Consider the following 55,961-nt stretch of genomic DNA (forward strand, 5'->3'; position numbering starts at 1 on the left):
CTCGCGGTCCGCGGAATCCGTGGAGTCGGAACCGTGCACCAGGTTCTGCTGCACCTTCTGGCCCCAATCCCGGCCAAAGTCACCGCGGATGGTGCCCGGGGCCGCCGTCGTGGGATCCGTGGTGCCCGCCAGGGAGCGGAAGCCTTCGATGACGCGGTGGCCTTCGAAGATTGCGGCTACCACAGGACCGCTGAGCATGAATTCCACCAGGGGCTCGTAGAACGGCTTGCCCACGTGCTCCTCGTAGTGCTGCTCCAGCAGCTCGCGGGTGGCGTCGACCTTCTTCAGCTCAACAAGGCTGTAGCCCTTGGCTTCGATCCGGGCAAGGATGGCGCCGGTCAGGTTTCGGGCGACGCCGTCGGGCTTGATCAGGACGAGGGTGCGCTCAGTAGTCACAACTGCTCCAATGCGTTGGTGGGGTTTCGGGATAAGTCTACGGGGATGGGCTTACGGGGATTGCGGCTGGGCGGGACCGGCGGCCTGGTCCGGGTGGGCGGCTTCCCATTCCGCCTGTTCGCGTTCGCGCTGCACCGCTTCCCGGTCCAGCCGGATGCCGGTGCGGATGCCGTACCACCAGGCCAGGGCGAAGAGCGCCCCCACCAGGAACATGGCGGGCTCAAAGATGCCGGTAAGGATCAGGACGAGCTGGAGGATCCAGCCCAGGCCGATGCCCCAGGGTTTGTTCAGGACCGCGCAGGCGAAGATCATGACCACGCTGAGACCGATGCCCACACCGAGGATCAGGGCCGGCGGGAACTCCCCGCGGCGCAGGCCGAACACCACCAGGGTAGCGAAGAACATGACGAACGCTTCCAGGAGCAGCACCGTGGAGGCAAACATCACCTTGGTGGAGCGGCGCTTCTTCGGCATGCCGGGACGCCATTCCCGCTGCGCTTTTGTCAGTCTGGCCATGCTCACGCCTCCGTTTTTCCGAGCAGGATCCGTGCCTCGGCCACCAGGGTGATCGATCCGGTGACCAGGACGGCCCCGGAGAGGTCATCATTGGCTTCGGCCCGCTCCACGGCCCATTCCAGGGCGTCATCCAGTTTCTCGGCGATGTGGACGTTGTCCTCGCCGAAGCCCAGGTCGATGGCAAGCTCTGCCAGCTCCGCTGCGGGTACGGCGCGCGGTGAGTTGGACTGGGTGAAGCAGTATTCCACGGCCACGTCCCCCAGGGATTCCCTCAGCTCCCGCAGGATTTCTTCGGCGTCCTTTTCCTTGAGCACGCCCACCACGGGCACCAGGCGCGTGAAGGTAAACGCTTCCTGCAGGGCTGCAGCCGAGGCCTTGATGCCGTCGGGGTTGTGCGCGGCGTCCACAATGATGGTGGGTGCCGTGCGTACCACTTCGAGACGGCCCGGTGACGTCACTGCGGCGAAGCCTTCCTGCAGGACCTCGAAGTCGAGCTCCTTTTCGCCGCCGAAGAACGCTTCGAGGGCGGCCACGGCTACGGCGGCGTTCTGCGCCTGGTGGGCGCCGTACAGCGGTACCAGCAGGTCCGGGTAACGTCCGGCAATGCCCTGGATGGTGACCATCTGGCCGCCAACAGCCACTGTCCGCGACTCGACGCCGAACTCCACGCCTTCGAAGCGGAACGGCACGCCCACTTCCTTGGCCTTTTCCAGCAGCACCTGGGCCGCATCGAGGGGCTGCGCTGCGCTGATGAGGTAGCCGCCGGGCTTGATGATGCCGGCCTTTTCGTAGGCGATGTCCTCGGTGGTGTCGCCCAGCAGGTCCGTGTGGTCCAGCGAAATCGGCGTCACCACCGACACCTGGCCGTCACCGACGTTGGTGGCGTCCGTGATGCCGCCAAGGCCCACCTCGATGATGGCCACGTTGACGGGCTGGTCGGCGAAGATGGCGAAGCCCAGGATGGTGAGGCACTCGAAGTAGGTCAGCCGCGGCTGCCCTTCGGCTTCCAGCTCGGAGTCCACGATCTGCAGGTAGGGCCGGATTTCGTCCCAGATCCTGACGAACGTCTCATCAGAGACGGGGTGGCCGTCGATGCTGATCCGTTCGGTGACCTTGGACAGGTGCGGGCTGGTGTAGCGTCCCGTGCTCAGGCCATGGGCGCGGAGCACGGATTCGATCATCCGGGACGTGGAGGTCTTGCCGTTGGTTCCGGTGACATGGATGATCGGGAAGGCCTTGTTGGGTTCACCGAGCACGTCCATGGCGCGGAACAGCGGCGCCAGGCGGGGCTCCATCTTGTTTTCCGGCGCCCGGCCCAGCAGTTCGGCGTACACGCTCTCCACGGAAAATTCGTCGGTCATGTCCTAGGCCTCCACTTTTTCAACGGCGACGGCGGGTTCAGCCGTGCTGCCTGCCTGGGCGTCCAGGGCAACAGTCAACGTCTCGCCCTTGACGAGTTCGGCGTTGGCCAGCAGGGCATCCACCATGTTCTGCGGTGCGGTGACGGTGGTCCGGATCCGGTCGCTCACGTTGAGGCCGGCGTCCTTGCGCGCCTGCTGGATGGCGCGGACCATGTCGCGCGCCAACCCTTCGGCTTCAAGCTCCGGCGTGACTTCGGTGTTCAGGACCACGAACCCGCCTCCGGGCAGCACGGCGACAGCGGCGGAACCGCCCTCGGATTCTGCCACCACGGTCTCCAGCGTGTACTCCTGGGGCTCGAGCTGCAGCCCGCCCGCTGTAACAACACCGGACTCGTCCACGGACCAGTCGCCGGACTTGGAGCCCTTGATGGCCAGCTGGACATTCTTGCCCAGGCGCGGACCGGCGGCCCGGGCGTTCACCACCAGCTTCTGCTGGATGCCGAACTCCTCGGGGGAAGCGGTGGCGGCGTCCAGGAGGCGGACGGAACGGAGGTTGAGTTCATCGGCGACGACGGCGGCAAAGCCTTCCAGCGCATCAGCCCCGGGTGCCACCACGGTGAGTTCCTGCAAGGGCAGGCGGACACGCAGGTTGGCTGCCTTGCGGAGCGAGGAGCCGGTTGAGCAGATCTGCTGGACCCGGTCCATGGCTTCAACCAGGGCCGGGTTGGCGGGGAAGAGGTCCGCGTCGGGCCAGTCGGCAAGGTGCACGGACCGGCCGCCGGTCAGGCCGCGCCAGATCTCTTCCGAGACCAGCGGAAGCAGCGGCGCAGCAGCACGGGTGACGCTCTCCAGTGCGGTGAACAGGGCGTCGAAGGCGTCCTGGTCCTCGTCGAAGAACCGCTGCCGGCTGCGGCGGACGTACCAGTTGGTGAGCATGTCCAGGTAGCTGCGCAGCGAGTCGCAGGCGCCGGAGATGTCGTAGGTGTCCAGCTGCGCGGTCATGTTCCGGACCAGGTCGCCGGTGTTGGCCAGCAGGTACTGGTCCAGGGTGTCCGCATAACCGTCGTAGCGCAGCTTCGCGTCGTAACCCTGGCCTGCAGCAGCCGCGTTTGTGTAGAGCGTGAAGAAGCTGTACACGTTCCACAGCGGCAGGATCACCTGGCGGACGCCGTCGCGGATGCCCTGCTCGGTGACGATCAGGTTGCCGCCGCGCAGGATGGGACTGGACATGAGGAACCAGCGCATGGCGTCGGAGCCGTCGCGGTCCAGGACCTCGGACACGTCGGGGTAGTTGCGCAGGCTCTTGGACATCTTCTGGCCGTCGGAGCCCAGCACGATGCCGTGGCTGATGACGTTCCTGAACGCGGGCCGGTCGAAGAGCGCCGTGGAGAGGATGTGCAGCATGTAGAACCAGCCACGGGTCTGGCCGATGTACTCCACGATGAAGTCGGCCGGGTTGTGGGTGTTGAACCAGGCTTCGTTCTCGAACGGGTAGTGCACCTGGCCGTACGGCATGGAGCCGGAGTCGAACCAGACATCCAGCACGTCTTCCACGCGGCGCATCACGGACTGGCCCTCTTCGGGGGTGCGGGGGTCGTCCGGGTTCGGCCGGGTGAGCTCGTCGATGAAGGGACGGTGGAGGTCCACCTCGCCGTCTTTGTTCAGCGGCAGCCGGTCAAAGTCCGCTTCGATCTCCGCGAGCGAGCCGTAGACGTCGGTGCGCGGGTATTCCGGGTCCGTTGACTGCCATACGGGGATGGGGCTGCCCCAGAAGCGGTTGCGGCTGATGGACCAGTCGCGGGCGTTTTCCAGCCACTTGCCGAACTGGCCGTCCTTGACGTTGCCGGGGATCCAGTTGATCTCCTGGTTCAGTTCGGACATGCGGTCCTTGAACTTGGTGACCTCCACGTACCAGGAGGACACCGCGCGGTAGATCAGCGGGTTGCGGCAGCGCCAGCAGTGCGGGTAGCTGTGCTCGTAGCTGGCCTGGCGCACCAGCCGGCCCTGGGCCCTGAGCACCTGGGTGATGGGCTTGTTGGCCTCGAAGACCTGCAGTCCCACAATGTCGTGGAGGTCGCCGTGCTTGAACAGCGGCAGGAACTTGGCACCCTCGTCCACGGACAGCACCACGGGGATGCCTGCCTCTTCGCAGACCTTCTGGTCGTCTTCACCGTAGGCCGGGGCCTGGTGCACGATGCCGGTTCCGTCCGTGGTGGTGACGTAGTCGGCCACCACGAAGCGCCAGGCGTTCTCCATGCCGTACTTCTCGTTGTCCGCGAAGTCGTCCCAGAGCCGCTGGTACACGAGGCCTTCGAGTTCAGCACCGGTGTAGGTGGCCACCACGCCGGCTTCCGCAGCTTCGAAGCTGTCGTAGCCCAGGTCCTTGGCGTAGCTGCCCAGCAGGTCGGCTGCGAGCAGGAAGCTGCCGCCGACCGGCGCATCGGTCGAAGCGGCTTTGATGCCGTTGGGTCCGGCGGGCAGCACGGCGTAGGTGATGGAAGGCCCGACGGCGAGCGCGGCGTTCGTGGGCAGCGTCCAGGGCGTGGTGGTCCAGGCCAAGGCCTGGACGCCGGCCAGCTTCTGCGACAGCTCCGACTCCCCCGCGAGGATGGGAAACGTGACGGTGACGGTCTGGTCCTGGCGGTTCTTGTAGACGTCGTCGTCCATGCGCAGCTCATGGTTGGACAGCGGCGTTTCGTCCTTCCAGCAGTACGGGAGGACCCGGTAGCCGTTGTACGTCAGGCCCTTGTCGTGCAGCTGCTTGAACGCCCAGAGGACCGACTCCATGTACTCGACGTTGAGGGTCTTGTAGTCGTTGTCGAAGTCCACCCACCGGGCCTGCCGGGTGACGTAGCTGCGCCATTCGTCGGCGTACTTCATCACGGAGGCGCGGCAGGCGTCGTTGAACTTGTCGATGCCCATGGCTTCGATCTGGGTCTTGTCCGTCATACCCAGCTGCTTCATGGCTTCAAGTTCGGCGGGGAGGCCGTGGGTGTCCCAGCCGAAGCGGCGCTCAACGCGCTTGCCGCGCTGGGTCTGGTAACGGCCCACCAGGTCCTTGGCATAGCCGGTGAGGAGGTGGCCGTAGTGCGGCAGGCCGTTGGCGAAGGGCGGGCCGTCGTAGAACACAAATTCGTTGCTGCCGGGCTCACCGCCGGGGACGTCGGCGCTGCGCTGGTCGATGCTGGCCTGGAAGGTGCCGTCCTGGTCCCAGTACTTCAGGATGCGCTCTTCGATCTCCGGGAACTTCACGGAGGCGGAAACGCCGGCACTGCCGTTGGACGAGGTGCTGGAGGCTGTAGCCTTGGGGTAAAACGTCATGTTCGACATCCTGGGTTGAGCGTGGTGAACCCCGGCAGGGCCGGAGGTTCCGTTCAGGATGCGAGGACGGCTGCCGCGCCGTCCCTAAAAGACTGCACGCCCACCGCGGTACCACCTCACTTACCGGCGCCGCGTGTCTTCCGTGAGGAACACCCGCTGCCCCGGCCTCTCATTACTGCTGTGACGGGCTTACCCGTCCGGTTCTACTGGCACAGCCACCCTGCATGGGCACACTGCGCGTTCTTCCGGAAGCTCACCGGTGATTGCCGGGTCATAGCCATAAAGAGTCTACTATCGCCGCAGCGTCCTGTGCCATTCAGCGCGTCCTGTGCCATTCAGCGCAGCCCATGCCAATCAGAGCATCCAGGGGCGTTGGGGCTGACGTCGACACCGCGTATTCCCTAGACTCGGCTCATGACAGCTTCCGGGCGCCCTGCCGGGCGGAGGCGCGCAGCCGCCGCATGCCGGTGGCTGTTCATTCCCCTTGCGCTTCCCGTCGCAGCGGTGTCCATGATGCGGGCTGTCCCCGTCGAGTGGCCCGTCCTGGGGGTCCAGCTGGTGGCGTTCACGCCCTGGCTCACAGTGCCTGCCGCCGCCGCGCTGGTCCTGGCCTTCCTTGGCCGCAGCCGGTGGCAGCAGGTCCTGGCGGGATCCCTGGTGGCGTGCCAGGCGTTCTGGCTCTTCCCGGTGGACGTCCGCGGGCCTTCCGCCGAGGCCGCCGGCAGGCCGGTTTCCCTCGTGGTGATGAGCATCAACGCGGAGCTGGGGAATGCGGCCGCTGCCGGAATCGTGGACCTGGTCCGTGAACAGCACGTGGACCTGCTGGCGGTGGAGGAGTACACGCCCCAGCTGTCACGGCGGCTCACTGCGGCGGGCCTGGACGGACTGCTCCCGCACCGGGTTGCCCATCCCAGGGACGGCGCCGGCGGTACGGCCATCTATTCCTCGCTAAGCCTGACGGACGGCGGGGTGCTTCCGGACACCCAATTCACCATGCCGGTGGCCCGCCTTGACCTGGCGGAAGCTAGCGGGGCCGCCCTTCGGGTGGTGGCTGTGCACACCCTGGCGCCGGTGGGTGACGCCGTTGGCCAGTGGCGCAAGGACCTGTCCACGGTGGCCAGGGCGGACAACGGATCCGGCCCCCTGCTGCTGGCCGGGGACTTCAACGCAACCTACGACCACCGGGAATTCCGGGCGCTGCTGGCGGGCCAAGGAGGCGGCCGGACACTGGTGGACGTGGCCGCCTCCGTGGGCGGCAGGCTGGTGCCCACTTGGCCGATGCGTGGCTACCGCCTGCCCGGGATCACGCTGGACCATCTGGTGACCAGCCGCGACATCACCGCCTCCGGCTATTCAGCCCACCGGATCGAGGGAACGGATCATGCCGCAGTGGTGGCCACCCTGCGCATCCATGTGCCTTAGCCCTTCCGGATGAGTTTGTGCGTGGCCGCCTGGGCCACCGGCCGGATGACGATCTGGTCAAGGTTGACGTGGTGTGGGGCGCTGACGGCGTAGCGGACCACGTCGGCCACATCCTCTGCGGTGAGCGGCTTCTCCACGCCCTGGTAGACCTTTTCTGCGGACTGCGCATCCCCGAGGCGGTTGAGGGCGAACTCCTCGGTCTGCACCAGGCCCGGCGCCACCTCGATGACCCGCACGTTGTGCTCAGCCTCTTCGAGCCGGAGGGCGTTGGTCATGGCGTGCTGCCCGAACTTGGCAGCGTTGTAGCCGCCCCCGCCCTCGTAGGCGTCCAGCCCTGCGGTGGAGGTGAGGTTCAGGACCGTGCCTTCGCCGGTGGCCCGCAGCATCGGAAGGAACGCGCGGGTGAGCTTGAGGGTTCCAAGGACGTTGACGCGGTACATCCACTCCCAGTCGGCGATGTTGGCATCGCCTACCTTGTCCGCACCCCGGGCACCACCGGCGATGTTGATCAGCGTGTCGATGCCGCCTGCGTCGGTGACCTGGGCGAGGAGCCGGGACACGTCGTCGTCCTCTGCGATGTCTGCGGGAATCGCGACGGCGCCTGTCCCGCCTTCCAGCGCCGCGAGCCTGTCAGCCCGGCGGGCCACGGCAAAGACCGTCCACCCGTCGGCGCGCAGCGCACGCACTGTTGCTTCTCCGATTCCGCTGCTCGCGCCGGTCACCAATGCTGCTTTTTTCTGCAAGTCCTCAGTCATGGCACCACCCTAGCGGGATCAGCCGGCGGCCCGTCCCCGGAGGTAGTCAAGCAGGACGTGCGCATTGTTCGCTTCGGTGTTCCGGGCGGCGTAGAGGAGGGTAATCCGGGGGTGTGCGCGGGCCAGTTCCAGCAGCGTCTCCACGGCCGTATTGGTGTCCAGTTCAAGCCGGTAGCGTTCGCTGAAACCGGCGAACTGTTCGGGGCGGTGGTTGAACTCCTTGCGCAGCTCCGTGGAGGGTGCCACGTCCTTGAGCCAGAGGTCCACGGCGGCGTTTTCCCTGGCCATGCCCCGCGGCCAAAGCCGGTCCACCAGCACCCGGAAGCCGTCGCCGTCCGCCGGCGGCTCGTAGATGCGCTTCACGCCGAAGGTTGCCCGGAACTCTCCCATGGCCCGCATGCTACCCGTGTTCGCGTCCGCGCGGGCGGGACGGGTTGGGTGGGATGGAAGCGGGCATGAAAGAATTGCCCAATGGCTGAAGACACGCAGGGTACAGACACGCCCACCACCGCCCCCATCAATGTTCCGGACAAGCCGGCCCTCGAAGGCCTCGAAGCCGCGCTCACCCAGCGTTGGCTGGCCGAAGGAACCTACAAGTTCAACCCCGACACCACCCGGGAGCAGGTCTACTCGATCGACACTCCCCCGCCCACCGCGTCGGGATCCCTGCACGTGGGGCACATGTTCTCCTTCACCCAGACGGACGTCCAGGCACGCTACATGCGCATGACCGGCAGGAACGTCTTCTACCCCATGGGCTGGGATGACAACGGCCTGCCCACCGAACGCCGGGTCCAGAACTACTACGGTGTCCGATGCGATCCGGCCATCCCGTACAACGCCGAGTACCGGCCGCCCGCCCAGCCGGCCAAGAACCAGCGCGATTTCGACGTCGTGTCCCGGCAGAACTTCATCGAACTGTGCGAGGAACTGGCCGTTGAGGACGAGAAGGTCTTCGAAAACCTGTTCCAGACCCTGGGCCTGTCCGTCGACTGGGACCTGACCTACCGCACCATCGATGACACTTCCCGCGCGGTGTCCCAGCGCGCCTTCCTGGCCAATCTCGCCGCCGGGGACGCCTACATGGCCGAGGCTCCCACGCTGTGGGACGTCACGTTCCGTACCGCCGTGGCCCAGGCCGAGCTTGAGGACCGCGAGGTCCCGGGCGCCTACTACCGCTACCCCTTCTTCACCGAAGACGGCGGAAAGATCTTCATCGAGACCACCCGCCCGGAGCTCCTTGCAGCATGTGCCGCGCTGGTGGCGAACCCCGACGACGAGCGGTACAAGCCGCTGTTCGGCAAGACCGTGAAGTCACCGCTGTTCGATGTTGAACTCGAGGTCAAGGCCCACCCGCTGGCAAAGGCGGACAAGGGTTCCGGCATCGCCATGGTCTGCACCTTCGGCGACCTGACCGACGTCACGTGGTGGCGCGAACTGCAGCTGCCCACCCGCGCCATCATGGGCCGCGACGGCCGCATCATCGCCGAAACGCCCGAGTGGATCACCAGCGAGGCCGGCAAGGAAGCGTACGCCGCCATCGCCGGGAAGACCGCCTTCTCCGCCAAGGAAGCCGTGGTGGAACTGCTCAAGGAAGCCGGCCTGCTCGATGGTGAACCCAAGAAGATCACCCACCCGGTGAACTTCTTCGAAAAGGGCGACAAGCCCCTGGAAGTGGTCACCTCCCGCCAGTGGTACATCCGCAACGGTGGCCGCGACGAGGACCGCCGCGAACGCCTCATTGGCCGCGGCAAGGACATCGACTTCCACCCGTCCTTCATGCGCTCCCGCTACGAGAACTGGATTGCCGGCCTGAACGGTGACTGGCTGGTTTCCCGCCAGCGGTTCTTTGGTGTGCCGATCCCCGTGTGGTACCCGCTCGACGCACAGGGCAACCCGGAGTATGACAACCCCATCCTGCCCTCCGACGCGATGCTGCCCGTTGATCCGGCAGCGGACGCTGCCCCCGGCTTCGAGGAGGCACAGCGCGACCAGCCCAACGGCTTCACGGGCGACGCCGACGTCCTGGACACGTGGGCCACTTCCTCGCTGACCCCGCAGATCGTGGGCGGCTGGAGCCGTGACGAGGACCTGTTCGCCAAGGTCTACCCGTTCGACCTGCGCCCCCAGGGCCACGACATCATCCGGACCTGGCTCTTCTCCTCGGTGGTCCGCGCGGACGCCCTCCAGGACTGTGCCCCTTGGAAGCACGCGGCCATCTCCGGCTGGATCCTGGACCCGGACCGCAAGAAGATGTCCAAGTCCAAGGGCAACGTGGTGGTGCCCACGGACGTCCTGAACGAGTATGGTTCGGACGCCGTCCGCTACTGGGCTGCCTCTGCACGGCTTGGCGCCGACACCGCCTACGAGATCGCGCAGATGAAGATCGGCCGCCGCCTGGCCATCAAGCTCCTGAATGCCTCCAAGTTCGTGCTTAACCTGGGCGCCACCGAAAACTCGGTGCTGTCGGGCGATCTTTCCGTCCTGGCGAACCCCCTGGACCGGGCGCTGCTGGCCCAGCTGGCCGAGGTCGTGGCACAGTCCACCAAGGCATTCGACAGCTACGACTACGCCCGCGCCCTGCAGCTCACGGAGTCGTTCTTCTGGCAGTTCACCGACGACTACGTGGAACTGATCAAGGACCGGGCCTACGGCGCCGCCGGCGAATCGGAGCAGGCTTCGGTGCTGGCCGCGCTGGCCACCACGCTGGACACCCTGCTGCGGCTCTTCGCCCCGTTCCTGCCCTTCGCCACCGAGGAAGTATGGAGCTGGTGGCGTACCGGGTCGGTGCACCGGGCCCAGTGGCCTGCCGCCCTGGAGATCCCCGGCGGGGACACCACCATGCTCGCGACCGTGGGCGTGGCACTCAGCGGTGTCCGCAAGGCCAAGTCCGAGGCCAAGGTCAAGCAGCGCACCGAAGTCCTGTCAGCGACCATCACTGCCCCGGAAGCGCTGACCACGCAGCTGCAGGCCGGGCTGGCTGATTTAAAGGCTGCGTCCAACGCCCGGGAGATCACGCTGGCCGTGGGTGAAGGCGACCTCGCGGTCACTGATGTAGCCCTGGCTCCAAGCGACGAGCTTACCAAGGCTTAGCGCCGGACCTGGACCCGGGGTCAACCCGGTTCCGGGCAAAGGGGAAGCCCCATCAGCGTTTTGCCGTTGGTGGGGCTTCGACTTTTTCGGCCATCCGGTGACGTGCTCTGATGGTCTGGCAGGATCCGCTGAACTTCAGGTCTTACTACCCCGTCACTGGTAGCTTGCATTCAACTTTGCCGATGGCTGCGTCAACTTACATATCACTGAATCTTTGGTTCCTGCGTCCACTTCTTTCGAAGTGGTAGGAACAATTGTTCTCCTGTGCCGGTCCACGTGCAAGGGCCCCGGGGAAACTACATTCTGGTAGTTTTCCCGGGGCCCTTGCAGGATGTTGGGTGCCCTCCCAAGCGGTGCAGCCTGGCGTTTCTAGTCGAACTCCGGGCTTTCCGTGCGGCTGCGCTTCAACTCGAAGAAGTGCGGATAAGCGGCGATGGCCGTGGTGGCATCCCAGATCCTGCCGGCTTCCTCACCACGGGGAATACGGGTCAGGACCGGCCCGAAGAACGCTGTTCCATTGAAGGCGACCACCGGGGTTCCAACATCCTGGCCCACCAGCGAAATGCCTTCCTCATGGCTGGCCCGGAGCTGGTGGTCGTAGGTGTCCGTGGTGGCGGCGTCGGCCAGGGAGGCGGGGAGTCCGCACTCGGCAAGGGCTTTAGTAATGACCTCAGCCCGGTCTTTTTCCCCCTGGTTGTGGATCAGCGTCCCCATGGCGTCATACAGCGGCTTGATGACCTGCGGCCCATGCTCTTCCCGGGCGGCGATGATCACGCGGACCATGCCCCACGCGTTGTCCATGGATTCACGGTAGCCGGGCTCCAGGTCACGCCCCTCATTCAGGACAGCGAGGCTCATGACGTGCCACTCCGTCTCGATGTCCCGGACGGCTTCCACCTCCCCGATCCAGCGGGATGTGACCCAGGCGAACGGGCAGAGGGGGTCGAACCAGAAGTCGGCTTTGTTCTTTGCAGGTGAAGTCACGAAGGTCCTCTCGGTCAGGCAGACTTACGGCGCTTGGCCACGTGCGGAATCATGGTGGGCTCGGCGCCCCGCAGGACGACGTCCTCGGTGATCACCACGCTGGCCACGTCCTCGCGGCTGGGAAGATCGAACATCACGGGAAGCAGGACCTCCTCCAGGATGGCGCGGAGGCCACGGGCACCGGTGCCGCGCTCCAATGCCTGGTCGGCAATGGCGTCCAGGGCAGTGTCGTCGAACACCAGCTCGACGCCGTCGATCTGGAACATCTTCTGGTACTGCTTCACCAGGGCGTTCTTGGGGGTGGAAAGGATTTGGATCAGGGCGTCCCGGTCCAGGTTGGACACGGTGGTGATCACGGGGAGCCGCCCAATGAATTCGGGGATCAGGCCGAACTTCAGCAGGTCCTCCGGCATGACCTCACCGTAGGAGTCCACCTTCTTGCTGGCCTCGTTGAGCGGGGCGCCGAACCCGATGCCCTTGCGGCCGGAGCGGGAGCCGATAATCTCTTCCAGGCCGGCGAAGGCACCGGCGACGATGAACAGCACGTTGGTGGTGTCGATCTGGATGAACTCCTGGTGCGGGTGCTTCCGTCCACCCTGCGGCGGCACCGAGGCCACGGTCCCTTCCAGGATCTTCAGGAGGGCCTGCTGCACGCCCTCGCCGGACACGTCGCGGGTGATGGAGGGGTTCTCGCTCTTGCGGGAGATCTTGTCGATCTCGTCGATGTAGATGATGCCCTGTTCGGCCTTCTTGACGTCATAGTCAGCGGCCTGGATGAGCTTGAGGAGGATGTTCTCCACGTCCTCACCCACGTATCCGGCCTCGGTCAGGGCGGTGGCGTCCGCCACGGCGAACGGAACGTTCAGCCGGCGGGCGAGGGTCTGGGCCAGGTAGGTCTTGCCGCAGCCGGTAGGTCCGATGAGGAGGATATTCGACTTGGCGATCTCGACGTCGTCGTGATGGCCGCCGTCCCCCAGGTTTCCGGACTTTGGGGCATGGCCCGCCTGGATGCGCTTGTAGTGGTTGTAGACCGCGACAGCGAGGGACCGCTTGGCGGGCTCCTGGCCGATGACGTATTCCTGCAGGAAGTCGAAGATTTCACGCGGCTTGGGCAGTTCGAAGCTGCCGAGATCAGCGACCTCCGCAAGCTCCTCCTCGATGATTTCGTTGCACAACTCGATGCATTCATCGCAGATGTAGACACCGGGGCCGGCAATAAGCTTGCGCACCTGCTTCTGGCTCTTTCCGCAGAAAGAGCACTTCAGCAGATCCGTGCTCTCGCCAATCCGAGCCATATATGAACCCCTTAGTATCCTGCTGCCAGGCAGCCCTGCACCATTGCTGAAATCTTTCCCGGCCTGCACGGCCCGGGTTGTGACAACATCCACTCTAGGTCACATTCGGCCCCAAGGGTGGAATGAAAAGGCCGGTGCGGCCAAATGAACTGGACCGCACCGGCTTTCGGTACTGCTACCTCGTGATCGCCTGGGGCTTGATCTTGCGTGAATCAAGAACCTGGTCGATGAGGCCGTATGCCTGGGCCTCGTCGGCGGTGAGGATCTTGTCGCGCTCGATGTCGTTGTTGACCTGCTCCGACGTGCGGCCGGAGTGCTGGGCCAGGGTGTCCTCCAGCCAGGAACGCATGCGCATGACCTCTGCGGCCTGGATCTCCAGGTCGGAGGCCTGGCCGCCCTGGCCGCCGGAGAGGGCCGGCTGGTGGATCAGGACGCGGGCGTTGGGCAGCGCCAGCCGCTTGCCGGGTGTACCCGCCGCCAGCAGGACAGCAGCCGCACTGGCGGCCTGGCCCAGGCAGACGGTCTGGATCTCGGGGCGGATGTACTGCATGGTGTCGTAGATCGCCGTCATGGCGGTGAAGGAACCACCGGGCGAGTTGATGTAGAGCGTAATGTCGCGGTCCGGATCCGTGGACTCCAGGACCAGCAGCTGGGCCATGATGTCATCAGCGGAAGCGTCGTCCACCTGCACACCGAGGAAGATGATGCGGTCCTCGAAGAGCTTGGTGTACGGGTCCTGGCGCTTGAAGCCGTAGGGGGTGCGCTCCTCAAACTGCGGCAGGACGTAGCGGCTGGACGGAAGATTCCCGGCTGACCACCCGAAGTTGTAGTTCATTGTGTTTGCTCCTGATCGAAAGGGGTTCTGGATGCCGGTTAGTTCTGGGAGGCTGATTCGCCGGAGGAATCGTTGGACGTTCCGCCGCCGCCTGCCACGGAGCCGGCGTGGGCGGCGATCTTGTCGAAGAAGCCGTATTCGAGGGCCTCGGTGGCGGTGAACCACTTGTCGCGGTCGTTGTCCTTGAGGATGGTTTCAACGGTCTGCCCGGTCTGGTCAGCCGTCAGTTCCGCCATGACCTTCTTCATGTGCAGGATGAGTTCTGCCTGGATCTTGATGTCCGACGCGGTGCCGCCGATGCCGCCGGAGGGCTGGTGCATCAGGACGCGGGCGTTCGGGGTTGCGTACCGCTTGCCCTTGGTACCCGAGGACAGGAGGAACTGTCCCATGGACGCGGCCAGCCCGGTGGCGACGGTTACGACGTCGTTAGGGATGAACTGCATGGTGTCGTAGATGGCCATGCCTGCCGTGACGGAGCCGCCGGGCGAGTTGATGTAGAGGTAGATGTCCTTTTCCGGGTTCTCGGCCGAGAGCAGGAGCAGCTGCGAGCAGATCGCGTTGGCGTTGTCGTCACGCACCTCCGAGCCCAGCCAGATGATCCGCTCCTTGAGAAGGCGGTTGTAAATGTAGTTGTCCTGGGCTGCAGGATCGACGGTCGCCATCCGGGGGGCCTCTGAGTGCTGTGACATGTTTACTTACCTCTCACTGGTGACGGTGACATCACTGAAAATCACTACTTGGACACTAACCGGTTTCACGGGTGTTTTGTTCGCGCACCGACGGCTGTTCGCTGACGGCGCACGATCAGCGAATCGGCAGCGGGCCGCTTCCGGTCCAACGCGAACGGCCCCCGGATCGGAAGGATCCAGGGGCCGTTCACTGCGGTTCAAAAAGGACTATGCCTTGGCGTCTGCCGTGGTGTCCTCGGCTTCGACAACCTCTGCCTCGGCAGCTTCGGCTGCGTCGGCGTCGGCCGCTTCGGCGGCAGGTGCCTCTTCGCCGGCTGGGCGGACGAAGTCGCTCAGGTCAACAGCCTTGCCCTCGGTGTCGGTTACCGTGGCCTGGCCCAGGACGACGGCGAGTGCCTTGCGGCGGCGGACCTCGGAAACCATCATGGGAACCTGGCCGCTCTGATCGATGATCTGGGCGAACTGGTTGGGGTCCATGCCGTACTGGCTGGCGGTGGTGACGATGTAGTCGATCAGCTCGTTCTGGCTGACGTTGACTTCTTCCTTTTCCGCGATGGCGTCGAGGATGATTTCGTTCTGGAAGGCGCGGGCCGTGTTGGCGCGGACCTCTTCGCGGTGCTCTTCGGTGTCGTGCTCGCCGTCACCGTGGCCGTTGCCCTCCTGGAAGTGGGCTTCGAGCTGCTCTTCGACAACGGAGTCCGGAACAGGAACCTCAACGAGTTCCACCAGCTTGTCCAGGACCTTGTCGCGGGCTTCAACACCCTGCTCCACGATCTTGGACTCTGCGGCCTGCTTGGCCAGGTCTTCGCGGAGCTCGGCGAGGGTGTCGAACTCGGAGGCCAGCTGGGCGAAGTCATCGTTCGCTTCGGGCAGTTCGCGTTCCTTGACGGCCTTGACAACAACCTTGACCTGGGCGGCTTCGCCGGCGTGGTCGCCGCCCACCAGGGTGGTGTTAAAGATGGCGTCCTCGTCGGCACTGAGGCCGGTCACGGCTTCGTCCATGCCCTCAAGCATGGTGCCGGCGCCAACCTGGTAGGACAGGCCGGCAGCGGAGTCAACCTCTTCGCCGTCGATCGTGGCGGTGATGTCGATGGTGAGGAAGTCACCGTCGGCAGCGGGACGGTCAACGGACTTCAGGGTGCCGAAGCGTCCGCGCAGTTCGTCCAGGGCCTTGTCCACGTCGGCGTCGGAGGATTCCGCAGCCGCAACCTGGACCTCGATGCCGGCGTAGTCCGGGAGTTCGATCTCGGGGCGGACGTCAACCTCGGCGGCGAACTTCAGGCCACCGTCGGTGGCGGAGGGGTCGGGAACCTCGGTGATTTCCACCTCGGGACGGCTCAGGGGGCGGATGCCGGACTCCTGCACGGCAGCCTGGTACCAGCCGTTGAGGCCGTCGTTGATGGCGGTCTCCAGGACGTAGCCACGGCCAACCCGCTGGTCGATGAGCTTGGCAGGAACCTTGCCCTTGCGGAACCCGGGGACCTGGATCTGCGACGCAACAGTCTTGTAGGCCGAGTCGATGCTGGGCTTCAGTTCCTCAAAGGGGACCTCAACATTGAGCTTGACCCGCGTGGGGGTGAGGTTCTCGACAGCGCTCTTCACGGTCTAAGTACTCCTGGGTTGTGGGATGGGGTTTTCTGCAAACGCAATGTGTGTCCAGGCCGGCTGGTCCTGGCCGCAGAGTCGGGGTGACAGGATTTGAACCTGCGACTTCCTGCTCCCAAAGCAGGCGCTCTAGCCAAGCTGAGCTACACCCCGTAAGTGCACAGGCAAGTCTACGGTGATACGCGTCGCGATTGCACATTTGACACGTAGGCCATGGATTAGGTTTAGTTGTATCCGGCTTGAACAGCCAGCCCGGAGTTTCCGCTGAGAATCGGATCTTCCTTCGGGGACGTAGCTTAATGGTAAAGCCTCAGTCTTCCAAACTGATTACGCGGGTTCGATTCCCGTCGTCCCCTCCAGGACAACAAAAAGCAGGACAACAAAAGGCCCCTCGATCGAGGGGCCTTTTGTTGTCTGTTCCCCTATGCCTGCGGCTGCTGGCAGTAGGGGCACCAGTAGAGGTTCCGGTAAGCAAGGTCGGCCATGAGCACGATGGTTCGGCACACCCTGCAGGGCAGCCCGTGCCGTTTATAGACAAAGTGGACGTCGTCGCGGTGCGGGAATTGTGCGCTCCTGGGCGGCACGGGCTCCCCTGCCGCGGCCGCCTTGGCGGCCGTGGTGCCATCGAGCGACCAGTACTTGGGCGGGGTGGTGATGATCCGCCCATCGGCCACGCCGTCGTTCATGACGGCGACGATGTCGCGCCACAGCCTGCGGGCGTCGTTGTCCGGCAGCGCGGTTCCGGGCAGCAACGGATCGAGGCGGCGGCGGAACAGCACTTCGGCACGGTAGACGTTCCCGACGCCGGCAATCACCTTCTGGTCCATGAGCAGGGCCGCCAGCGGGGTCTTCCGGGTCCGGACATTGGCGGCGAACCGCCCGGCGTCCCCGCGAAGGTTCCGCAACGGATCCGGCCCCAGCCGCGCCAGGACGGCGTCGGCCTCCGCCGCGGTGATGGTTTCGCAGGTGGTGGCCCCGCGAAGGTCCGCCCAGCCGTGGCTGCCCGCGAGCCGGACCCGGACGGCCCCGACGGGCGCCGGCGGACCTGCGTAGGGCGCCCCGCCGTCGTCGTCCCCGTCAGCGAAAGCCTCCTGCTCCCCTACCCGCCGGGGCGCACCGATGCTTGACGCACCGGCGAAGGTGCTGTCACCACCGAAGCTCCAGGCCCCGTACAGGCCAAGGTGGACGTGCAGCACCAGCGAGTTGTCGAAGTGCAGGAACAAGTGCTTGCCATGAGCCTCGGCAGCGACCATGGTGCGGCCGTCCAGCAGCGCCGCTCCCCCGCTGAACCTGCCCTGGGGACTGGACACAGCCAGTGCCTCGCCGAGGAATACATCGCCGAACTGGCGGGCGAGCCGGCGGACGGAATGGCCCTCGGGCACTACTCGATGACCTCGCCGGTGGCCTCAAAAACAGCGATCTTTTCGATCCTGCGGATGTGGCGTTCATCATTGCTGAAGGGCTCCGCCAGGAACGCCTCGACCAGCTCGGTGGCTTCCTCCACCGTATGCTGGCGGCCGCCCAGGGCAACCACGTTGGCGTCATTGTGCTCGCGGGCAAGGGTGGCCGTGGAAAGGTTCCAGGCGAGGGCGGCGCGGATGCCCCTCACCTTGTTGGCGGCAATCTGTTCACCGTTGCCGGAGCCGCCCAGCACGATGCCCAGGGCATGGACGCCGACCTCCCGGTCAGCCACCACGGCGAGTGCCGCGTTGATGCAGAACGACGGGTAGTCGTCCTGGGCGTCGTAGACCTTGGGGCCATGGTCAACCACCTCGTATCCCTTCCCGGTCAGGTGGGACACCAGGTGGGCGCTGAGCTCCATGCCTGCATGGTCGGTGGCGATATGGACCCGCGGGTAGGCAGGGGTAGTGGTCACGTGCTAAGTCCGTTCGGTTGTGGGAGCTGGCGGCCACCGGGTGGGGCCGGAACGACACGGATAAGGATACTAGGGCAGCCCGGGGTCGGGGCTCTGGCCTTCCGTCGGTGGCGGCGTTCCGCCCCCGCGACGGGCCCTGGCGGCCACCCGCGTCAGGACTTCGGCAAGCCGCGCGGCTGAGGCCTGGCTGCCGCCGCTGACGGCAAGGCGCTGGCCGTCGGTCTTGCTGACAACGACGGCGGGGCCGCTGCTGACCAGCATGGCTGCGGTTCCGTGGTGGTGCCGGTAGCCCCACCCGCCGTAGTCCGCGGCCCTCACCTCTGCGGCACTGGCGTCGGAAATGGCACCGGCAGGCACGTCCATGACCGGCACCACCCCGGCCAGCAGGACCTTGAGTCCGCGCCGGTCCGCCCTGATGCGGGCGAACAGGAACGCTGTCCCCACCAGGGCCAGGACCACGAGCAGGATGCCCAGCCAAGGCACCACGACGGCGATGAGGGCCGCCGGGAACAGGGAGGCGATGGCGATCATGACGAAGACGGAACTGCGGGCATGGACCCAGAGCCTGATGCTGTCCAGGGCAAGGTCGGGGTCCAGTTCCTTGGCGATGGCGACCTGGAGCGCCCTGTCATCATCCGGCGACCATTGCCGGTCAGCCTTGTAGACCATGGCCATGGTCACGCCGAGCGATACCGCGGCACCGCTGCCAAGGGCCAGCACCGTCATGTCCACATGTGACTGCCGGGCGTCGGCCAGCCCGGTCTGGCCGATCAGGCCCGCGGCAAGGGCGGAGGTGATGAACAGGCTGAGGAAAAGTCCGGCACCCATCATGATCCGCCGCATCATGACCGGCCGTCCAAGGGGCACGGCCTGGAGCAGGACCAGCCAGCCGGCAACGAGAATTCCGGCGGCACCAACCCCCACGTAGGCGCCGAAGGGCGCGAAGTCGGCCCCGCCGTCGTCCGTCCAGCGGATGGCGACCGGCTCCGGAAGGTCCGGGCGCAGCAGCGACGCGCAGTAGGCAAAGGCGGCGGCCAGGACGACGGGGAACCCGACGGCGAAGCGCAGGGCCTTGGTGTCCACCGAATCCAGCAGCTTTCCCATGCATTTAACGCTACCCCTGCGGCTGCCCGCCCAACCGTCCGGGCACCTGCAGCCGGCTGTGAGCTGCGCAACTTGCCAAGGACCCCAAGGATGAAAGAATGCATCACAGTGCCGGAACCGGGACCACCGGCGGCAGCCCTAAATTCTCTGGAGGCCCTCCTTTGCCAGGCATGAACCTGACGCGCGCCGAAGCCCGTGAGCGCGCCGAACTGATCACCGTCGAGTCCTACGATGTCAGCCTGGACCTGACCCGCGGCGGAGAGGTCTTCGGCAGTACCACCACCGTGAAGTTCGCGGCGTCGCCGGGGTCGGCCAGCTTCATCGATGCCGTCACCCGCACGGTGCACAGCGTGACCCTGAACGGCCGCGCCCTTGATCCGGCCGCCGTGGCCGACGGCGTGCGGATTCAGCTGCCGGACCTGGCGGAGCACAACGAGCTGACAGTCGTGGCCGACATGCCCTACATGAACACCGGGGAAGGGCTGCACCGGTTCGTGGACCCGGTGGACAACGAGGTCTACCTGTACACGCAGTTTGAGGTTCCCGATTCCCGCCGGATGTTCACCGTCTTCGAGCAGCCGGACCTGAAGGCAACGTTCGCCTTCACCGTCACCGCGCCGTCCCACTGGGATGTCATTTCCAACTCCCCCACCCCTGAGTAAGCGCCGGCGGCGCCCGCCGAAGACGGTGCAGGCCGGTCCGTGTGGACCTTCGCACCCACGCCCCGGCTGTCCTCCTACGTCACCGCCCTGATCGCGGGTCCGTACGAGTCTGTCCGCAGCGAGGTCACCAGCTCAGACGGCCGGGTTATCCCGCTCGGAGTCTTCGCGCGCAAGTCCCTGATGCAGTACCTCGATGCGGACAACATCTTCGAGCTCACGCGGCAGGGCTTCGGGTTCTTCGAAGCACAGTTCGGCTGCCCCTACCCGTTTGAGAAGTACGACCAGCTGTTCGTTCCCGAGTTCAACGCCGGGGCCATGGAGAACGCCGGGGCGGTGACCATCCTGGAAGGCTACGTGTTCCGCAGCAAGGTCACTGGCGCCCAGATCGAGCGGCGCGCCATCACGGTGCTCCACGAACTGGCGCACATGTGGTTCGGGGACCTGGTGACCATGCGGTGGTGGAACGATCTGTGGCTCAATGAGTCCTTCGCCGAATACATGTCCCACCTGGCGGCGGTGGAGGCCACGTCCTTCACCAGCGCCTGGACCACCTTCGCCTCCGTGGAAAAGTCCTGGGCGTACCGGCAGGACCAGCTGCCCACCACGCACCCCATCTTCGCCGAGATCAACGACCTGCAGGACGTGGAGGTCAACTTCGACGGCATTACCTACGCAAAGGGCGCCTCGGTGCTGCGGCAGCTGGTGGCCTGGGTTGGACCGGACCAGTTCATGGCGGGTGTCCGTGAATACTTCGCCAAGCACTCCTGGCACAACACGGAGCTGCAGGACCTGCTGGTGGAGCTGGAGAAGGCCAGCGGCCGCGACCTGGACCGCTGGGGCCGGCAGTGGCTGGAGACCGCGGGCGTGAACACGCTGGCTCCCGAGCTGGCGGTGGATTCCGACGGGAAGCTGCGGTCCTTTGCCATCCTGCAGTCCGCGGTACCGGAGTGGCCCACCATCCGGCCGCACCGCCTTGCCGTGGGGTTCTACAACCTGGACGACGCCGGCAAGCTCACCCGGGTGCACCGGGAGGAACTGGACGTCGACGGCGAACGCACGGAGGTGCCGGCGCTGGTAAGCCTGGCCCGGCCGGACCTGATCCTCATCAACGACGACGACCTTGCCTACGCCAAGGTGCGGCTGGACCCGGCCTCTCTGGCCACCGCCACCGCGCACCTGAAGGACTTCGCTGCAAGCCTGCCGCGGACCCTCGTCTGGAACTCCGCGTGGGACGCTGCCCGTGACGGTGAGACCCCGGCACGGAAGTACGTGGAATTGATCCTGGCCAACGTCGCTGCGGAGACGGATTCTTCCGTGATCCTGGTCCAGCTCCGGCAGCTGGCCACCACCCTGAACTTTTATGTGGCCGAGGAACACCGCGAAGCCACCACTGTCGCGGCCGTGGACCGGTTGTGGGATTTGGCGTCGTCTGTTCCCGGCGGCTCCGACGGCCAGCTGCAGTTCATCAAGTCCTTCGCGCTGCTGGCCCGCAGCGCGTCCCAGCTGGACCGGGTGTCCGGCCTCCTGGACGGGTCCGTGGTCCTGGACGGCCTGAGCGTTGACCAGGACCTCCGCTGGGAGCTGGTGGCTTCGCTGGTTTCCGGCGGCCGCATGGGGCAGGGCGGCATCGACGCCGAGCTGGAGCGGGACAACACCTCCAGCGGCCAGAACGCGGCTGCCCTGGCCAAGGCTGCCATCCCCACCCCGGAGGCGAAGGCCGCGGCCTGGGAATCCATTGTGGTCAAGGGGGAACTGTCCAACGCGCTGCAGGGATCGGCGGTGACCGGCTTTATGCGGGTGCTGGACCGTTCGCTGTTGGAGCCGTACTCGGAGCTGTACTTCGCGGCTGTGCCGGGCATCGTGGCAACCCGCACGCACGCACTCGCCCAGCAGATCGTCGTCGGCCTCTACCCGGCGCTGTTGACCACGCAGGCCACGATCGACCGGACGGACGCCTTCCTGGCGTCGCTGCCGGCGGAAAGCGCTGCGCTGCGGCGGATGATGCTGGAGAACCGCGACGGTGTTGCCCGCGCCCTGCGTGCGCGCGCCGCCGATGTCCTGCAGGAGGGCAGCCCGGCGTGAGCCTCAACGAACACCGGTACTCGCTGACGGTCCAGTGGACAGGCAACCGGGGCGGCGGCACCTCGTCCTACCGGAGCTACTCCCGGGACCATGACGTGCTGGTTCCGGGCCTGCCGGTCCTCAAGGGCTCGGCAGACCCCACCTTCCATGGAGACCGGGAACGGTACAACCCGGAGCAGCTTCTCCTGGCTGCGCTGGCGCAGTGCCACATGCTGTCCTACCTGCACGTGGCGGTGAAGCACGGCGTGGTGGTCACGGATTACCGGGATGAGGCGACCGGACTGATGCGGCTTAACCGGGACGGCAGCGGCCAGTTCGAGCGGGTCACCCTGCACCCGCACGTGACGGTGGCCGACGCCGCGCAGGCGGAACTGGCGGCCTCGCTGCACCACGAGGCCAACCAGGTCTGTTTCATTGCCCGGAGCGTGAACTTCCCGGTGGAGCACCAGCCGGTGACGGTGGCTGCCTAGGCTTCCCCGCCCTGCAGCAGCTTGACGAGCCGTTGCTCCGTGGCGGGGTGCAGGCCGGCCTTGCGGGACCGGCCCAGCCCGCGGACGCGTTCATCCTCCAGGGTGTCGGCCAGGGTTTCCTGCCAGGGCCGCAGCACCATCCCCGCGGCCTTGGCTGCCTGGTTGCTGCGGGCCATGAAGCCCTCATGGCGGGGCGGCAGCCAGAGCGGAAGGGAATCAGGCCCGGACCAATAGTTGACGCCCTGCTCCACCAGCCATTCTTCACCGGCAGTAATGGTGGCGGGCATGTTGGCGGTGGAGAGCTGGCCACAGGCGCTGATGAGCTCTGCAAAGGCCACTTGGTCCCCGTTGGCGTTCAGTGGGCCGGAGGTCCCCTGCTCCGCTGCAAGCAGGATCCACGCCGCCAGGTCCCGGACGTCGATGACCTGGGTGGGCTGGTGCCCGGTGTCCGGGACCAGCACCGGCCCGGGGGTGCCGGCGAAGCGGGCTTACCAGTAGCCGTAGCGGTCGGTGGGGTCGCCAGGGCCACTGACCAGGCCGGCGCGGCAGAGGTGGGCCCTGCCGCCTGTGGCGTTCAGGGTGGCCTGTTCGATGGCCACTTTGGACTCGCCGTAGTTCCCGGGGGTGGAGGGAGTTCCGGGGGCAAGCGCCGGCAGGAGCCCGGCGTCCTCTGCCGCTCCGGGGACGGAATGGTCCGCATAGGCTGAGCAGCTGGAAACGAAGGTCCAGTGGCCGGCCTTCGGAGCGAGGGCGGCAAGGGCGTCCCGTGCAGGTGCAGGGTCCCGGGCAACCTCGATGACGGCGTCCCACGTGCCGGCCACGCAGGAGTACGCTGCCGGGCCCGCCGACCGGTCCGCCCTTGCCCACTCGGCGCCGGGCGGCGGCTCAGCGGACTCTCCCCGGGCCAGGCACGTGGCGTGATGCCCCGCGGCCACCGCCTGCCTGGCGATTTCCCGGGAGAGGAAGGCTGTTCCGCCGAGGATGAGGATGCGCATTGCTCCACGCTACGGCGCTAGGGTTGAAAGAGAACAGCGCAATATCCCGAGGAGCTATTTCCACCCATGGTCAGCATGTTGTCCATCCTTCCCGACGCCGCGAGCCAGCCGTCCGGCGTAAGCGTCCCAGGCATCGTGATCAGCCTCGGCGTCGGCGTTGCCGTCTGGCTCGTGGCCACGTTCATCATTTCCCGCATCACCAGGCGGGTGGCGTCGGGGAGCAATTTCTTCAAGAAGCCCACGTTCAAGTGGGCTGCTCCGGCCTTTCGCGCCCTTGACCACGAACGCCGCGTCCAGCGCGCCGAAACCATCGGTTCACTGCTCAACAGCGTGGTGGGCGTGCTGGTGGTCATCATCACCGGCATGTACGTGCTGCAGAACCTCGACATCAACATTGCCCCACTGCTGACCAGCGTGGGTATCCTCGGTGTGGCCATCGGCTTCGGCGCCCAGCAGCTGATCCGCGACTTCCTGGCCGGGATCTTCATTACCATTGAAGACCAGTACGGGATCGGTGATGTGATCGAAACCAGCGAAGTGGTGGGCGTGGTGGAGTCCATGGGACTGCGGATCACCCGCGTCCGCTCCGACGACGGCGCCATCTGGTACCTGCGCAACGGCGAGATCCTGCGCGTGGGCAACCGGTCGCAGGGGCGTTACGTTCCACTGCATGAGTCCGACGACGGCACCACCGACCAGGGCTCGGCGCACGTTGAGACCAAGAAGACTGACCAGAAAGCCGGGGACTAGCATGTCGCTTCCCATTGAGCCGCGCCCCGGGCAGCGGCCCCAGTTGATGCAGAACGATCCCTTCAGCAAGCCGGATTACACCGACAGCTTCTACGACGCGGTGGGCGGCCACGAGACCTTCGTGAAGCTCATTGACGTGTTCTACGACGGCGTGGCCACCGATCCCCTGCTGCGGCCGATGTATCCGGAAGAGGACCTGGCGCCCGCGAAGCGCCGCCTCCTGATGTTCCTTGAGCAGTACTGGGGCGGGCCCACAACGTATGGCGAGGAGCGCGGCCACCCGCGCCTGCGCATGCGGCACATGCCCTTCAAGGTCACGCCGGAGGCAAAGGACCGGTGGCTGTTCCACATGCGCACCGCCGTGGACGCCCTGGAGTTGCCGCCACTTTACGAGGGAACGCTGTGGGACTACATGGAGCGGGCCGCGCTGTCCATGGTGAACAGCCCGTCCGGTTCCTGAGCCTCTTTTCGGCCGGCGCCCTGCGGTCTGGCCTAGAGCAGGCCGCTGCCGGTCCGTGCCAGGACGTGGCCGCGCGGTCCGGTAAGCCGGAACCAGCGGCCGGCCTGGTAGAGCTTCTGGTCGCCGTCCCCCAGGAACCCCAGCGCAAAGGCCGCGAAGGCAGCGCCGGCGGGCAGTCCGGCGTCGTCCATTTCCCGTCCCCACACCGAGGCCCGCGCGTTGTTCACGATGAGTGCGCCCGGTTTGTCCGGCACGATGCCCGCCACCTCGGCGATGCCTGCCTCGGCTGCCGCCCGCAGGCGGGAATCGCTGACGGACCCCAGTAGTTCCCAACCGCCCCGTGGGGCGCCTACCCCGGTCCAGGACTCAGTGACGGTGGTGGGCGGAACCGGCAACTCGACGTCGCCCTCCCCTGCACGTGCCAGCCGGTCCAGGACGGATGACAACGCAACGGTGACGTCCGTTCCGGACGGTTCCGCCAGTGCCATGGTGCGCAGGCCCAGGATCGTCGGGGTGGATTCGCCCAGGAGCCTGGGCCGCAGGACGCACACGTAGGCGGCCAGGACGGAGCCGGCGGCCTGCAGCCGGATGGCGCCGTCATCAATGGCTTTGGCCCGGGTGGCGAAAGTCTTCAGGTCGGCGAGGTCCCGCGGGTCTGCGAAACGGAAGGACGAGGTGAGAAGTTCAGACACATCTAGAACACTACCGGCTGCACTCCGGTTGAGTGGTTTGCGGGCCGCCGTCTAGAGTCGGACCATGACTGAAGCCGAAGCCGGACTGCTGGCGCCGCCCAATGGCGACCCCACCTCATCGCTGATCGAACTGCTGGACCTTGGTGAGCTTGAGGGCGCCCGGACGGATGAGGACATTTTCCTTGGCCCCTCGCAGCAGCAGCCGCACCACAGGGTGTTCGGCGGGCAGGTGCTGGCGCAGTCCCTCGTGGCATCGATCCGGACAGTTGACCCCGAGCGGTTCGTCCACTCCATGCACGGCTATTTCCTGCGCCCCGGCGACGCCAACAAGCCCATTACTTTCGGGGTGCAGCGGCTGCGCGACGGCCGGTCGTTTTCGGCCAGGCGGGTCCACGCCTACCAGGACGGAGTGCCCATCCTGTCCATGATCGCGTCCTTCCAGGGCGAGGACGAAGGGATCGAGCACTCTTCTGTGATGCCGGAAGGAATCCCGGACCCCGAATCATTGCCCAGCACGGCGGACCTGCTGGGCAAGTTCGATCATCCGGTTGCCCGGCACTGGGCGTATGAGCGGCCCTTCGACATCCGGCACGTAGACCCTGCGTTGTACGTTTCAGCGGCCGGTCCGCGGGAAGCCCGCAACGCCGTCTGGATGAAGACCTTTGGGCCGATGCCGGACGACTCCAACCTGCACCGCGCCGCCCTGGCCTACGCCAGCGACTACACCCTCCTCGAATCGGTCCTTCGGCGGCATGGCCTGAGCTGGATCACCCCCGGAATGAATGTAGCCAGCCTGGACCACGCGATGTGGTGGCACCGGCCCGCGCGGGTTGATGAGTGGCTGCTCTACGTCCAGGAATCCCCCAGCGCCCACGGCGCGCGCGGCCTGGCAACCGGCAAGATCTTCAACCGCGAGGGCCAGCATGTCGCCTCCGTTGCGCAGGAGGGGATGGTGCGCATTCCCACCGACCCCGCGGTCGCCTGACTTCGAAGGCACCGCACCCTCGCAGGCACGCTGACCCCGCAGGCACGCAGAAGGCCGGTACCCCGAAATGAACTGCTCCCCGAAAGTTGGACTGAGAAATCGGTCCTTCTATCGGGGAGCAGTTTTATGCAGGAGAGTAGTTCGTTATCTGATGAACAGCGCGAGACCGCGGTAGCGTTGTTCGAGATGGGTTGGGGCGCGAAGGCAGCGGCGACGAGGTTAGGGGTACGTTCAAAGCCTGTCATCCGCATTCATGCCCTGTGGAGAGTTCGCGGAGGTACGGCGATAGTGACCAAATCAACCCATCGGAAGTTCACGTTTGAGTTCAAACTGGATGCGGTCCGTCGGTTCCTGGCCGGGGAGAGCCAGGTCGTCCTGGCCAAGGAGCTCCAGCTCTCCTCGCCGGATTTGATCAAGAAGTGGGCGCGGAAATACCGCAACGAAGGCGAAGACGGCTTGCGCCCGAAACCACGCGGACGACCACTCTCATCTTTCAAGGCGCCGGCAGAGCCTGAGTCGGAGCTGCAGCGGCTGCGCCGCGAGAACGAGCGGTTGCGCGCAGAGGTGGCCTTCCTGGGAAAAGTAAACGCCTTGAGGGACGAGGAACAGCGCTAAAAGTCCGCGCTGTCATCGCTCTCAAGGCCCAACACCGGTTGGAAGTTCTGTTGGACGTTGCCGGGCTGCCCCGGTCCACGTTCTTCTATCACCAAGCTCGGCTGCTGGTTCCTGATCCCCAAGCAGATCTCAAAGCAGCGGTCACGGGCATCTTCGAGAAGAGCCACGCCCGGTACGGGCACCGCCGTGTCCATATCGAACTGGTCAAACAAGGCTGGACGGTCGCGAAAAAGACCGTGCTGAAGCTGATGCGCTTGCTGCGGCTGGTCTGCAAGGTCCGGCGGAAGAAGCGCTACAACTCTTATCAGGGAGAGCAGGGCGTTGTTGCCCCGAACCTGTTGAAGCGCCAGTTCGAAGCGGATGCACCGAACGAAAAATGGGTTACCGACGTGACCGAATTCAGCGTCGGCGACAGGAAACTGTACCTCTCACCGGTGATGGACCTCTTCGACCGGCAAATCATCTCCTACGCCATTGGAATCTCTCCCAACCTGGAACTGACCAACTCCTCATTGCGCGGCGCCTTGGCCACCCTGGAGGACGGGCAGAAACCACTCGTGCACTCCGACCAGGGATTCCAGTACCAGCACATCTCCTGGCGCCTACTCCTGCGGAATGCCGGCGCTGTCCAATCGATGTCACGCAAAGCCAACTGCTACGACAACGCCGTCATGGAAAACTTCTTCGGCCACCTCAAGGAAGAGTTCTTCCACCGCGTCCGGTTCCTCAACACTGATGCCTTGGCAGTAGCCCTTCACGAATACATCCGCTGGTACAACACTGAAAGGATCTCCACGAAGCTCGAAGGTCTGAGTCCCGTGCAGTACCGTGCTCAGGCTGTCGCGAGTTGACCCGACAATAAGATTCTGTGACTTTTCCCGGACCGTGATGTTCTGGCACGATTCGGGATGGAACCGCCGTGGGCTTGCCGGACACTAATAGGTATGGGGGACTCAGGGAAGGTATCCACAGACGGAGAGCTTTGGCTGCGCGTCATGGATGGTGACGGTTCCGCGTTCGCTTCCCTCTTCCTGCGTCACCGGGACCGCGTCTTCGTTCACTGCCTCCGGTTGGTGAAAACTTCGTTTGAGGCTGAGGACGCCACCGCAATGGTGTTTTTGGAGGCTTGGCGCTGTAGATCCAAGATCAGGCTGGTCAATGATTCGATGCTGGGCTGGCTGCTGATCACTGCCACCAATGTGGCAAGGAACAAGGTCAGGTCCACACTGCGATATGAGCGGCTGATTAGAAAGCTTCCGCAGCCCCAGGAGGTGCCGGATCACAGCGACTGGGTGGTTGAGACGGTTGACGAAGACCGGCGGTCTCAGTGCTTGCAGCAGGCTTACCGTTCGCTGGGACGGCGTGACCAGGAAATTATTGCGCTGTGCGTTTTGGAAGATATGAGCACGGCAGAAGTGAGCGCACTGCTGGGCATTCCAACGGGCACAGTGAAATCCCGGCTCTCCCGTGCCAAACAGAGGCTTGCGCAGCTGATGAACCCCCAGGACCGGTTCCAACCGGAACCGGTCCCCCTCAGTCCCGAAGAGGAAATGCCATGAACAAGAAGCCTGGTTCACAGCACTTCAATCCTGAACGCAGTGCCGCCATCGAGGCGCTCCTGGTCAGCGTCGCCCAAGACGGGACCCCGGAAAACCAGCACTTCCAGAACACCAAAGGCAAAAAAATTCTGCTTGCCGGCGTCGCAGTCGCCCTCGTGGCAACCGGCGGAGCGGCGCTGACGCAACTGCCCGTTACGGACAAGAGCTCGATACTTTGTTTCGCCAGGGCCGAGCTGAACGGCCACCAGTTTCCTGGTACCACCGTCACATTGTTGGCAGGTGCAAGGCCCGGTGAGCCAAAACCCGACAACCCTGTTCCCATTGAGGACGCGCTGGCCGCCTGCAGGGACATCTGGGCACAACACGTTCTGGACCCCAATGCTCCGAGCGGTGGCGCGGATCCGAAACTGTTTGACAGCAACTTCTCTTACCCGGTGCCCGATCCATTGACCGTATGCGTACTCGATGACGGACGTGCCGCAGTGATTCCCGGAGACGAAAAGGTCTGCGGCTCGCTAGGGCTCGCTTTGAAAACCGATACCGTCCGCTGAAAGTAGCAGCCGCCCTCAGTCGTTTCACACACCCTTCCCCAACGGGACTACGTGTTCCAGTGAACCCCAAGATCCGGCAGACAAAACTTCGACGATCTTCCGTCACCCTCGAAGGCCCACGATCCACGTGGCCGCGTCGTGATCGTCCCACCTACAACGCTTAGCTCCATGCTCCGACAAAGACGCTTACAAGAAAGCGCTCCGTCCGCAATGGGACGGAGCGCTTTCCTGAGAAGTACCGGATCACTGGACGCTAAAGTGGACTCTTCGCACATTCACGAGTCCAACTTTTGGGGACCAGTTCAAAAATTGTCGGGGTGCCGGCCTTCTTTTGAGCTGTCAGGCTTTTGGCCCGGTTCCGCGCTGCTAGTCGCGGGTCAGGCGCCGGTGGGTGACGCGGTGCGGCTTGGCAGCGTCCGGGCCCAGACGCTCCACCTTGTTCTCCTCGTAGGATTCGAAGTTACCCTCGAACCAGTACCACTTGGAGGGGTTCTCGTCGTCACCTTCGTAGGCCAGGATGTGCGTGGCCACCCGGTCAAGGAACCACCGGTCGTGCGAGACCACCACGGCGCAGCCGGGGAACTCGAGCAGCGCGTTCTCCAGGCTGCTGAGGGTTTCGACGTCGAGGTCGTTGGTGGGTTCGTCGAGGAGCAGCAGGTTCCCGCCCTGCTTGAGGGTCAGGGCCAGGTTCAGGCGGTTGCGCTCACCGCCGGAGAGCACGCCTGCCTTCTTCTGCTGGTCCGGACCCTTGAACCCGAAGGCTGCCACGTAGGCGCGGGACGGCATCTCGACGTTGCCCACCTGGATGAAGTCGAGTCCGTCGGAGACGACCTCCCACAGGGTCTTGTTGGGGTCGATGCCGCCGCGGCTCTGGTCGGCGTAGGAGATCTTGACCGAGTCACCGATCTTCAGCTCGCCGCCGTCGAGCGGCTCCAGGCCCACGATGGTCTTGAAGAGCGTGGACTTGCCCACACCGTTGGGACCGATGACACCCACGATGCCGTTGCGCGGCAGGCTGAAGGAGAGCCCGTCGATCAGGACACGGTCGTCGAAGCCCTTCTGCAGGTTCTTGGCCTCCAGGACCAGGCCACCCAGGCGCGGTCCCGGCGGGATCTGGATTTCCTCGAAGTCGAGCTTGCGGGTGCGGTCCGCTTCTGCGGCCATTTCCTCGTACCGGGCCAGGCGGGCCTTCGATTTGGTCTGGCGGCCCTTGGCGTTGGAGCGGACCCACTCGAGTTCCTCGGCGAGGCGCTTGGCCTGCTTGGCATCCTTCTTGCCCTGGATCTCGAGGCGGGCGCGCTTCTTCTCCAGGTAGGTGGAGTAGTTGCCTTCGTACGGGTACAGGTGGCCGCGGTCCACTTCGGCAATCCATTCCGCCACGTGGTCCAGGAAGTAACGGTCGTGGGTGACGGCGAGGACGGCGCCGGGGTAGCTCGAAAGGTGCTGCTCAAGCCACAGGACACTTTCCGCGTCCAGGTGGTTGGTGGGCTCGTCAAGGAGCAGCAGGTCCGGCTTCTGCAGGAGGAGCTTGCACAGGGCCACGCGGCGGCGCTCACCACCGGAGAGATTGGTGACATCGGCATCGGCCGGCGGGCAGCGGAGGGCGTCCATGGCCTGCTCCAGCTGGGAGTCGAGGTCCCAGGCATCGGCGGCGTCGATGGCTTCCTGCAGCTTGCCCATTTCCTCGAGGAGGGTGTCATAGTCAGCATCGGGGCTGGCCATTTCCTCGGAGATCTCGTTGAAGCGCTGGATCTTGCCGTAGATCTCGCCCACGCCTTCCTGGACGTTGCCCAGGACTGTCTTTTCCTCGTTGAGGGGCGGTTCCTGGAGCAGGATGCCCACGCTGTAGCCGGGGCTGAGCCGGGCTTCACCGTTGGAGGGCGTGTCCAGCCCTGCCATGATCTTGAGGATGGTGGACTTACCGGCACCGTTTGGGCCCACAACACCAATCTTGGCGCCCGGGAAGAAGGACATGCTTACGTCATCAAGAATGAGTTTTTCGCCAACGGCCTTACGGGCCTTGGTCATTGTGTAGATAAATTCCGCCATGGTCTCAAATCTAGTGGGTTGGCGGGCAGATCTCACATTTACAGCCGGAAAGTCAGCAGGATCAGGAACCCACGAAGCACTTGCCGCTGGCCAGGACCGGCAGGACGGTGACGGTCACTGCGCCTTCGCGCACCTGGCCAATGACGCAGTCCTTGCCCTGCAGCACGGCAGCCTCGATGGCGTCCGCCTCCAACCCGGTGGGCGTCCGGCTCTGCGAGACCTGGAGCACTGCGGGCGCGATGCCGGCCCCCGTCAGTGCGTCGCTGACCTGGGCCGTGGCCGGTTTGGGTGTGCCTGTTGCCAGTTTGGCCAGGGTGTCGGTTACGGTCCGCTTCACGGTTTCGGTGGCTGCGGCATCTGCTGCCGCGGCGGCCGAGGTGCTGGCACCGGCTGATGTATTGGCCAACGCTTCCCTGCCCGCGGCGCTGCTTGTCGCAGCTGGATTGGCGGCCTGGGCTGCCGCTTCCTGTGTGGCCGTCGCTGCCGCCGTTGCCTTCAACAATCCGTCATCGCTGCCCTCAACCCGCGGATTGTTCGCTGCGGGACCGGCGGCACACCCCGTCACGAGGGCGGCCAGGACAGCACATGTCAGCGCTGCACCGGCCCGGTTTGTCTGCCGGCGGTAAGGGGTGGGACGCATGGTGTCATTGTGCCATGCGCCGGACGCCCGGCCGGGATTACCGGCCGCAGGCGTCCGGCCGCGCTGGAGGGCTGACGCATGGTGGCGGGCGCTCGGATGTGGGCGGGCGGACGGACCTCGGCCGGGGGTGCCACCGGTCCGTCCGCCCGGGACTGAACGGGGAACGTTGACAGCTGATGCCTGTTTCCTAGACTTCGGCGAGTTCCCCGGTTTCCAGGTCAAGGGAAGCGAGTCCGCCGTCGTTGTCCTCAATGACGACGGCCCCATGGTCGTGTTCCCCGGGATGGTCGTCCTCACGATCCTCCGGTTCGTCAAGGGCCGGGTCCATCGCAGGGGCTTCCTCCGCGGACTGCGGCTGCTCCACAAGGGAAAGCGCAGGCCTGGAAGCGGTCCGGATGAAGTTTGCCGAACCAAAGGTAAGGTCATGCCCCACGGCCTCGGCGTCGATGATGGTGGAGTGGTAGACCCGGCCTTCCTTTTCCCAGGTGCGGATCTTCAGCTTGCCCACGACGATGACCGGTTGGCCTTTCCGGATGCTGCAGCCCAGGGTCCCGGCGAGGTTGCGGTAGCCCTGCACGGTGAACCAGTTGGTGTGCCCGTCGCCCCAGGTTTTGGATTCCCGGTCAAAGCGGCGTGTGGTGGAACCGAGCCGGAAGGAGGCTGTCGCCACTCCCCCCGGCGTGGTGGAACTCGTGATCTCAGTGGCAACGAAGCCCCGGATGGTAATCGTTTCGCTCATGTCTACGTCCTGTCTGGATGGTGGCGCCTGGAGCAGGCATGACCAGCATCGCCCCGGACGCCGGCGCGCAGGAGGCGCGGGTTCCCGTATGTGGACAACAGGGCCCAACCCGCCACGTGGGGAGGAACAGTGCAGGCCGGATGACGCCGCCGGCATGCCGGGCAATGTAAACTTTTTGAGGCGCCGGCCTGCAGGCCGGAAGCTGATGCCTCAGTAGCTCAGGGGATAGAGCAGCGGCCTTCTAATCCGCCGGTCGGGGGTTCGATTCCCTCCTGGGGCACGTTGGTGGCTGATGCCCCGGTCTTCGGACCGGGGCATTGTGCACCCGCCGCTATGCGTGCAGCCGATGCGGGGCTTCCACCAGGGACCGGATCACGCTGCCGGCGGCCCCCAGCAGGGCACCAGACTCCCCCACCGTGGACACCGTTACCTGCTCCGACTCGTACTTTCCGGGCGCATATTTCTGCAGGCTGTTTATCAACGGGGCGCGCAGCCAGGGCTCAAGGACTGCGAAATGCCCGCCCAGTACCACCGAATCGATATCCACCACGCGCGCCGTTGAGGCAAGCGCTATACCCAGGCAGCGGCCTGCACGTTCGACGGCGGATACCGCCTTGGGTGCCCCGCCCTCGAGTGCCCGCAGGAGTGAGGACATGGCGGCAGACCGTGTAACCCCCTCCGGCGCCAGGCCGGCAGCAATGAATATGGCGTCCTGGTACTACCGTTTCCAGGCAGCCAGTCCCCCGCATGAACAATGGCCGCCGTCTGGATCCACCACGATGTGTCCCACTTCGCCGACATGGCCCCCGGGGCCGGTGAACAGCTCGGAACCGATGACAATCCCGCCGCCCACGCCCACCTCACCGGAGACGAAAAGGAAGTTGGATGCGCGATCCGGCCGGTGCCGCAGTTCGGCCAGGGCGGCCGCATTGGCCTCATTGAACAGTGCAACCCCCAGCGCTGTTTCGGGCAGCAGGGCGTCAAGGTCAAGGTCCACATTGACCCAGCCCAGGTTGGGAGCGGTCAGCACGCGCGCCCTGGCAGGGTCCACCAGCCCGGGCACCGCCAGCCCGCCGCCCACGACGTCGACGCCCTGTTCCCCGGCCGCGCTCCGCACCCTGGCTGCCAGGCCTGCGAGCGCAGCCAGCACCGGCTTGTCCGCACTGCTCCGGTTATCGCGCTCCCGTACCTCGCGCAGCAGCACCTTCCCGGACAGGTCAACCACGGCGGCGGAAATGTAGTCGACGTTGACCTCCATTCCCATGACCGCACGGCTGGGGCTGAGCTCCAGTCCCACGCCTGGCCGTCCGCGGCCCTGGGGGTTAAGCCCGATTTCGCGGATGACCCCGGCGTCCAGGAGGTCCAGCACCAGGCTGGACACCGACGCCTTGGTCAATCCGGTGGCGCCGGCAACCTGGGCACGGCTGGGATGCGTGCCGGGCGGGAACTCGGCAATCGCGCCGAGGACCAGCGCAAGATTGCTGCGCCTCACGTCCCCCACGTTTCCGGGGGCCGGGGATCCGGACCCCGCCGCTGCAGGCGCGGGCATCACCATCACAAAGCTCCTTGGTTAGACGCTTCCGCCAAGTTTTTCGGCGGTCTCCACGCTGGACTATTGACCCCACCCTACGTCCGCTCATATAGTTCAGGCAATGAACTAAAGCTTCGCAATTCCGCGGCGCAACCCGATCGCAAGGACGCATCATGACTCTCTCCCCCACGCCCGCTGACAAGTTCACCTTCGGCCTCTGGACGGTCGGCTGGACCGGCGCCGATCCGTTCGGCGTGGCCACCCGTGCCGCTTTGGATCCGGTGGAGGCAGTCCACCGCCTGGCAGAACTGGGCGCCTATGGCATCACGTTCCATGACAATGACCTTGTTCCTTTTGACGCCTCCGCGTCAGAGCGGGACCTGATCCTGAAAAACTTCCGCGCAGCCCTGGCGGAGACCGGGCTGAAGGTCCCCATGGTGACCACCAACCTGTTCAGCCACCCGGTCTTCAAGGACGGCGGCTTCACCTCCAACGACCGTTCCATCCGCCGCTTTGCCCTCTCCAAGGTCCTGCGCAACATCGACCTCGCCGCAGAGCTCGGCGCCGAAACGTTCGTCATGTGGGGCGGCCGCGAAGGCAGCGAATACGACGGCTCCAAGGACCTGGCAGCCGCCCTGGACCGCATGAAGGAAGGCGTTGACACCGCGGCGGGCTACATCAAGGAGAAGGGCTACAACCTGCGGATCGCCCTTGAACCCAAGCCGAACGAACCCCGCGGCGATATCTTCCTGCCCACTGTCGGCCACGGCCTGGCCTTCATTGCCCAGCTCGAGCACGGTGACATCGTGGGCCTGAACCCCGAAACCGGCCACGAGCAGATGGCAGGACTGAACTTCACCCACGGGATTGCGCAGGCACTCTGGGCCGGCAAGCTCTTCCACATCGACCTCAACGGCCAGCGCGGCATCAAGTACGACCAGGACCTGGTGTTCGGCCACGGCGACCTCACCAGCGCCTTCTTCACGGTCGACCTGCTGGAGAACGGCTTCCCGGGCGGTGGCCCCAAGTACGACGGCCCGCGCCACTTCGACTACAAGCCCTCCCGCACCGACGGCTACGACGGCGTGTGGGCGTCCGCCAAGGCCAACATGGCCATGTACCTGCTGCTGAAGGAACGGGCGCTGGCGTTCCGCGCAGACCCGCAGGTACAGGAAGCACTCAAGACCTCCGGCGTGTTCGAACTCGGCGAGCCCACCCTCAGTGCCGGCGAAAGCACCGCAGACCTGCTGGCCGACGCCGCAGCGTTCGAGGACTTCGACGCCGACAAGGCTGCTGAGCGCTCCTTCGCGTTCGTCCGGCTCAACCAGCTCGCCATCGAGCACCTGCTGGGCGCCCACTAGGCCATGGTGCTCGTCGCAGGCATCGACAGCTCCACCCAGTCGTGCAAGGTGGTCATCCGCGATGCGGATACCGGGGCATTGGTCCGCCAGGGCCGGGCCCCGCACCCTGAGGGCACCGAGGTCCACCCCGACCATTGGTGGACGGCACTGCAGAAGGCAGTTGCAGATGCCGGCGGACTGGATGACGTCAGTGCCGTGTCCGTCGGAGGCCAGCAGCACGGCATGGTCTGCCTGGACAGCGACGGTGCGGTGATCCGGCCGGCGCTGCTGTGGAACGACACCCGCAGCGCCGGCGCTGCCCAGGATCTCATCGAATCCGCCGGGGGCGGCGATCCAGCCGCCGGCGCGCAGTACTGGGCACGCGCGACCGGTACCGTGCCGGTCGCGTCCCTGACGCTGACCAAGCTGCGCTGGCTGGCGGAGAACGAGCCGGAAAACGCCGCAAGGGTGGCCGCCGTCTGCCTGCCGCACGACTGGCTCACCTGGCGGCTCGCAGGCTACGGGCCAGGCAGCGGAAAAGAGGGGTTGGCCGCCCTGGCCACGGACCGCTCGGACGCGTCCGGCACGGGCTACTACTCGACGGCGGAAGGCAAGTACCTGCCCGACGTCCTGTCCGCGGCACTCGGCCACGTGCCGGTCCTCCCCCGGGTCCTCGGGCCCCTGGAAGCAGCGGGAAAGACGCCGGCGGGCGCCCTCCTGGCGGCAGGCGCCGGGGACAATGCGGCGGCCGCGCTGGGTGCAGGGGCCCGGTTGGGCGATGTGGTGATGTCGCTGGGCACGTCCGGCACCGTATTCGCGGTTTCGGATTCGCCGGCCGCAGACGCCTCGGGACTGGTGGCCGGATTCGCCGACGCCGCCGGGCATTTCCTGCCGCTCGTGTGCACCCTGAATGCCACCCGCATTTTCGATGCCACCGCCGCCCTGCTGGACGTGGACCTGTCCGAGTTCAACCGGCTGGCGTTGTCCGCCGGTCCCGGTGCCGGCGGCCTCACCCTGGTCCCCTACTTCGATGGGGAAAGAACCCCCAACCTGCCGGACGCCACCGGCTCCCTGCACGGCATCACGCGGGCCAACTACACCCCCGCCAACCTGGCGCGCGCCGCCGTCGAGGGTGTTGTCTGCTCACTGGCGGACGGCCTGGCGGCACTGCAAAACCAGGGCGTGTCCGCCCAAAGGATCCTCCTGGTGGGTGGCGGAGCCCAGTCAGCAGCAGTGCAGGACGTGGCTGCCAGCCTGCTGGGAACCATCATCACAGTGCCGCAGCCGGGTGAATATGTCGCCGACGGCGCCGCGCGCCAGGCTGCGGCGGCACTCAGCGGACGCTTCCCTGCGTGGGCGGCAGACGCCGTCGACCTTCCGCTGGGAAACGACGACGCCGGAGTGCTGGCAAGGTACCGTCGGGTCGCCTCGCTCTACGCGTAAGGCTGCAGCGGGCAGGGAAGAACCCGGACCGCGGTGGGAAATACCACCGCGGTCCGGGTCCTTTTTATGTGGGGCGCAGGCCCCTGCCGTGACGTAGCAGGAGCCCGCGGGTCTTGGATCAGGTCAGGCGTACGGCAGGACAAGCTCCGCGTAACGCTCTTTGACCGTGGCCAGGACGGTGTTGCCGTCCGTGTCCCAGATCTCCTGATTGAAAATCTCCACCTCGATGTCGCCCGTGTACCCGGCGTCGCGCACCCAGGTGCCGATCGTGGCGAAGTCCACCACGCCGTCGCCCATGTACCCGCGGGAGAGCAGCGGATCGGCGGCGATGGGCATGTTGAAGTCGCACACCTGGTAGGAGGCAATACGGTTCTCCCGGCCGGCGCGTTCGATTTGCGCCTTCAGTTCCGGGTCCCACCAGACATGGAACGTGTCGACGGCGACCCCCACCGTGGAGGCGTCGAACGGCGCCGCGAGGTCCAGGGCCTGCCCCAGGGTGGAGATCAGTGCGCGGTCGGCGGCGTACATCGGGTGCAGCGGTTCCAGCACCAGGCGGACGCCGTTTTCCTGTGCGAACGGGACCAGGTCCGCGAGCCGGTCAGCCACACGCTGCCGGGCGCCCACGATGTCCTTCTCCCCCGGGGCGAGTCCGCCAACCACCAGGAACAGTTCGGTGGTGTCCAGCGCCACGGCTTCGAGGATGGCTGCACGGTTGTCGGCGAGCGCGTTTGCCTGGCCCTGCGCGTCCGCCGCGGTGAGGAACCCGCCGCGGCAGAGCGAGGAGACGCGCAGGCCCGCGTCCTTGATCAGGCGGGCTGCCTTGTCCAGGCCGGCTTCCGCCACCCGGTCCCGCCAGGGGCCGATGGCGGGGATGCCGGCGTCGACGCAGCCCTCGACCACCTGGGCAAGCGTCCACTTCTTGGTGGTGGCGCTGTTGATGGACAGTCTTTGGAAGCCGCTCATACTCCCACCCCGTTGATCCGCAGGTAATCGGACATGCGGAAGGCCGCCAGCGCGGGGTCCTTCAGCAAGCCGGCCTGGTCGGCCAGCTCAAAGGTCCGGGCGAGGTGGCAGACAGAGCGGCCGGAGTGCAGGCCGCCGACCATCTGGAACCCGGACTGCTTGCCGTTGAGCCAGGACATGAACGCGATGCCGGTCTTGTAGTAGAACGTCGGGGCGCTGAAGATGTGCTTGCCCAGTTCGCGGGTGGAGTCCAAAATTTCCCGTGCCCTGGCCGGGTTTCCGGCGTCGTAGTTCTGCAGGGCCACGGATGCGGCCGGGTAGATGGCCGCGAAGATGCCCAGCAGCGCGTCGGAGTGGTGGGTGCCGTCGCCGTCGATGAGCTCGGGATAGTTGAAGTCGTCCCCGGTGTAGAGGCGGACGCCCTCAGGCAGCGCTGCCCGCAGGGCCACCTCGTGGCTGGCATCGAGCAGGGAGACCTTGACCCCGTCCACCTTGTCCGCGTTGTCCCTGATCAGGCCCAGGAAGGTTTCGGTGGCGGCCGGAACGTCCCCGGACCCCCAGTAGCCGGTGAGGGCGGGATCGAACATGGTTCCGAGCCAGTGCAGGATGACCGGCTGGTCCACCTCCTGCAGCAGCGTGGAGTAGACGTTCAGGTAGTCCTCCGGCCCGCGCGCTGCCTTGGCGAGTGCCCGCGATGCCATGAGAATCACCTTGGGGCCGGCCTCGGTGATCACGGAGATCTGTTCGCGGTATGCCTCGAGGACGGCCTTGATGCCCGCGTCACCGGAGGGAAGGGTGTCCAGGTCCAGCTGGTCGGTGCCGGCCCCGCAGGACACGAGGTCACGGACCGATTTGCCGGCGGTGGCCGGGGTGTTGGCCGAGACCACCGAGGCTGCTTCGACGCCGGTGTGCTTGATGAGTTGCTGCGTGGCGGCCCAGTCAAGCCCCATGCCGCGCTGGGCGGTGTCCATGGCGTCGGCCACGCCAAGACCGTAGGACCAGAGCTCGTGGCGGTACGCCATGGTGGCGTCCCAGTCCAGGCGGGCCGGGGCCCCGGGGGTGTTGTCAGCGAGGACCTCGGGGATGACGTGGGCCGCGGCGTAGGCGCGCCGGGCAGTGAGCGGGGCGGTGGGGCGGGCCCAGGGCGTGGCGCCCTGGAGGCGGTACTCCCTGGTGCCGCCGTCCTCGGAGGGAAGGATAAGGGAAGTCATCAGAGCGTGATCTCCGGGATGTCGATGGTGCGGCGTTCGTCATTGGAGCGAAGGCCAAGTTCGGCGAGCTGGACGCCGCGGGCGGCGGACAACAGGCCGAAGCGGTGTTCCCTGCCGGCCACAACGTCGCGGAGGAACTCTTCCCACTGCAGCTTGAAGCCGTTGTCCAGTTCGGCGTTGGCGGGAACTTCCTGCCATTGGTCGCGGAAGGATTCGGTGACGGGCAGGTCCGGGTTCCACACGGGCTTGGGGGTGTGGGCCCGCTGCTGGGCGACGCACTTGTTCAGGCTTACCACAGCGGAACCGTGGGTGCCGTCCACCTGGAATTCCACAAGTTCGTCGCGGTAGACGCGCACTGCCCAGGAGGAGTTGATCTGGCCAACCACCTGGTCGCCGCCCGGGGTCTCGAGTTCGAAGATGCCGTAGGAGGCGTCATCGGCGGTGGCCTTGTACTCGTTGCCTGCCTCGTCCCAGCGGGCGGGGATGTGGGTGGAGGTCTTGGCGTTGACGCTCTTGACCTGGCCGATGATGCCCTCCAGGACGTAGTTCCAGTGGCAGAACATGTCCGTGGTCATTCCGCCGCCGTCTTCCTTGCGGTAGTTCCAGGACGGGCGCTGCGCGGCCTGGATGTCGCCTTCGAATACCCAGTAGCCGAACTCGCCGCGGATGGAGAGGATGCGGCCGAAGAAGCCCTCGTCCACCAGGCGGCGGAGTTTGACCAGGCCAGGGAGGTAGAGCTTGTCGTGGACGACGCCGGCAGTGACGCCCGCCTCCTTGCCGATGCGGGCCAGCTCGATGGCTTCTTCGAGGGTCTCGGCCGTGGGCTTCTCGGTGAAGATGTGCTTGCCGGTCAGCATCGCCTTCTTCAGGGTGGCGGCGCGCAGGCTGGTCATGGAGGCGTCAAAGATGACGTCCACCGTGGGGTCGTTGATCACGGCGTCCAGGTCCGTGGTCCACTCGGACACCTTGTGCTTTTCCGCCAGTTCCCGGATTTTGGCCTCGTTGCGGCCCACCAGGATGGGTTCAACCTGGACCCGGGTGCCGTCCGGGAGGGTGAAGCCGCCTGCATCGCGAATCGGCAGGATGGAGCGCAGCAGGTGCTGGCGGTAGCCCATCCGGCCGGTGATGCCGTTCATGGCGATGCGGATTGTCTTTGTTTCGAAGCCCATGTGTCCTCCACGGTGAGTGAGCAAGGTAGTCAAACTGATTGGGAAAGCGCATTCCCACTGCTTCCATGATGCACGGCGCGCTTCCCCTTGGCAAGCGCTTTCCGGAAGTAGTTTGAACTGCCATAATGTGCTTTAGCCTTCGAGCCCGTACAAGACCAGGAGATGCAGTGGCTGCAAGTACCCTTACCGAGGTGGCCCGCCTTGCCGGCGTTTCCCCCGCCACGGCCTCCCGCGTGCTGAACGGATCCGCCCGCAAGCCGGGGAAGGACATTGCCGACCGGGTCCGGCAGGCGGCTGAGTCGCTTGGCTACATCCCCAACGCCCAGGCGCAGGGCCTGGCGAAATCCAGTTCCGGCCTGATCGGCCTGATCGTCCATGACATTGCCGATCCCTACTTCGCGGCCATTGCCAGGGGCGTGCAGGAAGCCGCCCGGGAACAGCGGAAGATGGTGCTCCTTGCCACCACCGGCGGCGGCCCCGCGGAGGAAAAGGAAGCGGTGGCTGCGTTCGCGGCCCGCCGCGCAGATTCGATCGTGATCGCCGGTTCCCGCTCGTGCCGCGACGAGGACAAGGACGGCAACAGCGAGCTGGCAGCCGAACTGGACCGGTATTGCCGCAACGGCGGGCAGGTGGCCGTGGTGGGCCATCCCGTCGTGGGTGCAACTGCTCCGGAGGGGTACCACGTGGTGAAAGTGCCCAACCAGGAGCTGGCCGGCCGGCTGGCCACCGAACTTGCGGGCAGCTGGGACGGGGACTTCGTCATTGTCGGCGGTCCCGAAGGGCTCCTGACCTCCGATGACCGGGTCCGCGGTTTCCAGGAGGGACTGGAACGGGCCGGGCGCCGGCCGGCGGAAGTGCTCCGCAGCGCGTTCAACCGGTCCGGAGGATATGACGCCGGGCTTGAACTGGCTGCCCGGATCAAGGCAGCCCGGACCAACGCGCGCCCGTCCGGGGAAGGGGGCCCGACCGGTGACGGGGGCGGCGCAGCCAAACTGTGCATTTTCGCCGTCAACGATGTGATGGCCATCGGGGCCGCGGCGGCATTGCGGTCCGAAGGGCTCCGCATCCCCCGCGACGCCGCCATCGCCGGGTTCGACGATATTGAGACCCTCCGCGACTTCCGGCCGGCTCTTTCCACGGTACGCCTGCCGCTGGAGGACATTGGGCGCCTGGCCACCCGGGCCACCCAGCGGAGGCTTGCCGGCGACGACGGGGACGGGGCCGAAGACGCTTCACCCGGTGACATCACAGGCGAGGTCACGCTGCGGCGCAGCACCGAGGCTGCCGCCTGATGGCGCCGGGTGCGCTTACGGCAGTTCCGGCCCATTCCGGGGCTGCGGCGCCCGGCCGGCCATCATGGTCCTGCCGGGAGGAGGATACGCCCGCCAGGCTGATCACGAAGCGGAGCCCGTTGCAGAGTGGCTGGCGTCCCTGGGCATCCACGCCTTCGTCCTCCGCTACAGGGTGGCCCCTGACCGGCACCCTGCTCCCCTGGGGGACGCAAAGGAAGCCATGCTCCACATCAGGAAGGGACAGCACGGGTTTGCCGTTGACCCGGAGCGCATCGGCGTCCTGGGCTTCTCCGCCGGCGGCCACCTGGCGGCCACCCTCAGCACGGCAGCCGCCACCGGGAACCCGGACCTGGACGTGCCCGCCGCCATCCCCGCCCTCTCGGTGCTCTGCTACCCCGTTGCATCACTGACCCACGAGGCGCACCAGGGATCGGTGGAGAACCTCCTTGGCGGCGCGCCGCCGTCGGACCTCCTCAGGGCCCTCTCGCCGGAGCTGAACGTCACCCCCCGGACACCGCCGGCCTTCCTCTGGCATACAGCTGACGACGACGCCGTTCCGGTGAGCAACAGCCTGAACTACGCCAGGGCACTCTTTGCCGCCGGCGTTCCGGCGGAACTGCATGTCTTCCCGCAGGGACGGCATGGGCTGGGGCTTGCCGCAGATCAACCCGGACCCCGGCAGTGGACCGCACTGTGCGCAGCCTGGCTGCAGCGTGCCGGGTGGACGGACCCCCTCAGGCAAGCCGCCACGGCCGACCCCGCCTAGCTCATCCCCGCCTAGCCCACGCCCGCCTAGCCCAGCGCCCGGATGGTCCAGCCCGCCGAATGGGCCTGGCCGGGCTGCAGATGCACCAGGTCCGTCCCTGAATGGAGGGCATCAGGCGGACACGTCATGGGTTCAACGGCCAGGCCCAGCCGGTCCGGGCCGGCGGGTTTGTCGCCGGTGTGCACCTGGACCCAGGGCCACTCGGCGCCCCATTCGAGTTCCACACCTGTACCTGACGGGTCCAGTACCCGTACCCGGGCCAGGCCCGTACCCTCCCGGGCGATGTCCGTGAAGGCATGGTCGATCTTCACCGGCCCCAGACGCCGGGGCGAACGGAAGTCGAAGGCATCCCCGTCCACCTGCCGCATGCCCACGGGCAGCAGCCGGTCGGGTGTCACCTCCAGGTAGGCAGCGGCCTGCAGATCCAGCGACCAGTCGTCCAGCGGGGACGGACCGGCCACCAGGTAGGGATGGGGGCACACCCCGTACGGGGCGGCAGCGGCACCGGTGTTGACCGCCCGCACCGTGCCATGGAGCCCGTCGGCGGAGAGCGCATAGGTAACCGACAACTCCAGGTCCCCCGGGTAATCCGGGCCGGCCGGAATGCGGCAACCCAGGACGGCGCGGTCCGCGGCCGCTTCCAGCACCTCCCATGGCCTGTGGATGGCAAGACCATGCAGGGCAGCGCCGCGGTCCGGTTCGTTGACGGCAGCGGCATAGGCCTTGCCTGCATAGGAGTAGGTGCCGTCCGCCAGGCGGTTGGGCCAGGGCGCGCAGATGACGCCGCGGTAGTCGGGTACGGGTCCGTCGGGGCCAAAGCCCACCACCAGGTCCCTGTCCCCGTGCCGCAGCTCCCTGAGCGCCCCGCCGCGGAGGGTGACGACGGCGGAGTAGGGTCCGTGGGCGAGGTGGACTTCAGTTCCGGGCATGGTTCCCTCTGCGTCGAAGTGTGTTAGCGCTCACCAGCCTACCGCACCGCCTGTGCTGCCCCCTGACTAAAGTTGCCCCATGGACACGGCCGCCGACCAGGACCTCATCGCCTCCGTCAGGGGTGCGCTCCACGGATTGGCCGACCCCGCCAGGGCTGTGGGGGCGCAGGCCTACATGAGGTCCCTCCTCCCCTCGCTCGGCGTACGGGTTCCCGAGGTGCGGCGGATCGCGGAACGTGCTGCACGGGACCATCCGCCGGTTTCCGCCGGGCAGCTGCGGGCCACCGTGCTGGACCTGTGGCGCACCTCCACGTTCCGGGAGGAGAAGTACGCGGCCATCGACCTGACAGCACACCGGCTGGTGGCCTCCGACCTGGACATGATTCCTGTGTACGAGGAAATTATCCGGACAGGTGCATGGTGGGACTTTGCCGACGGCGTGTCCGGCCGGATCTGCACCCTGCTGCAGGCGCACCCCACGGAGATGTCCAGGCTCCTGCTGCAGTGGAGCAAGGACCCGGACCTTTGGATCCGCAGGGCCGCCATTACGTCGCAGCTGCGCGCCGGGAAGGCCACCGACACACAACTGCTCGCCGCCATCATCGAGCCGAACCTGGCGGACCAGGAGTTCTTCATCCGCAAAGCCATCGGCTGGGCGCTGCGCGAGTACGCCAAGACCGCACCGGAGTGGGTGGAGGCGTTCGTTTCCCGCAACCGGGACGCCATGAGTCCGCTGTCGCGCAGGGAGGCCCTGCGCAGGATAAGCGCCCGGGCCGCACAGCGATAGCGGCCGCTAAATCACCGGACGTTCGACGACGGGCTGGTGCGATTTGCGGAACAGCCTGCGGGTGCCGGGGTCCCAGAAGATCAGGTACAGGGCAAAGAGCAGGGCGGTCAGCGCCGCGGCAATCCGGGCCAGGGCGAGGGCGAAGCCGAGGTCCTGGGTCTGGAGGTACGGGAAAACGTCCAACTGGTCCGAAATGGCGTAGATCATGAAGAAGGACACCACGAAGTACAGGGCCTTGACCTGCCAGTCGTTCCTGATGCCGGTCACGGCAAAGAGCGGTATGAGCCAGACGACGTACCAGGCCTGGATGATGGGGGCCAGCAGGACCACGGCCGCCAGGGCAAGAGTGAGGCGGCGCATGAGGCGGTCGTAGTCACCCTTGAAGATCTGCCAGGCGACGATGCCGACGGCAAGCAGCTTCCCGGCGTCGAACACCCAACCGGCGGGGACCGAACCGTCAAAGCCGAAAGCATTGGCCAGGGATCCCACCACCATGCCAATCAAGCCCACCGGGGCGTACCAGATCGAAATGCTGCCTGGTGCGGAAAGGCCATTGATCCAGCCGAAACCGAACCCGTTGACCATGCTCATGGCGGTCAACAGCGCCAGGCTCAGGCTTACCGTCAGGGCCCAAAACGCCACTTTCCGGAGCCAGCCCGCATTCCGGCCCGCCCACAGGAGCCCGATGAACGGCAGGAAGACAATGGTGATGGGCTTCACCGCGATGGAGAGGGTCACCAGGGCGATGCCGCGGACCGGGCGCCGGGTCGCGGAGTAGTACAGGCCCGCCAGGGCAAGCCCGATCATCAGGGAGTCATTGTGGACACTGGCGATGAAATTGGTCAGGAAGAGCGGGTTGGCCACGGTCAGCCAGAGGGCCCGGTGCGGGTTCACGCCGTGCAGTTCAGCGAGCCGGGGCACGTAGACGACGCAGAGCACCACACCGGCCAGCGCCACCAGCCGGAAGAGCATGACACACGCCTCCGGCTGGACGTTGGTTACCCAGACGACGAACTGCTCGATCCACAGGAACAGCTGGCCGTAGGGAACCGGCGCCTCGGTCCACATTTTGTCGGCGCCGAGCTGGAAGTAGTTGGACAGGGCGGAAATGCCGTTTTCGTACGGATTGAAGCCCTCCACCATCAGGCGCCCCTGCCCGATGTACGCATAGACGTCGCGGCTGAACAGCGGCACGCTGAACATCATGGGAAGTCCCCATGCCACCACCGCGGACAGGGTTGCCCGCCGTGCCTGTTCACCCCACACCCGGACCTTTTGGCCCAGCCGCAGCCAGGCACGCACCAGCAGCATGCCGCCGACGGCCACCAGGACGATGGACAGCGCCACGCCGGGAGCCTCCGTCCGCATCCAGATGAACACGGGCATCCGGCGCAGCTCCGAGACCGGGGCCAGCCAGCCGACGCCAGTGGAGCCAATCATCATGAACATGGAGCCCAGGAAGCCGGCAAGCAGGGGTGAGCGCGGATTGTCCACCTCGGCACTGCCCGTTCCGGCAATACCGGCCGCCGCCATCTCCCCCGTTGCGGGCACAGGCGCCGTCATCTCAGGATCGTCCAATCTTCTTGCGTTTTCCGCGGTTGATCCGGCGGGCCGCGCGGGCCGGCCGGGATACGATTAAGGGGCGGAAGGGCGACCCGCCGCGTACCCGAAATCCTAGCATCGGCAGGGTGCCCGGAAGTGTAACGGTAGGCTGGTCCGGTGCCTATATCTAACGAACGAATCGTCTGGATCGACTGCGAAATGACCGGCCTGGACATCAAGAACGACGCCCTGATCGAGGTGGCAGCACTGGTCACCGATTCGGAGCTCAACATCCTTGGCGACGGCGTCGACGTCGTCATCAAACCCGACGATGCCGCCGTGGCCCAGATGTCCGACTTCGTCCGGGACATGCACACCAAGTCCGGGCTGCTGGCGGAGCTGCCGCACGGCAAGACGATGGCAGAAGCAGAGGCCGCGGTCATGGAGTACATCTCCACCTGGGTCCCGGATCCGCGCAAAGCACCTCTGGGCGGCAACTCCGTGGGAACCGACCGGGTGTTCCTGTCCCGCGACATGCCTGCCGTGGTGGAGCACCTGCACTACCGGGTCATTGACGTCAGCACCATCAAAGAGCTGTCGCGCCGGTGGTACGCCCGGGCGTACTTCCAGTCGCCGGCGAAAAAGGGCGGCCACCGCGCGCTGGGAGACATCAAGGATTCCATCGACGAGCTCCGCTACTACCGGGAGGCAGTGTTCGTCCCCGCCCCCGGACCGGACAGCGCCACCGCCCAGAAGATTGCCAAGGGCATCACCAACGGGGACGCCGGGGACCGGTCCGGGGAGTAATCTGCGCCACGTTTTGATGAAATTTCGCTCAAATCGCAGAAAGTGGACAAAGCACCCCTTTCGAGCAGGTAAGCTATTTGAGTTGCGTTTCCAGGGAGCCGCTCCGGTGGAATTCCCTTGAGGCACATGGTGGGCGTAGCTCAGTTGGCAGAGCGCCTGGTTGTGGTCCAGGAGGTCGCGGGTTCAACCCCCGTCGCTCACCCTCACGGGGCGGCACATGCAGCCGTCAACAAAGGAGGCCGCACCGGATATCCGGTGCGGCCTCCTTTGTCGTGCCCCACCGGTACACGCATTGCAGCCGGGGATACCGCGAAGCCGAAGGACTACTGATATGACCGTTCTGCCGATCACCATCTGGGGCGAGCCTGTCCTGCACCGCCGCGCCGCCGAGGTGGAGGTCTTCGACGACGAACTGCGCACCCTGATCGCCGACATGTTCGAAACCAATGACGCCGCCAACGGGGTGGGCCTGGCCGCCCCCCAGATCGGCGTCGGCAAGCGGATCTTCGTTTACAAGTACGCCAATGACGACGGCGCTCCCCCAACCGGAGTCCTGGTGAATCCCGTCCTGACCCTGTCCAAGGTCTCGGGTGCTGCTCCCGATCCTGACGAGGAGGAAGAGGGCTGCCTGTCCTTCCCGGGCGAACAGTATCCGCTCAAGCGGGCCGAATGGGCCCGGGTGGAGGGCTTTGACGGGTTCGGGGAACCGGTCCGCTTCGAAGCCACCGGCTGGTTTGCCAGGGTCATCCAGCACGAGTATGACCACCTGGACGGCAAGCTGTACGTCAACCGGCTGATGGACCGGTATTCCCGCAAGGCCATGAAGCAGGCCAAGAAGAACGGCTGGGGCGTGCCGGGGCTGACCTGGATGCCTGGCGTTGACCCGGACCCCTTCGGACACTGACCAGGTTCAGCCGCTGAGCCGTTAGCCACCGACCCGTGCCGGCGGATGCCGGTCAGCCTGCCGTGATGGTCTGCTGCTCGGGGCAGGAAGCCAGGACCCGCTTCATGGCATCCTTTTCTGCTGCCGTTACCCACAGCCCGTACGCGGCCTTCACGGAAATCTGCCGGGCCACATAGTGGCAGCGGATTGCCGTATTTTTCGGCAGCCAGGTAGCGGCGTCCCCCGCGCTTTTTTGCTGATTGGCGGCGCCGTCCGCCGCGATGAGGTTCAGCGGATCGTTTGCCAGACTCTGGCGTTCCTTCGGCCCCAAACGCTGGGCACCCTTTTGCCAGGCATCACCCAGGGCGACGACATGATCGATCTGGACCGCGCGGCTGCTGTCGGAACCACGCCGGAAATCGACGTCCTGCCCTGTGTAGGGTTCCCGGAAGTGCCCGGCCGTCACCTTGCAGGAGGAACCCTCCGAGAACACAACATCGGCGAGGTCCCGGCGAAGAATGTCATTGCGGGTATCGCAGCCGTTCCGGTCCACATCGAGCCAGGCCTGGCCAAAGGCCTCCCGGCTGTAATCGCTGCTGGGCGCCCGCCCCTTGACGGCCAGGCCGTCCAGGGCTGCGACGGCGCTGCCGGCCGGCACCGGGTTGGGTTCCTGGACCGGCTTCATCCAGGCAGTGTCGAAGACCGGGGCCTCCGTGGGCCCCTCAGTGGCGGGCCCCGCTGCCGCGAACTGTCCGGCGGTGAAGAACCAGAACAGTGCGGCAATGATGGAAACCGCAGCCGTCACAAGAAGCGCCCAGGCCTGCCGGGAACGGCGGCGTGCGCGGCGGTAAGCGGACCAGCTGACGGTCATGGGGTTGACGCCGGGAAGGGGAAATCGGGCACCCCAAGAGCCTAGGACAAAGGCCGCGGTAGGCCGCTGATATCCACACTGTTGGGGACGAGTGATGGATCACAGCGCCGTGCACGGCGCCTGGTTATTGTTCCCTGGTGACCCGTCGCAGGTCTTCTTCCGCTATGGACAGCAGGTTCTCGAGCTGGCGCACCCGCTCGTCGGTGACGTCCCCGGTCCTCTGGGCTGCACGGGCGCGTTCCAGGAGCCGCACGGCTTCCTTATGGTTGGCTTTGGCCACGTCCAGTGCGTGCTCGAGGGTGGTTTCGTGCTGAAGTGTCGATTCGTTGTCCATGCCACCAGTGTGGTCCCGTTTCCCGGCTGATTCCAGAGAATCAGCCGGGAATTCGCAGGACGCGGCCGGATGTGGCTAGACGGCGATCGCGGCCAGGGCGGCAGCGCTTTCCTTGGCGGGGAAGGACGGCGGATTCACGCCGGCCATCTCTTCCATGACGCGGACCACCTGGCAGCTGTAGCCGAACTCGTTGTCGTACCAGACGTAGAGGACCAGGTTCTTGTCCGTGGACACGGTGGCCAGGCCGTCCACGATCCCGGCGCGGCGGGATCCGACGAAGTCGGTGGAGACAACCTCGGGCGAGTCGATGTAGTCGATCTGCTTGCGCAGGTCCGAGTGCAGCGACATTTCACGCAGGTAGTTGTTGACCTCGTCCTTGGTGGTGCCGTTTTCAAGGGTGAGGTTCAGGATGGCCAGCGAAACGTCCGGCGTGGGGACGCGGATGGAGCTGCCGGTGAGCTTGCCCAGGAGTTCGGGCAGCGCCTTTGCCACTGCCTTGGCGGCACCGGTTTCGGTGATGACCATGTTCAGTGCAGCGGAACGGCCGCGGCGGTCGCCCTTGTGGAAGTTGTCGATGAGGTTCTGGTCGTTGGTGAAGGAGTGGACGGTTTCCACGTGGCCGTGGACCACGCCGAACTTGTCGTTAATGGCCTTCAGGACCGGGGTGATGGCGTTGGTGGTGCAGGACGCCGCGGAGATGATCTTGTCCGAGTCGGTGATGTCCCGGTGGTTGATGCCGTGGACGATGTTCTTCAGTTCACCCTTGCCCGGCGCGGTCAGCAGGACCCGCGCAACGCCCTTGCTCTGCAGGTGCTGGGACAGGCCTTCGGCGTCGCGCCAGCGGCCGGTGTTGTCCACCACGAGGGCGTTGTTGATGCCGTAGGCGGTGTAGTCGATGGTGGCGGGGTCGTTGGAGTAGATGACCTGGATCTGGACACCGTTGGCCGTGATGGTGTTGGCGGCCTCGTCGATCCGGATGGTGCCCTCGAAGGAGCCGTGGACGGAGTCGCGGCGCAGCAGGCTGGCGCGCTTGGAGAGGTCGTTGTCGGATCCGCGGCGCACCACGATGGCGCGCAGGCGCAGGCCGTGGCCACCGCCGGCCTTTTCGATGAGGAGGCGTGCCAGGAGGCGGCCGATGCGGCCAAAGCCGTAGAGCACGACGTCGGTGCTGGTGCGGTCATCGCCGCCCCGCTTGCCCACGATCTCGGCGAGCTCGTCGCGGAGGAATTCCTCCAGCGTGGCGCCGTTGCCTTCTTCCTTGAACTTCTGGTTCAGGCGGGCGATGTCGATCGCGGCGGCGCCGAGTTCGAGTCCGGCCAGCGTGTTCAGCAGGGGCGCCGTGTCCTCCAGGAGCAGTTCGTCCTTGCTCATCCGGCGCGCGAAGCGGTGCGCCTTGAGGATGTTCATGGTGGACTTGTTGATCAGGCTCCGGCCGTGGATGCTGGTCACCACGTTGTTTTCGCGGTACAGCCTGCCGATAACCGGGATCATGGCCTCGGCGAGGGCCTCCCGGCCCATCCACGTATCAAGACAAGAATCAGACGTCTGGCTCACAGAAATACCTTCCTCGGTTCAGCCGTGTACGTCGTCGTACACAGATGTAGGCCACCTGATGATGTCCAGGGGCACCGGCGCCCGCAGGGGATGGTCCCCAGGCGCCTGGATCGCGTGCAAAGAAAAACCGCCGGTTGCGGACGCAACTTTCGGCGGTAGAACTCCTGCGTCCGGGATCCATTCTAATTTGGCCCGCCGCAGGGAGCACGTTTGCGCTGCGTGAAATCACTCACACGGCCGGGGCGGACCACCCAGCTGAAACTGCCGCCCTTCAGTTGTGGATGGCGGAGTACAGGTTCAGGCTGGCGGAGAACACGAGCCAGGAAAAGTACGGCAGCACCAGGTATCCGGCGGCGGCGTCCACCGGTCCGAAGCGCAGGATCAGGAACGCCAGGGTTGCGGTCAGCGCGCAGATGACAGCAAAGGCTGCCCACAGGGCCACCACTCCAAGCATGGGATACATGGCGAAGAACGTCACCGGCCACGCGGTGTTGAGCAGCAGTTGCATCACATAGCCGGCAAGGGTGGCCCCGGACAGGCGCCCTTTGCGCCAGACCAGCCAGGCGGCTGCCGCCACGCCGGCATAGAGCACCATCCAGGTGGTGCGGAACATCCACGACGGCGGCATCCACGGAGCTTTCAGCGAGCCCGCGTACCAGCCGTTGGAGTTAAGGATGATGGGAACTGAGGCGAGGACCCAGGCCAGGGCGGAAAGGGCCAGGAAGCCGGCGAGGGCAACGCCCTGTGAACGGATGCCGGGAATGCCCGCTGCGGGTGCGGGACGGGTTTCAGGAATTACGGGCACGGTTCAGGATCCCCGACGCATAGCCCGTGGTCAAACGCGGTTTAAGGATGGGACAGCCGATACGCCGGGTTCTGTTCTCCCCTGCCGTTACCGGGAAGGGAGCGACGGCCATCCATCTACGAGTACCGTTGCCGGCACCCTCCAGCGGCCTACCCGGACACTCGGGCGGGCAGCCCTCGAACGTGTCCTGTCTGGCCTTGCTCCGGGTGGGGTTTACCTAGCCTTCCCGGTCACCCGGGAAGCTGGTGGTCTCTTACACCACCGTTTCACCCTTACCTGCCCTCCTCGGCCGGAGCCGGAAATGCAGGCGGTCTGTTTTCTGTGGCACTGGCCTGCGGGTTACCCCGAGTGGGCGTTACCCACCACCCTGCCCTGCGGAGCCCGGACGTTCCTCGAGCCACTTGCGTGGCGCGCGGCCGTCTGGCTGTCCCATCCGGGTCCCAGTCTACCGGCGCCGCCGGCCGCCTTTTGCCGCCGGTAGGATCGGACGGTGCTGATTCTGCTTCCCCCTTCCGAAGGCAAGACACCCGCGCTCCGCGGACCCGCCGTCGACTGGACCGACCTGGGCTTCCCGGAGCTCAACCCGTACCGCGCCAAGGTCCTTGACGCGCTGGGAACGGTCAGCGCCCACCAGGATGCCCTCGCCCTGCTGGGCGTCGGAGCGTCCCTGCGGGACGACGTCGAACGCAATACGCGCCTGCACGCCGAACCGGCGGCCCCGGCGCACAGCATCTATTCGGGCGTCCTGTATGACGCCCTGGGCTACCGGACGCTGACGCCGGCACAGCGCCGCAAGGCCGATGAATCCGTCCTGGTGATCTCGGCGCTGTGGGGAGCCCTGCGTTTTGGCGACAGCGTTCCCGCCTACCGGTTGTCCATGGGCACGTCCCTGCCCGACGTCGGTAAGCTGGCTCCGTTCTGGAAGGCGCAGCTCAGCGACACCCTGGGCGCAGCAGCCCAGGGACACCTCGTGGTCGACTGCCGGTCCAGCACGTACGCAGCGGCGTGGGCGCCCCCGCCGGAACAGACCGTCTCCGTGAATGTCTTCACCGAGAGCGCCGGTGTCCGCAAGGTAGTGAGCCACTTCGCCAAGCACACGCGCGGCGAACTGGCGCGGCACCTGCTGGTGCGCCGCGGCAAAGCCCCGGCCACGCCGTCGGACCTCCTGAAGGCTGCCCGCGAACAGTGGGAGGCCGAACTGGTGCCGGGGACCCCACGCAAGCCGCACGCCCTGAACATCATCCTGCCGGGCTGACCGGCCCGGGGGGATGCCTGTTGGCTGCCTAGGACCACTCGTCCGAACGGACCAGGATGGCGCCGGAGTCCGGGCAGTAAACGATGTCGTCGGCAGCAGCTGCCTTGATCTCGGCGAGGTCGCCGGGGCTGAGCTTCATGCCCGAGGCTTCCGACGTGCCGTGGAAGAGCCGGGCCGCACCGACTCCCCGCTTGGCCAGCGTCTTTTCGTAAACCGCCACCAGGCCTGCGTCCAGGCCCTGGGCAAATTCGCCGCGCTGGGCACGCAGGCCTGCCGCTTCCGTTTCCACTTCGGCCAGGGCCGCATCAAGCTCGGCCCTGATGGTTCCAAAGGACCCCTGGATGTCATCGACGATCTGCTGCTGGGCCGCCTGCCGCTCCCGCAGCGAGTCGAGCCGCTCCATGACTTCCAGTTCCACGTCTTCAAGGTCCGAGCGCCGCTTGTTCAGCGACGCGATGTCCTTTTGAAGTGCCACCAGGTCCTTGGACAGGCCGGTTCCGCTGTTTAGCCGTGCTTCGTCGCGTTCGATGCGCGAGGCAACCTGTTCGACGTCGGCCTCTGCCCGCTTCAGCGCGGCCTCGGCGTCGTGCACGGCCACCTTGGCTGCGCCCAGTTCACCGTTGGCGACGGACAGGGCAGCCTCGAGGTCCCTGATGCGGGGATCGTTTTCCAGCGTGCGGCGGCGGTTGGTGAGGCCCTTCAACTTGGCGTCCAAGCCCTGCAGTTCGAGCAACTTCAACTGTTCCGCCGGTGCTGCCTTGGCCACTTTTACCTCCGCTAAATCCCTTCCGGCCGGGGCCGGGCACCGAACCGGCGCTTCCTAGACTCTAGCCCGGAGTGAGGATGAAGTCCCACGGGTCGCTGTTGGTGGTGCTGACCAGGATCTCAACGTCATGGCCCTGGTCGGACAGGACGTTGCCCAGTGCCGCGGCGGCGGCAGGCAGCCACAGCCATTCGCTGGCAAAGTGCGAAACGTCCACCAGGTACGGCCGTCCGTTGAGGGCGGCCTCGCGCGCCTCCGACGCCGGGTGGTGGCGAAGGTCAGCGGTCACATAGACGTCCGCATTGCTGGCCCGCACTTCGTTAAACAGCGAATCGCCGGCACCGCCGCAAACCGCGATGCGCCGAACCAGCCCGTCCTTGTCGCCGGAGACACGCACTCCCCCGGCCACGGAGGGAAGGATTCCGAATACGCGGGCGGAGAAGTCGCCCAGGCTCATGGCCTCCGCGAGGTCGCCCACGCGCCCAATGCCTTCCTCCGGCAGCCCGTTGGCCGCCACTGTCAGGGGGGCGACGTCCTGGAGTCCCAGGGCGTCAGCCAGGACATCGGAGACACCTCCGACGGCGGAGTCGCCGTTGGTGTGCACGGTCAACAGTGCCGTCCCCGACTCAATCAGCCGGTGCACCGCCCGCCCCTTTGCCGACGTGGCCGCCACGGACGTAACGCCCTTCAACAGCAGGGGGTGGTGGGTGATGAGCAGCTCCGCTCCCCACTCAACCGCTTCCTCAATGACTTCCAGGGTGGGATCGACCGCGAACATCACCTTTGTGACGGGGGCGGACGGGTGGCCTGCCACGAGCCCTACCTCATCCCAGGTCTCCGCCAGGGATTCCGGCCACAGCTCCTCAACCGCAAGCAGCAGCTCGGCCAATGTCGGGGCCTCCGCGGAACCCGCCGCGGGCGGCGTGTCGGAGGTGCCCTCGCCGTCGTGATCTGCCTGGCCGGTAACGTCGGTGTCCACAGGTTCCATAGTCTTAGTTTTACCCCATGGGCTTCCCGCCGCCGCAGTTTGCGGCGCTGTGCCGGGGCGCCCGGGGAATCTTCCGGCGTTGTCAACCATTGAAGAGGTCATGAAAACTTTTGTTCTTGGCGGAGGCTGCTTCTGGTGCCTTGACGCCGTCTACCAGAAGACCAGGGGCGTCACCTCCGTGGTGTCCGGCTACACCGGCGGGCACGACCCCCACCCGGACTACTACTCGGTCTGCAGCGGGACCACCGGGCACGCCGAAGTTGTGGCGGTGACCTTCGATGAGGACATCATCCCGGCGGAGGTGATCCTGGACATGTTCTTCGCCCTGCACGACCCCACCACGCTGAACCGGCAGGGATACGACGTGGGCACCCAGTACCGCTCCTCGATGTTCTACGAAACGGATGAGGAAAAGATCCTGTTCGAGGAAGCAATCGACCGCAACCAGGCCCTGTGGTCCCACCCCATCGTTACCGAGGTCAGCCGGCTGCCGCGGTTCCACGTGGCGGAGGAATTCCACCAGGATTACTACGCAAAGCACCCGGAACAGGGGTACTGCCAGGTGATCATCAACCCCAAACTGGCCAAGGCCAGGAAATATTACTCTGCATGGCTTAACGCTTAGCCCGGCATTACGCGGCCTCGTTAGGCTGACCTCAGTATCCACCCCTTAGAGATAGGCGTATGTACATGGCACGGATCTATGACGATGTAACGCAGCTGGTCGGCGGGACCCCCCTGGTTCGGCTGAACCGGCTCAGCGAAGGGTTGGACGCCACCGTTGCCGTGAAGCTGGAGTTCTACAACCCGGCCAACAGCGTCAAGGACCGCATCGGTGTCGCCATCATCGACGCCGCGGAAAAGTCCGGCGCCCTGAAGCCCGGCGGCACCATCGTTGAAGGCACTTCCGGCAACACGGGCATTGCCCTGGCCATGGTGGGTGCCGCACGCGGGTACAAGGTCATCCTCACCATGCCCGAGACCATGTCCACCGAGCGCCGGGTCATGCTGCGTGCCTTCGGCGCGGAGATTGTGCTGACCCCGGGCTCCGAGGGTATGCGCGGCGCAGTGGAGAAGGCCCAGGAAATCGTGGCCAACACCGAGAACTCCATCTGGGCACAGCAGTTTGCCAACGAAGCCAACCCGGAGATCCACCGCAAGACCACCGCAGAAGAGGTCTGGGCCGACACCGACGGCGCCGTGGACATCTTCGTGGCAGGCATCGGCACCGGCGGAACCATCACCGGCGTTGGACAGGTCCTGAAGGAGCGCAAGCCCGGTGTGCAGATCGTGGCCGTGGAACCCAAGGACTCCCCCATCCTGAACGGCGGCGCCCCCGGCCCGCACAAAATCCAGGGCCTGGGCGCCAACTTCATCCCGGAACTGCTGGACACCAATGTCTACGATGAGGTCATCGACGCCACCCTCGAAGATTCGGTCCGCGTAGCCCGCGATCTGGGCATCAAGGAGGGCATCCTTGGCGGCATCTCCTCCGGCGCCATCGTCTGGGCTGCCCTGGAACTGGCCAAGCGGCCGGAAAACGCCGGCAAGCTGATCGTGGCCGTGGTGTGCGACTTTGGTGAGCGTTACATCTCCACCGTGCTCTATGACGACATCCGCGGCTGATCAGTCCGCGCTCCGCCCGTTTCCTGTAGAAAGAACTTTGTGGGCTTTTTCGCAAGACTAAAGGAAGACCTCGACGCCGCCCGGTCCCATGACCCGGCGGCTCGAGGTTCTTTTGAGAACTTTTTCGCCTATTCCGGGCTGCATGCCATCTGGATCCACCGGCTGACCCACCGCATGTGGCAGAAGCCGGAGCTGCGCTTCCCGGCCAGGCTCCTGTCGCAGCTGGGCAGGTCCTGGACCGGGATCGAGATCCATCCGGGCGCCACCATTGGCCGCCGCTTCTTCATCGACCACGGCATGGGCGTGGTGATTGGCGAGACGGCCGAGATCGGCGAGGATGTGATGATCTATCACGGTGTGACGCTTGGCGGCCGTTCGCTGGCCAGGATCAAGCGGCATCCCACTATCGGCGACCGAGTGACCATCGGTGCCGGCGCCAAGATCCTTGGGCCCATCACCATTGGCCGGGACAGTGCGGTGGGAGCCAACGCCGTGGTGGTCAAGGATGCACCTCCGGAGTCCATCATCACCGGAGTTCCCGCCAAATGGCGGCACCGGGATGCACAGCGGGAAACCAAGCCCGCGGTGGATCCGGCCGAAT

49 protein-coding genes, 4 tRNA genes, 1 other RNA gene and 4 pseudogenes (2 of these 58 running past the window's edge) are annotated in these 55,961 nt (G+C 65.9%); 25 read left to right on the top strand and 33 right to left on the bottom strand.

All coding sequences use genetic code 11. The features are described from left to right. The 4 genes in view from ndk to ileS are tightly spaced (at most 51 nt apart) and all read right to left on the bottom strand, a layout consistent with a single transcriptional unit that may run on beyond the window. Positions 1 to 396: the 5' portion of a nucleoside-diphosphate kinase gene (gene ndk, locus NMQ03_RS12295; protein WP_255172440.1), read on the bottom strand. It extends 21 nt beyond the left edge of the window; the window shows 396 of its 417 coding nt (coding positions 1-396); its start codon is at positions 394 to 396; its stop codon lies beyond the left edge, outside the window. A 51-nt stretch (positions 397 to 447) separates the two neighbouring features. Further along, positions 448 to 912 (bottom strand): DUF4233 domain-containing protein, encoded by a 465-nt coding sequence (locus NMQ03_RS12300; protein ID WP_255172441.1) that lies wholly within the window; start codon positions 910 to 912, stop codon positions 448 to 450. A 2-nt stretch (positions 913 to 914) separates the two neighbouring features. Further along, entirely contained in the window at positions 915 to 2,273 is a 1,359-nt protein-coding gene (locus NMQ03_RS12305; RefSeq protein ID WP_255172442.1) for a folylpolyglutamate synthase/dihydrofolate synthase family protein, read from the bottom strand. A 3-nt stretch (positions 2,274 to 2,276) separates the two neighbouring features. After that, the gene (gene ileS, locus NMQ03_RS12310) at positions 2,277 to 5,594 is read right to left on the bottom strand and encodes an isoleucine--tRNA ligase (RefSeq protein WP_255172443.1); all 3,318 of its coding nucleotides are present in this window, start codon (positions 5,592 to 5,594) and stop codon (positions 2,277 to 2,279) included. 414 nt (positions 5,595 to 6,008) lie between these two features. On the opposite strand from ileS, the gene NMQ03_RS12315 reads away from it, so the two are divergent. Then, positions 6,009 to 7,016 (top strand): endonuclease/exonuclease/phosphatase family protein, encoded by a 1,008-nt coding sequence (locus tag NMQ03_RS12315; protein WP_255172444.1) that lies wholly within the window; start codon positions 6,009 to 6,011, stop codon positions 7,014 to 7,016. On the opposite strand, the gene NMQ03_RS12320 is transcribed toward NMQ03_RS12315, so the two are convergent. Then, positions 7,013 to 7,771 carry an SDR family oxidoreductase gene (locus tag NMQ03_RS12320; protein ID WP_255172445.1) on the bottom strand — a complete coding sequence of 253 codons (759 nt, stop codon included), beginning with the start codon at positions 7,769 to 7,771 and terminating at the stop codon, positions 7,013 to 7,015. The genes NMQ03_RS12315 and NMQ03_RS12320 overlap by 4 nt on opposite strands. Positions 7,772 to 7,789: 18 nt before the next feature. Then, positions 7,790 to 8,161 (bottom strand): DUF488 family protein, encoded by a 372-nt coding sequence (locus NMQ03_RS12325; RefSeq protein ID WP_324642163.1) that lies wholly within the window; start codon positions 8,159 to 8,161, stop codon positions 7,790 to 7,792. An 81-nt stretch (positions 8,162 to 8,242) separates the two neighbouring features. Here NMQ03_RS12325 and valS point away from each other — a divergent pair, with 81 nt between their 5' ends. Beyond that, positions 8,243 to 10,864, top strand: a complete 2,622-nt coding sequence (gene valS, locus NMQ03_RS12330) for a valine--tRNA ligase (protein ID WP_255172447.1) — start codon at positions 8,243 to 8,245, stop codon at positions 10,862 to 10,864. Positions 10,865 to 11,233: 369 nt separating this feature from the next. Here valS and NMQ03_RS12335 read toward each other — a convergent pair whose 3' ends face one another. The 6 genes from NMQ03_RS12335 to NMQ03_RS12360 form a co-directional block, all read right to left on the bottom strand. Next, the gene (locus tag NMQ03_RS12335) at positions 11,234 to 11,848 is read right to left on the bottom strand and encodes a DsbA family protein (protein WP_255172448.1); all 615 of its coding nucleotides are present in this window, start codon (positions 11,846 to 11,848) and stop codon (positions 11,234 to 11,236) included. A gap of 14 nt (positions 11,849 to 11,862) precedes the next feature. Further along, entirely contained in the window at positions 11,863 to 13,143 is a 1,281-nt protein-coding gene (clpX, locus tag NMQ03_RS12340; RefSeq protein ID WP_255172449.1) for an ATP-dependent Clp protease ATP-binding subunit ClpX, read from the bottom strand. Between the two features lie 175 nt (positions 13,144 to 13,318). Next, positions 13,319 to 13,978 carry an ATP-dependent Clp protease proteolytic subunit gene (locus NMQ03_RS12345; RefSeq protein ID WP_138606612.1) on the bottom strand — a complete coding sequence of 220 codons (660 nt, stop codon included), beginning with the start codon at positions 13,976 to 13,978 and terminating at the stop codon, positions 13,319 to 13,321. A gap of 38 nt (positions 13,979 to 14,016) precedes the next feature. Then, on the bottom strand, positions 14,017 to 14,640 hold the full coding sequence (locus NMQ03_RS12350; RefSeq protein ID WP_303695379.1) for an ATP-dependent Clp protease proteolytic subunit: 624 nt from the start codon (positions 14,638 to 14,640) through the stop codon (positions 14,017 to 14,019). Between the two features lie 234 nt (positions 14,641 to 14,874). Next, entirely contained in the window at positions 14,875 to 16,269 is a 1,395-nt protein-coding gene (gene tig / locus NMQ03_RS12355) for a trigger factor (protein WP_255172451.1), read from the bottom strand. Positions 16,270 to 16,350: 81 nt separating this feature from the next. After that, positions 16,351 to 16,425 (bottom strand) — tRNA-Pro (locus tag NMQ03_RS12360). Positions 16,426 to 16,557: 132 nt separating this feature from the next. On the opposite strand from NMQ03_RS12360, the gene NMQ03_RS12365 reads away from it, so the two are divergent. Further along, positions 16,558 to 16,631 (top strand) — tRNA-Gly (locus NMQ03_RS12365). 63 nt (positions 16,632 to 16,694) lie between these two features. Here the strand turns inward: NMQ03_RS12365 and NMQ03_RS12370 are convergent. From NMQ03_RS12370 to NMQ03_RS12380, 3 genes are all read right to left on the bottom strand, one after another. Further along, entirely contained in the window at positions 16,695 to 17,654 is a 960-nt protein-coding gene (locus NMQ03_RS12370; protein ID WP_255172452.1) for an Fpg/Nei family DNA glycosylase, read from the bottom strand. Continuing rightward, positions 17,654 to 18,148: a ribose-5-phosphate isomerase gene (locus tag NMQ03_RS12375; RefSeq protein ID WP_255172453.1), complete on the bottom strand. Its 495-nt coding sequence runs from the start codon at positions 18,146 to 18,148 to the stop codon at positions 17,654 to 17,656. The genes NMQ03_RS12370 and NMQ03_RS12375 overlap by 1 nt, the downstream gene beginning before the upstream one ends. Positions 18,149 to 18,217: 69 nt before the next feature. After that, complete coding sequence (locus NMQ03_RS12380; protein WP_255172454.1) at positions 18,218 to 19,252, bottom strand: hypothetical protein; 1,035 nt, start codon at positions 19,250 to 19,252, stop codon at positions 18,218 to 18,220. A 170-nt stretch (positions 19,253 to 19,422) separates the two neighbouring features. Between NMQ03_RS12380 and pepN the strand changes: the two are divergent. Together pepN and NMQ03_RS12390 are read left to right on the top strand one after the other, a co-directional pair. Next, positions 19,423 to 21,996: pseudogene (pepN, locus tag NMQ03_RS12385) on the top strand (aminopeptidase N). Beyond that, positions 21,993 to 22,466, top strand: a complete 474-nt coding sequence (locus NMQ03_RS12390; RefSeq protein ID WP_255172455.1) for an OsmC family protein — start codon at positions 21,993 to 21,995, stop codon at positions 22,464 to 22,466. Before pepN ends, NMQ03_RS12390 begins: the two are co-directional and overlap by 4 nt. On the opposite strand, the pseudogene NMQ03_RS12395 reads toward NMQ03_RS12390, so the two are convergent. Then, positions 22,463 to 23,461 (bottom strand): annotated as a pseudogene (locus NMQ03_RS12395) (NAD-dependent epimerase/dehydratase family protein). The gene NMQ03_RS12390 and the pseudogene NMQ03_RS12395 overlap by 4 nt on opposite strands. Positions 23,462 to 23,527: 66 nt before the next feature. On the opposite strand from NMQ03_RS12395, the gene NMQ03_RS12400 reads away from it, so the two are divergent. Continuing rightward, on the top strand, positions 23,528 to 24,211 hold the full coding sequence (locus tag NMQ03_RS12400) for a mechanosensitive ion channel family protein (protein WP_255172456.1): 684 nt from the start codon (positions 23,528 to 23,530) through the stop codon (positions 24,209 to 24,211). A gap of 1 nt (position 24,212) precedes the next feature. Then, on the top strand, positions 24,213 to 24,671 hold the full coding sequence (locus NMQ03_RS12405; protein ID WP_303693362.1) for a globin: 459 nt from the start codon (positions 24,213 to 24,215) through the stop codon (positions 24,669 to 24,671). Between the two features lie 32 nt (positions 24,672 to 24,703). Here the strand turns inward: NMQ03_RS12405 and NMQ03_RS12410 are convergent, their stop codons facing one another. Next, a complete protein-coding gene (locus tag NMQ03_RS12410) occupies positions 24,704 to 25,363 on the bottom strand; it encodes a hypothetical protein (RefSeq protein ID WP_255172457.1) in 660 nt (219 codons plus the stop codon). 64 nt (positions 25,364 to 25,427) lie between these two features. Here NMQ03_RS12410 and NMQ03_RS12415 point away from each other — a divergent pair, with 64 nt between their 5' ends. The 5 genes from NMQ03_RS12415 to NMQ03_RS12435 all read left to right on the top strand — a co-directional run bounded on the left by NMQ03_RS12415 (position 25,428) and on the right by NMQ03_RS12435 (position 29,073). Further along, positions 25,428 to 26,348 carry an acyl-CoA thioesterase II gene (locus NMQ03_RS12415; RefSeq protein WP_255172458.1) on the top strand — a complete coding sequence of 307 codons (921 nt, stop codon included), beginning with the start codon at positions 25,428 to 25,430 and terminating at the stop codon, positions 26,346 to 26,348. A gap of 288 nt (positions 26,349 to 26,636) precedes the next feature. Continuing rightward, the gene (locus tag NMQ03_RS12420; protein ID WP_255172459.1) at positions 26,637 to 26,963 is read left to right on the top strand and encodes a helix-turn-helix domain-containing protein; all 327 of its coding nucleotides are present in this window, start codon (positions 26,637 to 26,639) and stop codon (positions 26,961 to 26,963) included. 38 nt (positions 26,964 to 27,001) lie between these two features. After that, the gene (locus tag NMQ03_RS12425; protein WP_255172460.1) at positions 27,002 to 27,814 is read left to right on the top strand and encodes an IS3 family transposase; all 813 of its coding nucleotides are present in this window, start codon (positions 27,002 to 27,004) and stop codon (positions 27,812 to 27,814) included. A gap of 144 nt (positions 27,815 to 27,958) precedes the next feature. Further along, positions 27,959 to 28,522 carry an RNA polymerase sigma factor gene (locus NMQ03_RS12430; RefSeq protein ID WP_255172461.1) on the top strand — a complete coding sequence of 188 codons (564 nt, stop codon included), beginning with the start codon at positions 27,959 to 27,961 and terminating at the stop codon, positions 28,520 to 28,522. After that, positions 28,519 to 29,073: a hypothetical protein gene (locus NMQ03_RS12435; RefSeq protein WP_255172462.1), complete on the top strand. Its 555-nt coding sequence runs from the start codon at positions 28,519 to 28,521 to the stop codon at positions 29,071 to 29,073. The genes NMQ03_RS12430 and NMQ03_RS12435 overlap by 4 nt, the downstream gene beginning before the upstream one ends. A 366-nt stretch (positions 29,074 to 29,439) precedes the next feature. Here the strand turns inward: NMQ03_RS12435 and ettA are convergent, their stop codons facing one another. From ettA to NMQ03_RS12450, 3 genes are all read right to left on the bottom strand, one after another. Next, complete coding sequence (gene ettA, locus NMQ03_RS12440; protein WP_159631783.1) at positions 29,440 to 31,122, bottom strand: energy-dependent translational throttle protein EttA; 1,683 nt, start codon at positions 31,120 to 31,122, stop codon at positions 29,440 to 29,442. A 61-nt stretch (positions 31,123 to 31,183) separates the two neighbouring features. Beyond that, complete coding sequence (locus NMQ03_RS12445) at positions 31,184 to 31,762, bottom strand: hypothetical protein (RefSeq protein WP_255172463.1); 579 nt, start codon at positions 31,760 to 31,762, stop codon at positions 31,184 to 31,186. Between the two features lie 187 nt (positions 31,763 to 31,949). Further along, a complete protein-coding gene (locus NMQ03_RS12450) occupies positions 31,950 to 32,501 on the bottom strand; it encodes a single-stranded DNA-binding protein (RefSeq protein ID WP_255172464.1) in 552 nt (183 codons plus the stop codon). Positions 32,502 to 32,708: 207 nt separating this feature from the next. Here NMQ03_RS12450 and NMQ03_RS12455 point away from each other — a divergent pair. Beyond that, positions 32,709 to 32,781, top strand: a tRNA-Arg gene (locus NMQ03_RS12455). Between the two features lie 51 nt (positions 32,782 to 32,832). Here the strand turns inward: NMQ03_RS12455 and NMQ03_RS12460 are convergent. Further along, positions 32,833 to 34,056, bottom strand: a pseudogene (locus NMQ03_RS12460) (ROK family protein). 149 nt (positions 34,057 to 34,205) lie between these two features. Between NMQ03_RS12460 and xylA the strand changes: the two are divergent. Both xylA and xylB read left to right on the top strand, forming a co-directional pair. Then, complete coding sequence (gene xylA, locus NMQ03_RS12465) at positions 34,206 to 35,393, top strand: xylose isomerase (RefSeq protein WP_255172465.1); 1,188 nt, start codon at positions 34,206 to 34,208, stop codon at positions 35,391 to 35,393. Between the two features lie 3 nt (positions 35,394 to 35,396). Continuing rightward, the gene (gene xylB, locus NMQ03_RS12470) at positions 35,397 to 36,815 is read left to right on the top strand and encodes a xylulokinase (protein ID WP_255172466.1); all 1,419 of its coding nucleotides are present in this window, start codon (positions 35,397 to 35,399) and stop codon (positions 36,813 to 36,815) included. Between the two features lie 123 nt (positions 36,816 to 36,938). Here the strand turns inward: xylB and NMQ03_RS12475 are convergent, their stop codons facing one another. From NMQ03_RS12475 to NMQ03_RS12485, 3 genes are read right to left on the bottom strand one after another with little or no spacing between them, the layout of a single operon-like run. Further along, positions 36,939 to 37,778 carry a sugar phosphate isomerase/epimerase gene (locus NMQ03_RS12475; RefSeq protein WP_255172467.1) on the bottom strand — a complete coding sequence of 280 codons (840 nt, stop codon included), beginning with the start codon at positions 37,776 to 37,778 and terminating at the stop codon, positions 36,939 to 36,941. Next, positions 37,775 to 38,989 carry a dihydrodipicolinate synthase family protein gene (locus NMQ03_RS12480; protein ID WP_255172468.1) on the bottom strand — a complete coding sequence of 405 codons (1,215 nt, stop codon included), beginning with the start codon at positions 38,987 to 38,989 and terminating at the stop codon, positions 37,775 to 37,777. Before NMQ03_RS12480 ends, NMQ03_RS12475 begins: the two co-directional genes overlap by 4 nt. Continuing rightward, positions 38,989 to 40,158 (bottom strand): Gfo/Idh/MocA family protein, encoded by a 1,170-nt coding sequence (locus NMQ03_RS12485; protein ID WP_255172469.1) that lies wholly within the window; start codon positions 40,156 to 40,158, stop codon positions 38,989 to 38,991. The genes NMQ03_RS12480 and NMQ03_RS12485 overlap by 1 nt, the downstream gene beginning before the upstream one ends. A 167-nt stretch (positions 40,159 to 40,325) precedes the next feature. Here NMQ03_RS12485 and NMQ03_RS12490 point away from each other — a divergent pair, with 167 nt between their 5' ends. Both NMQ03_RS12490 and NMQ03_RS12495 read left to right on the top strand, forming a co-directional pair. Then, complete coding sequence (locus NMQ03_RS12490; protein ID WP_255172470.1) at positions 40,326 to 41,450, top strand: LacI family DNA-binding transcriptional regulator; 1,125 nt, start codon at positions 40,326 to 40,328, stop codon at positions 41,448 to 41,450. After that, positions 41,450 to 42,216 (top strand): annotated as a pseudogene (locus NMQ03_RS12495) (alpha/beta hydrolase). Before NMQ03_RS12490 ends, NMQ03_RS12495 begins: the two are co-directional and overlap by 1 nt. A gap of 26 nt (positions 42,217 to 42,242) precedes the next feature. Here the strand turns inward: NMQ03_RS12495 and NMQ03_RS12500 are convergent. Continuing rightward, complete coding sequence (locus NMQ03_RS12500; protein WP_255172471.1) at positions 42,243 to 43,145, bottom strand: aldose 1-epimerase family protein; 903 nt, start codon at positions 43,143 to 43,145, stop codon at positions 42,243 to 42,245. A 79-nt stretch (positions 43,146 to 43,224) separates the two neighbouring features. On the opposite strand from NMQ03_RS12500, the gene NMQ03_RS12505 reads away from it, so the two are divergent. Continuing rightward, a complete protein-coding gene (locus NMQ03_RS12505; protein WP_255172472.1) occupies positions 43,225 to 43,932 on the top strand; it encodes a DNA alkylation repair protein in 708 nt (235 codons plus the stop codon). A 6-nt stretch (positions 43,933 to 43,938) separates the two neighbouring features. On the opposite strand, the gene mptB is transcribed toward NMQ03_RS12505, so the two are convergent. Next, positions 43,939 to 45,495, bottom strand: a complete 1,557-nt coding sequence (gene mptB, locus NMQ03_RS12510; protein WP_255172473.1) for a polyprenol phosphomannose-dependent alpha 1,6 mannosyltransferase MptB — start codon at positions 45,493 to 45,495, stop codon at positions 43,939 to 43,941. A gap of 198 nt (positions 45,496 to 45,693) precedes the next feature. Here mptB and orn point away from each other — a divergent pair, with 198 nt between their 5' ends. The 3 genes from orn to def all read left to right on the top strand — a co-directional run bounded on the left by orn (position 45,694) and on the right by def (position 47,185). Further along, a complete protein-coding gene (gene orn, locus NMQ03_RS12515) occupies positions 45,694 to 46,281 on the top strand; it encodes an oligoribonuclease (RefSeq protein ID WP_255175602.1) in 588 nt (195 codons plus the stop codon). A gap of 129 nt (positions 46,282 to 46,410) precedes the next feature. Continuing rightward, positions 46,411 to 46,483: transfer RNA gene (locus NMQ03_RS12520), tRNA-His, on the top strand. Positions 46,484 to 46,612: 129 nt separating this feature from the next. Next, the gene (def, locus tag NMQ03_RS12525; protein ID WP_255172474.1) at positions 46,613 to 47,185 is read left to right on the top strand and encodes a peptide deformylase; all 573 of its coding nucleotides are present in this window, start codon (positions 46,613 to 46,615) and stop codon (positions 47,183 to 47,185) included. 52 nt (positions 47,186 to 47,237) lie between these two features. Here def and NMQ03_RS12530 read toward each other — a convergent pair whose 3' ends face one another. The 5 genes from NMQ03_RS12530 to rnpB form a co-directional block, all read right to left on the bottom strand. Beyond that, positions 47,238 to 48,035 carry an HNH endonuclease family protein gene (locus NMQ03_RS12530; protein WP_255172475.1) on the bottom strand — a complete coding sequence of 266 codons (798 nt, stop codon included), beginning with the start codon at positions 48,033 to 48,035 and terminating at the stop codon, positions 47,238 to 47,240. A 124-nt stretch (positions 48,036 to 48,159) separates the two neighbouring features. Then, positions 48,160 to 48,369, bottom strand: coding sequence for a hypothetical protein (locus NMQ03_RS12535; protein WP_255172476.1), 210 nt, complete (start codon positions 48,367 to 48,369; stop codon positions 48,160 to 48,162). Positions 48,370 to 48,444: 75 nt separating this feature from the next. Further along, positions 48,445 to 49,887, bottom strand: coding sequence for a glyceraldehyde-3-phosphate dehydrogenase (locus NMQ03_RS12540; protein ID WP_255172477.1), 1,443 nt, complete (start codon positions 49,885 to 49,887; stop codon positions 48,445 to 48,447). 307 nt (positions 49,888 to 50,194) lie between these two features. Beyond that, positions 50,195 to 50,728: a TspO/MBR family protein gene (locus NMQ03_RS12545; RefSeq protein WP_255172478.1), complete on the bottom strand. Its 534-nt coding sequence runs from the start codon at positions 50,726 to 50,728 to the stop codon at positions 50,195 to 50,197. Between the two features lie 44 nt (positions 50,729 to 50,772). After that, positions 50,773 to 51,160: RNase P RNA component class A (gene rnpB / locus NMQ03_RS12550), an RNA gene on the bottom strand. 58 nt (positions 51,161 to 51,218) lie between these two features. On the opposite strand from rnpB, the gene NMQ03_RS12555 reads away from it, so the two are divergent. Then, positions 51,219 to 51,983, top strand: coding sequence for a YaaA family protein (locus NMQ03_RS12555; RefSeq protein WP_255172479.1), 765 nt, complete (start codon positions 51,219 to 51,221; stop codon positions 51,981 to 51,983). Positions 51,984 to 52,011: 28 nt separating this feature from the next. Here the strand turns inward: NMQ03_RS12555 and NMQ03_RS12560 are convergent, their stop codons facing one another. Then, on the bottom strand, positions 52,012 to 52,749 hold the full coding sequence (locus tag NMQ03_RS12560) for a zinc ribbon domain-containing protein (RefSeq protein WP_255172480.1): 738 nt from the start codon (positions 52,747 to 52,749) through the stop codon (positions 52,012 to 52,014). A 61-nt stretch (positions 52,750 to 52,810) separates the two neighbouring features. Then, positions 52,811 to 53,734 carry a Nif3-like dinuclear metal center hexameric protein gene (locus NMQ03_RS12565; RefSeq protein ID WP_255172481.1) on the bottom strand — a complete coding sequence of 308 codons (924 nt, stop codon included), beginning with the start codon at positions 53,732 to 53,734 and terminating at the stop codon, positions 52,811 to 52,813. Positions 53,735 to 53,834: 100 nt separating this feature from the next. On the opposite strand from NMQ03_RS12565, the gene msrA reads away from it, so the two are divergent. The 3 genes from msrA to epsC form a co-directional block, all read left to right on the top strand. Then, positions 53,835 to 54,359: a peptide-methionine (S)-S-oxide reductase MsrA gene (msrA, locus tag NMQ03_RS12570; protein ID WP_255172482.1), complete on the top strand. Its 525-nt coding sequence runs from the start codon at positions 53,835 to 53,837 to the stop codon at positions 54,357 to 54,359. A 65-nt stretch (positions 54,360 to 54,424) separates the two neighbouring features. After that, entirely contained in the window at positions 54,425 to 55,360 is a 936-nt protein-coding gene (cysK, locus tag NMQ03_RS12575; protein ID WP_159631762.1) for a cysteine synthase A, read from the top strand. Between the two features lie 39 nt (positions 55,361 to 55,399). Beyond that, positions 55,400 to 55,961, top strand: the 5' portion of a protein-coding gene (gene epsC, locus NMQ03_RS12580; RefSeq protein ID WP_159631761.1) for a serine O-acetyltransferase EpsC. It continues 23 nt past the right edge of the window; the window shows 562 of its 585 coding nt (coding positions 1-562); the start codon lies at positions 55,400 to 55,402; its stop codon lies off the right edge, out of view.

The organism is Arthrobacter sp. DNA4 (assembly GCF_024362385.1).
GTDB lineage: Bacteria > Actinomycetota > Actinomycetes > Actinomycetales > Micrococcaceae > Arthrobacter.

What these genes read in the sequence shown, in the direction of transcription:
- NMQ03_RS12565 (WP_255172481.1), bottom strand. Translation starts at nt 53,734, where the DNA reads ATGGAACCTGTGGACACCGACGTTACCGGCCAGGCAGATCACGACGGC.
- NMQ03_RS12380 (WP_255172454.1), bottom strand. Translation starts at nt 19,252, where the DNA reads ATGGGAAAGCTGCTGGATTCGGTGGACACCAAGGCCCTGCGCTTCGCC.
- ettA (WP_159631783.1), bottom strand. Translation starts at nt 31,122, where the DNA reads ATGGCGGAATTTATCTACACAATGACCAAGGCCCGTAAGGCCGTTGGC.
- def (WP_255172474.1), top strand. Translation starts at nt 46,613, where the DNA reads ATGACCGTTCTGCCGATCACCATCTGGGGCGAGCCTGTCCTGCACCGC.
- xylB (WP_255172466.1), top strand. Translation starts at nt 35,397, where the DNA reads ATGGTGCTCGTCGCAGGCATCGACAGCTCCACCCAGTCGTGCAAGGTG.
- NMQ03_RS12320 (WP_255172445.1), bottom strand. Translation starts at nt 7,771, where the DNA reads ATGACTGAGGACTTGCAGAAAAAAGCAGCATTGGTGACCGGCGCGAGC.
- NMQ03_RS12405 (WP_303693362.1), top strand. Translation starts at nt 24,213, where the DNA reads ATGTCGCTTCCCATTGAGCCGCGCCCCGGGCAGCGGCCCCAGTTGATG.
- NMQ03_RS12450 (WP_255172464.1), bottom strand. Translation starts at nt 32,501, where the DNA reads ATGAGCGAAACGATTACCATCCGGGGCTTCGTTGCCACTGAGATCACG.
- cysK (WP_159631762.1), top strand. Translation starts at nt 54,425, where the DNA reads ATGGCACGGATCTATGACGATGTAACGCAGCTGGTCGGCGGGACCCCC.
- NMQ03_RS12415 (WP_255172458.1), top strand. Translation starts at nt 25,428, where the DNA reads ATGACTGAAGCCGAAGCCGGACTGCTGGCGCCGCCCAATGGCGACCCC.
- clpX (WP_255172449.1), bottom strand. Translation starts at nt 13,143, where the DNA reads ATGGCTCGGATTGGCGAGAGCACGGATCTGCTGAAGTGCTCTTTCTGC.
- mptB (WP_255172473.1), bottom strand. Translation starts at nt 45,495, where the DNA reads ATGACGGCGCCTGTGCCCGCAACGGGGGAGATGGCGGCGGCCGGTATT.
- NMQ03_RS12325 (WP_324642163.1), bottom strand. Translation starts at nt 8,161, where the DNA reads ATGGGAGAGTTCCGGGCAACCTTCGGCGTGAAGCGCATCTACGAGCCG.
- NMQ03_RS12500 (WP_255172471.1), bottom strand. Translation starts at nt 43,145, where the DNA reads ATGCCCGGAACTGAAGTCCACCTCGCCCACGGACCCTACTCCGCCGTC.
- NMQ03_RS12530 (WP_255172475.1), bottom strand. Translation starts at nt 48,035, where the DNA reads ATGACCGTCAGCTGGTCCGCTTACCGCCGCGCACGCCGCCGTTCCCGG.
- xylA (WP_255172465.1), top strand. Translation starts at nt 34,206, where the DNA reads ATGACTCTCTCCCCCACGCCCGCTGACAAGTTCACCTTCGGCCTCTGG.
- NMQ03_RS12300 (WP_255172441.1), bottom strand. Translation starts at nt 912, where the DNA reads ATGGCCAGACTGACAAAAGCGCAGCGGGAATGGCGTCCCGGCATGCCG.
- NMQ03_RS12400 (WP_255172456.1), top strand. Translation starts at nt 23,528, where the DNA reads ATGGTCAGCATGTTGTCCATCCTTCCCGACGCCGCGAGCCAGCCGTCC.
- NMQ03_RS12350 (WP_303695379.1), bottom strand. Translation starts at nt 14,640, where the DNA reads ATGGCGACCGTCGATCCTGCAGCCCAGGACAACTACATTTACAACCGC.
- NMQ03_RS12535 (WP_255172476.1), bottom strand. Translation starts at nt 48,369, where the DNA reads ATGGACAACGAATCGACACTTCAGCACGAAACCACCCTCGAGCACGCA.
- orn (WP_255175602.1), top strand. Translation starts at nt 45,694, where the DNA reads ATGACCGGCCTGGACATCAAGAACGACGCCCTGATCGAGGTGGCAGCA.
- NMQ03_RS12540 (WP_255172477.1), bottom strand. Translation starts at nt 49,887, where the DNA reads ATGGGCCGGGAGGCCCTCGCCGAGGCCATGATCCCGGTTATCGGCAGG.
- NMQ03_RS12435 (WP_255172462.1), top strand. Translation starts at nt 28,519, where the DNA reads ATGAACAAGAAGCCTGGTTCACAGCACTTCAATCCTGAACGCAGTGCC.
- NMQ03_RS12480 (WP_255172468.1), bottom strand. Translation starts at nt 38,989, where the DNA reads ATGACTTCCCTTATCCTTCCCTCCGAGGACGGCGGCACCAGGGAGTAC.
- NMQ03_RS12345 (WP_138606612.1), bottom strand. Translation starts at nt 13,978, where the DNA reads ATGAACTACAACTTCGGGTGGTCAGCCGGGAATCTTCCGTCCAGCCGC.
- NMQ03_RS12475 (WP_255172467.1), bottom strand. Translation starts at nt 37,778, where the DNA reads ATGAGCGGCTTCCAAAGACTGTCCATCAACAGCGCCACCACCAAGAAG.
- NMQ03_RS12485 (WP_255172469.1), bottom strand. Translation starts at nt 40,158, where the DNA reads ATGGGCTTCGAAACAAAGACAATCCGCATCGCCATGAACGGCATCACC.
- NMQ03_RS12430 (WP_255172461.1), top strand. Translation starts at nt 27,959, where the DNA reads ATGGATGGTGACGGTTCCGCGTTCGCTTCCCTCTTCCTGCGTCACCGG.
- NMQ03_RS12445 (WP_255172463.1), bottom strand. Translation starts at nt 31,762, where the DNA reads ATGCGTCCCACCCCTTACCGCCGGCAGACAAACCGGGCCGGTGCAGCG.
- valS (WP_255172447.1), top strand. Translation starts at nt 8,243, where the DNA reads ATGGCTGAAGACACGCAGGGTACAGACACGCCCACCACCGCCCCCATC.
- msrA (WP_255172482.1), top strand. Translation starts at nt 53,835, where the DNA reads ATGAAAACTTTTGTTCTTGGCGGAGGCTGCTTCTGGTGCCTTGACGCC.
- NMQ03_RS12505 (WP_255172472.1), top strand. Translation starts at nt 43,225, where the DNA reads ATGGACACGGCCGCCGACCAGGACCTCATCGCCTCCGTCAGGGGTGCG.
- NMQ03_RS12305 (WP_255172442.1), bottom strand. Translation starts at nt 2,273, where the DNA reads ATGACCGACGAATTTTCCGTGGAGAGCGTGTACGCCGAACTGCTGGGC.
- NMQ03_RS12315 (WP_255172444.1), top strand. Translation starts at nt 6,009, where the DNA reads ATGACAGCTTCCGGGCGCCCTGCCGGGCGGAGGCGCGCAGCCGCCGCA.
- ileS (WP_255172443.1), bottom strand. Translation starts at nt 5,594, where the DNA reads ATGACGTTTTACCCCAAGGCTACAGCCTCCAGCACCTCGTCCAACGGC.